At 60.4% G+C, this 55,453-nt stretch carries 59 protein-coding genes and 1 pseudogene (2 of these 60 running past the window's edge); 21 read left to right on the top strand and 39 right to left on the bottom strand.

All coding sequences use genetic code 11. From position 1 onward, the window contains the following. The 4 genes from PH551_RS06675 to PH551_RS06660 form a co-directional block, all read right to left on the bottom strand. Positions 1-166 carry the start of an ABC transporter substrate-binding protein gene (locus PH551_RS06675; protein ID WP_285192355.1) on the bottom strand. It extends 881 nt beyond the left edge of the window, so the window shows 166 of its 1,047 coding nt (coding positions 1-166); the start codon lies at positions 164-166; the stop codon falls past the left edge of the window. 57 nt (positions 167-223) lie between these two features. Beyond that, positions 224-661 carry a VOC family protein gene (locus tag PH551_RS06670; RefSeq protein WP_285192354.1) on the bottom strand — a complete coding sequence of 146 codons (438 nt, stop codon included), beginning with the start codon at positions 659-661 and terminating at the stop codon, positions 224-226. A 107-nt stretch (positions 662-768) separates the two neighbouring features. After that, on the bottom strand, positions 769-1,632 hold the full coding sequence (locus tag PH551_RS06665; RefSeq protein WP_285192353.1) for an AraC family transcriptional regulator: 864 nt from the start codon (positions 1,630-1,632) through the stop codon (positions 769-771). A 195-nt stretch (positions 1,633-1,827) separates the two neighbouring features. Continuing rightward, entirely contained in the window at positions 1,828-2,058 is a 231-nt protein-coding gene (locus PH551_RS06660) for a hypothetical protein (protein ID WP_285192352.1), read from the bottom strand. Between PH551_RS06660 and PH551_RS06655 the strand changes: the two genes are divergently transcribed. From PH551_RS06655 to PH551_RS06640, 4 genes are all read left to right on the top strand, one after another. Then, complete coding sequence (locus tag PH551_RS06655) at positions 2,051-3,061, top strand: sugar ABC transporter substrate-binding protein (RefSeq protein WP_221139095.1); 1,011 nt, start codon at positions 2,051-2,053, stop codon at positions 3,059-3,061. The genes PH551_RS06660 and PH551_RS06655 overlap by 8 nt on opposite strands. A 68-nt stretch (positions 3,062-3,129) precedes the next feature. Further along, positions 3,130-4,680 (top strand): sugar ABC transporter ATP-binding protein, encoded by a 1,551-nt coding sequence (locus PH551_RS06650; protein ID WP_285192351.1) that lies wholly within the window; start codon positions 3,130-3,132, stop codon positions 4,678-4,680. Further along, positions 4,670-5,689 (top strand): ABC transporter permease, encoded by a 1,020-nt coding sequence (locus PH551_RS06645; protein WP_285192350.1) that lies wholly within the window; start codon positions 4,670-4,672, stop codon positions 5,687-5,689. The genes PH551_RS06650 and PH551_RS06645 overlap by 11 nt, the downstream gene beginning before the upstream one ends. A 2-nt stretch (positions 5,690-5,691) precedes the next feature. Next, a complete protein-coding gene (locus PH551_RS06640) occupies positions 5,692-6,693 on the top strand; it encodes an ABC transporter permease (RefSeq protein ID WP_285192349.1) in 1,002 nt (333 codons plus the stop codon). Positions 6,694-6,716: 23 nt separating this feature from the next. Here PH551_RS06640 and glpK read toward each other — a convergent pair whose 3' ends face one another. The 10 genes from glpK to PH551_RS06590 form a co-directional block, all read right to left on the bottom strand. Continuing rightward, complete coding sequence (gene glpK, locus PH551_RS06635; protein ID WP_285192348.1) at positions 6,717-8,219, bottom strand: glycerol kinase GlpK; 1,503 nt, start codon at positions 8,217-8,219, stop codon at positions 6,717-6,719. A 152-nt stretch (positions 8,220-8,371) separates the two neighbouring features. Beyond that, positions 8,372-10,096 (bottom strand): ABC transporter substrate-binding protein, encoded by a 1,725-nt coding sequence (locus tag PH551_RS06630; protein WP_285192461.1) that lies wholly within the window; start codon positions 10,094-10,096, stop codon positions 8,372-8,374. Between the two features lie 77 nt (positions 10,097-10,173). Continuing rightward, entirely contained in the window at positions 10,174-10,455 is a 282-nt protein-coding gene (locus PH551_RS06625; protein ID WP_097599743.1) for a DUF2160 domain-containing protein, read from the bottom strand. A 13-nt stretch (positions 10,456-10,468) separates the two neighbouring features. Further along, a complete protein-coding gene (locus PH551_RS06620) occupies positions 10,469-11,296 on the bottom strand; it encodes a carbohydrate ABC transporter permease (protein WP_085781430.1) in 828 nt (275 codons plus the stop codon). Positions 11,297-11,310: 14 nt separating this feature from the next. Continuing rightward, a complete protein-coding gene (locus PH551_RS06615; protein ID WP_085781429.1) occupies positions 11,311-12,177 on the bottom strand; it encodes a carbohydrate ABC transporter permease in 867 nt (288 codons plus the stop codon). A 3-nt stretch (positions 12,178-12,180) separates the two neighbouring features. Next, positions 12,181-13,251 carry an ABC transporter ATP-binding protein gene (locus PH551_RS06610; protein WP_085781428.1) on the bottom strand — a complete coding sequence of 357 codons (1,071 nt, stop codon included), beginning with the start codon at positions 13,249-13,251 and terminating at the stop codon, positions 12,181-12,183. A 9-nt stretch (positions 13,252-13,260) separates the two neighbouring features. Then, complete coding sequence (locus PH551_RS06605; RefSeq protein WP_285192347.1) at positions 13,261-14,358, bottom strand: ABC transporter ATP-binding protein; 1,098 nt, start codon at positions 14,356-14,358, stop codon at positions 13,261-13,263. A 42-nt stretch (positions 14,359-14,400) separates the two neighbouring features. Continuing rightward, on the bottom strand, positions 14,401-15,915 hold the full coding sequence (glpD, locus tag PH551_RS06600; RefSeq protein WP_085781426.1) for a glycerol-3-phosphate dehydrogenase: 1,515 nt from the start codon (positions 15,913-15,915) through the stop codon (positions 14,401-14,403). A gap of 121 nt (positions 15,916-16,036) precedes the next feature. After that, positions 16,037-16,810, bottom strand: a complete 774-nt coding sequence (locus PH551_RS06595; protein WP_085781425.1) for a DeoR/GlpR family DNA-binding transcription regulator — start codon at positions 16,808-16,810, stop codon at positions 16,037-16,039. Positions 16,811-16,917: 107 nt separating this feature from the next. Next, entirely contained in the window at positions 16,918-17,832 is a 915-nt protein-coding gene (locus PH551_RS06590; protein ID WP_285192346.1) for a DMT family transporter, read from the bottom strand. A 73-nt stretch (positions 17,833-17,905) separates the two neighbouring features. Here PH551_RS06590 and PH551_RS06585 point away from each other — a divergent pair, with 73 nt between their 5' ends. Then, the gene (locus PH551_RS06585; protein ID WP_285192345.1) at positions 17,906-18,835 is read left to right on the top strand and encodes a LysR family transcriptional regulator; all 930 of its coding nucleotides are present in this window, start codon (positions 17,906-17,908) and stop codon (positions 18,833-18,835) included. A gap of 52 nt (positions 18,836-18,887) precedes the next feature. Here the strand turns inward: PH551_RS06585 and PH551_RS06580 are convergent, their stop codons facing one another. The 5 genes and pseudogenes from PH551_RS06580 to PH551_RS06560 form a co-directional block, all read right to left on the bottom strand. Continuing rightward, positions 18,888-19,355, bottom strand: coding sequence for a GNAT family N-acetyltransferase (locus PH551_RS06580; RefSeq protein WP_285192344.1), 468 nt, complete (start codon positions 19,353-19,355; stop codon positions 18,888-18,890). Between the two features lie 74 nt (positions 19,356-19,429). Further along, entirely contained in the window at positions 19,430-19,951 is a 522-nt protein-coding gene (locus PH551_RS06575) for a DUF992 domain-containing protein (protein WP_285192343.1), read from the bottom strand. 327 nt (positions 19,952-20,278) lie between these two features. Further along, on the bottom strand, positions 20,279-20,443 hold the full coding sequence (locus tag PH551_RS06570; protein WP_003571841.1) for a DUF1328 domain-containing protein: 165 nt from the start codon (positions 20,441-20,443) through the stop codon (positions 20,279-20,281). A 98-nt stretch (positions 20,444-20,541) separates the two neighbouring features. Further along, positions 20,542-21,130: pseudogene (locus tag PH551_RS06565) on the bottom strand (hypothetical protein). Between the two features lie 82 nt (positions 21,131-21,212). After that, positions 21,213-22,835: an ABC-F family ATP-binding cassette domain-containing protein gene (locus PH551_RS06560; RefSeq protein WP_285192341.1), complete on the bottom strand. Its 1,623-nt coding sequence runs from the start codon at positions 22,833-22,835 to the stop codon at positions 21,213-21,215. A 141-nt stretch (positions 22,836-22,976) separates the two neighbouring features. Here PH551_RS06560 and PH551_RS06555 point away from each other — a divergent pair, with 141 nt between their 5' ends. Then, positions 22,977-23,306, top strand: coding sequence for a DUF6665 family protein (locus PH551_RS06555; protein ID WP_183704126.1), 330 nt, complete (start codon positions 22,977-22,979; stop codon positions 23,304-23,306). A 105-nt stretch (positions 23,307-23,411) separates the two neighbouring features. After that, positions 23,412-24,281 carry an aldose 1-epimerase family protein gene (locus PH551_RS06550; RefSeq protein ID WP_285192340.1) on the top strand — a complete coding sequence of 290 codons (870 nt, stop codon included), beginning with the start codon at positions 23,412-23,414 and terminating at the stop codon, positions 24,279-24,281. 84 nt (positions 24,282-24,365) lie between these two features. On the opposite strand, the gene PH551_RS06545 is transcribed toward PH551_RS06550, so the two are convergent. After that, positions 24,366-25,949, bottom strand: a complete 1,584-nt coding sequence (locus PH551_RS06545; protein WP_285192339.1) for a DHA2 family efflux MFS transporter permease subunit — start codon at positions 25,947-25,949, stop codon at positions 24,366-24,368. Between the two features lie 24 nt (positions 25,950-25,973). Continuing rightward, positions 25,974-27,158: an HlyD family secretion protein gene (locus tag PH551_RS06540; RefSeq protein ID WP_285192338.1), complete on the bottom strand. Its 1,185-nt coding sequence runs from the start codon at positions 27,156-27,158 to the stop codon at positions 25,974-25,976. A gap of 136 nt (positions 27,159-27,294) precedes the next feature. Here PH551_RS06540 and PH551_RS06535 point away from each other — a divergent pair, with 136 nt between their 5' ends. After that, positions 27,295-27,942, top strand: a complete 648-nt coding sequence (locus tag PH551_RS06535; RefSeq protein WP_285192337.1) for a TetR/AcrR family transcriptional regulator — start codon at positions 27,295-27,297, stop codon at positions 27,940-27,942. A gap of 57 nt (positions 27,943-27,999) precedes the next feature. Here PH551_RS06535 and uxuA read toward each other — a convergent pair whose 3' ends face one another. Together uxuA and PH551_RS06525 are read right to left on the bottom strand one after the other, a co-directional pair. Further along, positions 28,000-29,187 carry a mannonate dehydratase gene (gene uxuA, locus PH551_RS06530; protein WP_285192336.1) on the bottom strand — a complete coding sequence of 396 codons (1,188 nt, stop codon included), beginning with the start codon at positions 29,185-29,187 and terminating at the stop codon, positions 28,000-28,002. Between the two features lie 44 nt (positions 29,188-29,231). Beyond that, entirely contained in the window at positions 29,232-29,954 is a 723-nt protein-coding gene (locus PH551_RS06525) for a GntR family transcriptional regulator (protein ID WP_285192335.1), read from the bottom strand. Positions 29,955-30,141: 187 nt separating this feature from the next. Between PH551_RS06525 and PH551_RS06520 the strand changes: the two genes are divergently transcribed. The 4 genes from PH551_RS06520 to PH551_RS06505 all read left to right on the top strand — a co-directional run bounded on the left by PH551_RS06520 (position 30,142) and on the right by PH551_RS06505 (position 32,091). After that, positions 30,142-30,528, top strand: a complete 387-nt coding sequence (locus PH551_RS06520; protein WP_085781413.1) for a DUF2934 domain-containing protein — start codon at positions 30,142-30,144, stop codon at positions 30,526-30,528. Positions 30,529-30,562: 34 nt separating this feature from the next. Beyond that, complete coding sequence (locus PH551_RS06515) at positions 30,563-30,811, top strand: hypothetical protein (RefSeq protein WP_085781412.1); 249 nt, start codon at positions 30,563-30,565, stop codon at positions 30,809-30,811. 287 nt (positions 30,812-31,098) lie between these two features. Further along, entirely contained in the window at positions 31,099-31,464 is a 366-nt protein-coding gene (locus PH551_RS06510; protein WP_285192334.1) for a hypothetical protein, read from the top strand. Positions 31,465-31,545: 81 nt separating this feature from the next. Next, complete coding sequence (locus tag PH551_RS06505) at positions 31,546-32,091, top strand: chloramphenicol phosphotransferase CPT family protein (protein WP_285192333.1); 546 nt, start codon at positions 31,546-31,548, stop codon at positions 32,089-32,091. 958 nt (positions 32,092-33,049) lie between these two features. Here the strand turns inward: PH551_RS06505 and PH551_RS06500 are convergent. After that, a complete protein-coding gene (locus tag PH551_RS06500; RefSeq protein ID WP_285192332.1) occupies positions 33,050-33,391 on the bottom strand; it encodes a hypothetical protein in 342 nt (113 codons plus the stop codon). A gap of 269 nt (positions 33,392-33,660) precedes the next feature. Here PH551_RS06500 and PH551_RS06495 point away from each other — a divergent pair, with 269 nt between their 5' ends. Then, positions 33,661-33,873 (top strand): hypothetical protein, encoded by a 213-nt coding sequence (locus tag PH551_RS06495; protein ID WP_285192331.1) that lies wholly within the window; start codon positions 33,661-33,663, stop codon positions 33,871-33,873. Between the two features lie 307 nt (positions 33,874-34,180). On the opposite strand, the gene PH551_RS06490 is transcribed toward PH551_RS06495, so the two are convergent. Beyond that, on the bottom strand, positions 34,181-35,086 hold the full coding sequence (locus PH551_RS06490) for a LysR family transcriptional regulator (RefSeq protein WP_285192330.1): 906 nt from the start codon (positions 35,084-35,086) through the stop codon (positions 34,181-34,183). A gap of 98 nt (positions 35,087-35,184) precedes the next feature. Between PH551_RS06490 and PH551_RS06485 the strand changes: the two genes are divergently transcribed. The 3 genes from PH551_RS06485 (at position 35,185) to PH551_RS06475 (ending at position 38,126) form a co-directional block, all read left to right on the top strand. Further along, positions 35,185-35,703 (top strand): cupin domain-containing protein, encoded by a 519-nt coding sequence (locus PH551_RS06485; RefSeq protein WP_285192329.1) that lies wholly within the window; start codon positions 35,185-35,187, stop codon positions 35,701-35,703. 84 nt (positions 35,704-35,787) lie between these two features. Then, positions 35,788-36,141 (top strand): cupin domain-containing protein, encoded by a 354-nt coding sequence (locus PH551_RS06480; RefSeq protein ID WP_285192328.1) that lies wholly within the window; start codon positions 35,788-35,790, stop codon positions 36,139-36,141. 710 nt (positions 36,142-36,851) lie between these two features. Continuing rightward, on the top strand, positions 36,852-38,126 hold the full coding sequence (locus tag PH551_RS06475; protein WP_285192327.1) for an O-antigen ligase family protein: 1,275 nt from the start codon (positions 36,852-36,854) through the stop codon (positions 38,124-38,126). Here the strand turns inward: PH551_RS06475 and PH551_RS06470 are convergent. The 3 genes from PH551_RS06470 to PH551_RS06460 all read right to left on the bottom strand — a co-directional run bounded on the left by PH551_RS06470 (position 38,102) and on the right by PH551_RS06460 (position 41,263). Beyond that, the gene (locus tag PH551_RS06470; RefSeq protein WP_285192326.1) at positions 38,102-40,153 is read right to left on the bottom strand and encodes a polysaccharide biosynthesis protein; all 2,052 of its coding nucleotides are present in this window, start codon (positions 40,151-40,153) and stop codon (positions 38,102-38,104) included. The two genes, PH551_RS06475 and PH551_RS06470, sit on opposite strands and share 25 nt — an antisense overlap. Positions 40,154-40,276: 123 nt before the next feature. Further along, complete coding sequence (locus PH551_RS06465; RefSeq protein WP_285192325.1) at positions 40,277-40,843, bottom strand: sugar transferase; 567 nt, start codon at positions 40,841-40,843, stop codon at positions 40,277-40,279. Positions 40,844-40,993: 150 nt separating this feature from the next. After that, a complete protein-coding gene (locus PH551_RS06460; RefSeq protein ID WP_285192324.1) occupies positions 40,994-41,263 on the bottom strand; it encodes a hypothetical protein in 270 nt (89 codons plus the stop codon). Positions 41,264-41,533: 270 nt separating this feature from the next. On the opposite strand from PH551_RS06460, the gene PH551_RS06455 reads away from it, so the two are divergent. Then, positions 41,534-41,668: a hypothetical protein gene (locus PH551_RS06455; protein ID WP_285192323.1), complete on the top strand. Its 135-nt coding sequence runs from the start codon at positions 41,534-41,536 to the stop codon at positions 41,666-41,668. A 186-nt stretch (positions 41,669-41,854) separates the two neighbouring features. Here PH551_RS06455 and PH551_RS06450 read toward each other — a convergent pair whose 3' ends face one another. The 6 genes from PH551_RS06450 to PH551_RS06425 are packed head-to-tail and all read right to left on the bottom strand — an operon-like array spanning position 41,855 to position 47,564. Continuing rightward, positions 41,855-42,841 carry a sugar kinase gene (locus PH551_RS06450; RefSeq protein ID WP_285192322.1) on the bottom strand — a complete coding sequence of 329 codons (987 nt, stop codon included), beginning with the start codon at positions 42,839-42,841 and terminating at the stop codon, positions 41,855-41,857. Between the two features lie 18 nt (positions 42,842-42,859). After that, on the bottom strand, positions 42,860-43,675 hold the full coding sequence (locus PH551_RS06445) for a carbohydrate ABC transporter permease (protein WP_085781403.1): 816 nt from the start codon (positions 43,673-43,675) through the stop codon (positions 42,860-42,862). Continuing rightward, positions 43,675-44,613 (bottom strand): carbohydrate ABC transporter permease, encoded by a 939-nt coding sequence (locus PH551_RS06440; RefSeq protein ID WP_085781402.1) that lies wholly within the window; start codon positions 44,611-44,613, stop codon positions 43,675-43,677. The genes PH551_RS06445 and PH551_RS06440 overlap by 1 nt, the downstream gene beginning before the upstream one ends. Further along, on the bottom strand, positions 44,613-45,941 hold the full coding sequence (locus PH551_RS06435) for an ABC transporter substrate-binding protein (protein ID WP_285192321.1): 1,329 nt from the start codon (positions 45,939-45,941) through the stop codon (positions 44,613-44,615). The genes PH551_RS06440 and PH551_RS06435 overlap by 1 nt, the downstream gene beginning before the upstream one ends. 54 nt (positions 45,942-45,995) lie before the next feature. Beyond that, entirely contained in the window at positions 45,996-46,673 is a 678-nt protein-coding gene (locus tag PH551_RS06430) for a GntR family transcriptional regulator (protein ID WP_198175592.1), read from the bottom strand. 6 nt (positions 46,674-46,679) lie between these two features. After that, entirely contained in the window at positions 46,680-47,564 is an 885-nt protein-coding gene (locus PH551_RS06425; protein ID WP_285192320.1) for a dihydrodipicolinate synthase family protein, read from the bottom strand. A gap of 270 nt (positions 47,565-47,834) precedes the next feature. Here PH551_RS06425 and PH551_RS06420 point away from each other — a divergent pair, with 270 nt between their 5' ends. The 4 genes from PH551_RS06420 (at position 47,835) to PH551_RS06405 (ending at position 50,170) form a co-directional block, all read left to right on the top strand. Next, entirely contained in the window at positions 47,835-48,110 is a 276-nt protein-coding gene (locus tag PH551_RS06420) for a type II toxin-antitoxin system ParD family antitoxin (protein ID WP_285192319.1), read from the top strand. After that, positions 48,091-48,438 carry a type II toxin-antitoxin system RelE/ParE family toxin gene (locus PH551_RS06415; RefSeq protein ID WP_285192460.1) on the top strand — a complete coding sequence of 116 codons (348 nt, stop codon included), beginning with the start codon at positions 48,091-48,093 and terminating at the stop codon, positions 48,436-48,438. Before PH551_RS06420 ends, PH551_RS06415 begins: the two co-directional genes overlap by 20 nt. Positions 48,439-48,961: 523 nt before the next feature. Continuing rightward, entirely contained in the window at positions 48,962-49,666 is a 705-nt protein-coding gene (locus PH551_RS06410; protein ID WP_085781389.1) for an SDR family NAD(P)-dependent oxidoreductase, read from the top strand. Between the two features lie 39 nt (positions 49,667-49,705). Beyond that, the gene (locus PH551_RS06405) at positions 49,706-50,170 is read left to right on the top strand and encodes a 2,4'-dihydroxyacetophenone dioxygenase family protein (protein ID WP_085781388.1); all 465 of its coding nucleotides are present in this window, start codon (positions 49,706-49,708) and stop codon (positions 50,168-50,170) included. Positions 50,171-50,246: 76 nt separating this feature from the next. On the opposite strand, the gene PH551_RS06400 is transcribed toward PH551_RS06405, so the two are convergent. The 5 genes from PH551_RS06400 to PH551_RS06380 all read right to left on the bottom strand — a co-directional run. Beyond that, a complete protein-coding gene (locus PH551_RS06400; RefSeq protein ID WP_285192318.1) occupies positions 50,247-51,146 on the bottom strand; it encodes a carbohydrate ABC transporter permease in 900 nt (299 codons plus the stop codon). Between the two features lie 10 nt (positions 51,147-51,156). Continuing rightward, positions 51,157-52,083 (bottom strand): carbohydrate ABC transporter permease, encoded by a 927-nt coding sequence (locus tag PH551_RS06395; protein ID WP_285192317.1) that lies wholly within the window; start codon positions 52,081-52,083, stop codon positions 51,157-51,159. A gap of 184 nt (positions 52,084-52,267) precedes the next feature. Beyond that, complete coding sequence (locus PH551_RS06390) at positions 52,268-53,572, bottom strand: ABC transporter substrate-binding protein (protein ID WP_285192316.1); 1,305 nt, start codon at positions 53,570-53,572, stop codon at positions 52,268-52,270. A 191-nt stretch (positions 53,573-53,763) separates the two neighbouring features. Next, a complete protein-coding gene (locus PH551_RS06385; RefSeq protein ID WP_085781385.1) occupies positions 53,764-54,831 on the bottom strand; it encodes an ABC transporter ATP-binding protein in 1,068 nt (355 codons plus the stop codon). A 71-nt stretch (positions 54,832-54,902) separates the two neighbouring features. After that, positions 54,903-55,453, bottom strand: partial view of an SDR family oxidoreductase gene (locus tag PH551_RS06380; protein ID WP_285192315.1) — the 3' portion only. 223 nt of this gene lie beyond the right edge of the window; 551 of the gene's 774 nt are visible here — the last part of the coding sequence; its start codon lies off the right edge, out of view; the stop codon is at positions 54,903-54,905.

Here is a 55,453-nt window from a genome sequence, read left to right as displayed (position 1 = left end):
CATTGCTCATCAACCAATCGTATTTGATGACGACTTTGGATGCGGCGGCGCTCGAATGACGCGGTACGAACACGCTGATCCCCGCCGTCGCCGCGGCGAGAGCAAAGGCTCCGCCCTTCAGGACACCACGTCTGCCGACCATGATATGTTTGTCATACCCGTTCATTTGCTTGCCTTCCCCTTGTTGGTTTGCCGGACGGCTGGATGGGCCGCTTATGCTTCATTATTGCGGGTCGATGTCGCCGACCGGGCCGCCTTCAGACCACGCATAGATCTCCCAGAGATTGTCGTCGGGGTCGGCGAAATAACAGCATCGCGCATTCCAGACGTAATTCTGTGGCGGCGCGTGGAAGAGCACACCGGCGGCCTTCAGCTCCGCATAGGCAGCATCGACCTGCTCTGGCGAGGCAAGCTCGATGGCCGCGCAGGCCTTGTGCACGCCCGGAGGAGCCCGGCGGCTTGAGACACCGGTATTCTCGGCGATATGCGCGATCTCCCAGAGCGCCAGCGTCACGCCCGCGCCCTTGAAATCGGCAAAGCCAGGAGCGCGGCGGCGCGGCCTGAAGCCAAGCCGCTCGACATAGAAGGCAGACGCTCTTTCGATGTCCTCGACCAAAAAACAGATGTCGGTGATCGGATTGGTTTGGGCAAAAGCGGTCATACAGGCCTCCTGATGGGAAAAGCCTCGCAGACCACAGCCTCAAGAGATTTCAAATTCGTGCGGTTATCTTTCGCAAAATTGCTGATTCGCCACCGACGGGCGCCGGCTCAAAGACGGACCGAACGCTGGTATTCCTTCGGTGTCGCCCCCATCAGGCGGCGAAAGACGCTGGAGAAATGCGCCTGGCTGGAAAAGCCTGTGGCGTAAGCGATGCTTGCAAGCGTCTCCTTGCCATCGGCAAGATAAAGTCGCGCCCGCTGGATCCTGCGTTCGAGGACGAAGCGATGCGGCGCCACGCCCACCGCCCGTTTGAATTCCCGGCTGAAGTGAAAGGGGCTCATATGGGCCACGCCAGCAAGCTCCTCCACGCTCAGATCGGATTTGCCAAGCAGGTTCTCGATGTAATCGATCACGCGCCGGAGATTTTCCGATGACAGCGGACGATTGCCGGCCTCAGGTCTGGCGCCCAGCAGTTTTACAACGCAACAGGCGAGCGCCATTCCCAGATGCTGCATCAAAAGCAGGTCGTCGCGCCCGGTCTTCTCGACGGCAAATGCAAGAGAAAGCGCAACCTGCAGCGTTGTCGGATCAGTCGTCGCGCTCAGTGCATCACTATCCCAATGCTCTGGATCGAAGCGAGAGCCCCCGAGGCTGCTGTAGAGCGCAGGTGACTGGAAGATCGAGATATAATCCGCCGCATCGCCCTCGACTTCAAGGACCGTGGCAGCCGGTTGAAATCCCAGGGTGAAGGGCGGCCTTTCAACTTTGCGGAACGCCCCGCTTCCAAGCCGATAGGCATATTTGCCGTGCGCCGTACGGTTGATCGAAATTCTATGAAGCGAGCCCTTCGAAACCATCTGTCCCGCAGCGCTGCGATAGGTCTCAACGATCATGTCGCGTTGGACGAAGGCCTTGTAGCCTCCAAGGGATGGCCGGCTTATTGAGAAAATCTGCGGATCGATATCGGGCATTGTTTCATTCTCCCTGGCGGGGAAGAGGCAAGTTGCGCGCCAAATGGAAGCCAAGCTTCGCGCTGGATATCGACGTCGTGGGATAAATCCCGACCGCGCCCATTTAAATCGTGGTTCTAAGACCGCTGTCATGCCACACGGCACCACGGCCTAGCAGGCGTTCATCCTCGGCAAATTTGGTCGCATGCGCAAGAATTATGCAATGCATGTTTCTTCCTGATCGGTGGCTGCAGACCATCGGATCGCTCTCAACAGCGCGCCGCATTCGAAAGCATTCCCGGCCACGGCAAACCGCAGCCAGGAATACGCTTTTGCTCCGTCCACTCTTTTCCCCGGAAATGGTCTTTTTGGAAATTCGTTTCTCCCCATTCCTATTAGTACACTTAATTTATAGACATCATCAATTTGGAGAGTGGCAATGACCATCGAAAAATCCGGAAGCGGTCTCGCAAGACGAGACCTGTTGAAACTGTCCGCCGCGGCCGGGGTTGCCGTCGCTGGTGCTTCGCTCATCGGGCAGAAGCCGGTTTTTGCGACCGAAGAGCTCTCGCTGAAAGGCAAGCGCATCGCCATCAGCGCCACCGGCACCGATCATTTCTTCGACCTGCAGGCTTACAATGCTCAGATCGAAGAGGTGAAGCGTCTCGGCGGCGAGCCGATCGCCGTCGATGCCGGGCGCAATGACGGCAAGCTCGTTTCGCAGCTTCAGACGCTCATCGCCCAGAAGCCGGATGCGATCGTTCAGATCCTCGGCACACTGAGCGTTATCGATCCCTGGCTGAAGAAGGCGCGTGATGCCGGCATCCCGGTTCTGACCGTCGACGTCGGCTCGACCAATTCGATCAACAATACCACGTCAGACAATTGGGGCATCGGCAAGGATCTGGCGCTGCAGCTCGTCTCCGATATCGGCGGCGAAGGCAATATCGTCGTCTTCAACGGCTTCTATGGCGTGACCCCCTGCGCGATCCGCTACGACCAGCTGGTCAATGTCGTCAAATATTTCCCGAAAGTGAAGATCCTCCAGCCGGAACTGCGCGACGTCATCCCGAACACCGTACAGGACGCCTTCACCCAGATCACGGCGATCCTCAACAAGTACCCGGAAAAGGGCTCGATCAAGGCGATCTGGTCGGCCTGGGACATTCCGCAGCTCGGCGCGACCCAGGCGCTGACGGCAGCAGGTCGGACCGAAATCCGCACCTATGGCGTCGATGGCAGCCCCGAAGTGCTGCAGCTCATCGCCGATCCGAATTCGCCTGCTGGCGCCGATGTCGCGCAGCAGCCGGCAGAAATCGGCCGCACCGCCATCCGCAACGTCGCAAAGCTGCTCGCCGGCCAGACGCTGCCGCGCGAGACCTATGTTCCCGCACTTCTGGCCAACAAGCTCAATGTCGGCGAAGTCACCAAGAAACTCGGCATTGGCTGACGCAGCCTGACGGACGGTCCGGCCATGCCGGACCGCTCAAGATTGGCCACCACGTGGGGATGGATTGCATGACTGCCATTTCCTTCAAGCAGCCGGTGACGGCGCGAGACGACATCATCCGCTTCGAAGGCATCGTCAAACGTTTCGGAGGCGCGCAGGCGTTGGCAGGCGCGTCGCTGATCGTAAAACGCGGAACGATCCACGGTCTTGTCGGGCAGAATGGTGCCGGCAAGTCGACGCTGATCAAGCTGCTTGCCGGCCTCCATCAGCCGGATGACGGGCGGATTGAGATCGAAGGACAGACGTTCGACAGGCTGACGCCGCATCTTGCCGAGGCGCTCGGCATTCACTTCATTCACCAGGATCGGCTGCTGGTGCCGACCTTCACCGTCGGTGAAGCGCTGTTCCTCGGCCGGGAACCGCGTATGTCGGGCACGCCGTTCCTCGACCGGCGGCTGATGCAGCGCCGCGCTTCCGAAATCCTCAACGACTATTTCGGCGTCCGATTGCCAAACACTGCCCTCATCGGCGAATTGTCGACGGCCGAAAAGCAGATCGTCCAGATCACCCGTGCGCTCCTCAATCAGCCGAAGGTGCTCGTGTTCGACGAGCCGACGGCGGCACTGGTGCGCCGCGAGGCCGATATCCTCTTCCGGCTGATCCGCCGCCTGCGCGATGAAGGCGTAACCATCATCTATATCTCGCACTACCTGAACGAAATCGAGGAACTCTGCGATCGCGTCACCGTGCTGCGCAACGGACTTGATGTCGCTTCCGTGCCGATCGGGGAGACTTCGGCCGCGGCGATCGCCCGACTGATGGTCGAGCGGGATATCAAGGAGATGTTTCCGAAGCCTGAGGTCGCGCCCGGTGAAGAGATACTCAACGTGGAGCAGCTGTCGGCGCCGGGAAAATACAGCGACATCAGCTTCTCGCTTCGCCGCGGCGAGGTGCTCGGCCTCACCGGCCTGCTCGGCTCCGGCGCAAAGGAACTGGTTCGTGCTCTCTTCGGTCTGGAGTCACCGTCTTCCGGCCGCATCGAAATCAACGGCAAACCGGCCCGTTTCGCCAATCCGACTCAGGCCGCCAGCCACGAGATTGCGCTGGTGCCGGAAGATCGGCGCCGTCATGGCGTTGCGCTCGATCTCAGTGTTGCCGAGAATACCAGCCTTTCCAGCCTCGCCCGCTTCACGCGCTTCGGCTTTCTCCATCGCAAGCGCGAGCAGCGCGAGATCGATGCCCTGATCACGCGGCTGCAGGTGAAAGCCAGCGGGCGCAATGCGCTTCTGCGCACGCTCTCGGGCGGCAACCAGCAGAAGGTGGCGATCGCCAAGTGGCTGAGCCGACACTCCGAAGTCTATCTCCTCGACGAGCCGACGGTCGGCGTTGATATCGGCTCCAAGGTCGAGATCTACACTCTGATCGGCGAACTTGCGGCGCGGGGCGCCGGCGTCATCGTGCTGTCTTCGGATCTGCCCGAACTCATCGGCATCACCGATCGTATCCTCGTGCTTTTCCGCGGTCGTGTGGTGCGAGAATTCATCTCGTCGGAGACCACGGCGGATGCCGTGCTGGCGGAATCGACCGGGTCGTCGGAGGGACATCGCCATGTCGGCTGAAGTGGAATTCGCGCCTGCCGGCTTTTCGGCAATAGAACCGCCGCGCCGGCCGGCCGGCAACATCGCGGCTGTGGCGCTGCGTTTCGGATCACTGATCGCTTTCGCAGCCATTCTGATCGTCTTCTCGCTCACCGCGCCTTACTTCCTCAGTGTCGGCAATGTCGGCAACGTGCTCGGCCAATCCGCCATATCAGGCGTACTCGCCATCGGGCTGACGGTTGTTCTGATTGCCGGCGGCTCCAACGTGGTCACCGGCGGCATCGATCTCTCGCTCGCGGCCAATATGGGCCTCAGCGCCGCCGTCTACGCCACCTTGACCCAACTCGGCTACGGCGACGCGGCGGCGGCCTCGGCGGCAATCGGGACCGGGGCGCTGATCGGCACGGTCAATGCCGTTGCCGTCGTCTATGCCGGCATCGTTCCGTTGCTGGCCACGCTTGCCGTGATGAACGTCGTTGCCGGACTGGAACTGGTGCTGACCCAGAATACCGTCCTGCCCGCCTCCACGCCCTTTCTCTCGGCGCTTTCGGCGTCTGATCCCCTAGGCCTGCCGGTTCTTGCCTATGTGCTTCTCGGCTTCACGGCACTTGCAACGGCCATCGTCCAATATACGCCGCTTGGCCTGCATCTTTATGCCGTCGGCGAGTTCCCGGAGGCGGCGCGCGCCGCCGGCTTGCCGCTTCGCCGGCTACTATCAGGCGCGTTCATCGCCAGCGGCGTGTCCGGCGGCATTGCCGGTATCCTGTCGGTTTCCTATCTGAGCGGCAGCACGACCGGCTCCGGCGAGATGCTGCTGCCCGTCGTCGTCACCGCTTTGCTCGGTTCGGTCTTTTCGCGCCGGCTGGTTCCCACGATGGCCGGCACTTTCCTCTCGGCTCTGTTGGTCGGCTTCCTCACCAACGGCTTCCAGCTGCTCAACATTTCGAGCACGCTGGTCAGCGGCATCCAGGGCTTGCTCATTCTCATCGTGGTCTCCGCGACCACCCTGTTGCGCCGGCGGGAGGCCTGATCATGTCGCTCCAGAGTTCGACACCTGCCGTTACCGGCCTGCCGCGCCTCATCGCTGCCGGCGCGGCGCGCTACGGCCTCGTCCTCGCGCTCGTCGCGGTGTCCACCATCTTCTCCGCGGCAACGCCGACATTTCTGACGCTTGCCAACCTCCAGAGCATCCTGGTCAACAATTTCACGCTGCTTGCCATCGTTTCCATCGCCATGACCTTCGCCGTCTCCTCGGGCGGCATCGATCTCTCTGTGGGAACGGCGATGGATTTTGCGAGCTTCGCCTTCGTCTCCCTCGTGCTGGCAGGTCAGCCGGTGGCGATTGCCGCCCTTGCCGGACTAGCGGCAGGAGCACTCGTCGGTGCCTTCAACGCGCTGCTAATCTCAGGGATCGGTGTCTCCCCCTTCCTTGCAACGCTCGGCACGCTGTTCATCGGCCGCAGCGTCCAGCAATTGCTGACCAATGGCGGCAACCCGGTCTACCTGTCGCCGAGCGGTGTGCCGGAAGCCTTTCGCGTTCTCGGCCACGGCACGATCGGCGGCTTTCCGGTGCCGCTCGCGGTCGCGATCCTCATCATAGCTGCTGCCGCGGTTGTCTTTGCCCGAACGCGTTTCGGCCGCGTCATCCTGTCGATTGGCATCCAGCCGGCCGTCGTTCGCTATTCCGGCATCGCGGCATCGGCCCATATTGCCGCTACCTTCGTCATCGTCGGCTTGATCGCGGCTGTCGCCGGCTTGATCCTGACGGCGACCGTTGCCGTCTATATCCCCTCCTCCGGCAATGCCTTCCTGCTGAATGCCATCGGCGCGACCTTCATCGGCACGACTCTCAGCCCGCTTGGGCGGCCGAACGTCGGCGGTACTGTCCTCGGCGTGCTGCTGCTCAGCATCGTCGCCAACGGGCTGCTGTTGACCGATCTTAATTTCTACTGGCAGCAGGTCGGCACGGGCACGCTGATCTTTGCCGTGCTCGCCCTGAGCTTCATCAACAGGAAATCCGCCGGCCGCGCATAAGAGCTGCCATATCCGCGGATATGTCAGCCCGCCGAGCTTTCCGAAATCATTCGCGATACGGCGTTTTTCCAGCCGATGATCTTGCCCTGCCGCTCGGTCTCTTCCATCGACGGGCTGAAGCGGCGGTCGCAGGCCCAGGCCTTCGCAAAATCGCGCTTGCCGGGCCAGATGCCGGCCTTCGAACCGGCGAGCCAGGCGGCTCCGAGCGCCGTCGTCTCGCGGATCGCCGAACGGTCGACGGGATTTCCCGTGATGTCGGCCAGGCACTGCATCGTCCAGTCGGACGCCGCCATGCCGCCATCGACGCGCAGCACGGTTTCCAACTGGTTGGCGCCCCAGTCCTTCTTCATCGCCACCAGCAGGTCGAGCGTCTGATAGGCGACGGATTCAAGCACCGCGCGGGCAAATTCCGCCGGGCCGCTGTTGCGCGTCAGGCCGAAGATCGCGCCGCGCGCGGCCGGATCCCAATAGGGCGCGCCGAGGCCGGTGAAGGCCGGGACGATATAGACCTGCTGTCCGGGATCTGCTTTGGTGGCCAGAACCCCAGCCTCGGAAGCCTGGCTGATGATGCCGAGGCCGTCGCGCAGCCATTGCACGGCCGCACCCGCAATGAAAATCGAGCCTTCGAGTGCATAGGTCGTCTCACCGTCGAGCCGGCAGGCAATGGTCGTCAGCATCCGGTTGGAGGAGGAAACGCGGTCCCGGCCGGTGTTGAGCAGAGCGAAGCAGCCGGTGCCATAGGTGGATTTCATCATGCCGGGGTCAAAGCAGGCATTGCCCACGGCCGCCGCCTGCTGGTCGCCGGCGACGCCGAGGATCGGCAGCGCGACCCCGAACAGAGCTTCGTCGACCCGGCCGAAATCATCGGCGCATTCTTTGACCTCGGGAAGCGTGGCTGAGGGAATGCCGAGAATGCCGAGAAGCTCCTCGTCCCAGGCGCCGTCATCGATATTATAGAGCAGCGTTCGCGAGGCATTGGTCGCATCGGTGGCATGCACACGGCCGCCGGTCAGCTTGTAGATCAGCCAGCTGTCGATCGTCCCGAAGCAGGCCTCGCCTGCCTCCGCCTTCTCCCGCAGGCCATCGACATTGTCGAGCAGCCAGCGCAGCTTCGTTCCCGAGAAATAGGGGTCGAGCAGCAGACCGGTCTTGGCGCTGAACAGCTTCTCATATCCGTCAGCCTTCAGGCTCTCGCACATTTCGGCCGTGCGCCTGTCCTGCCAGACGATCGCGCGGTGAAGCGGCGTGCCGGACCTGCGATCCCAGACGACCGCCGTCTCGCGCTGATTGGTAATGCCGATTGCCGCGATCACGGCGGCGTCAATACCAGCATCGGCGATCGCCTTGCGCACCGTGTCGATGACGGACTGCCAGATTTCGGCGGCGTCATGCTCCACCCATCCGGGCTGCGGATAATATTGGGTGATCTCCGCCTGCGCCGAGCCGACCATTTTCATGTCGCCATCGAAGATGATGGCGCGTGAAGACGTCGTGCCCTGGTCGATCGAAAGAATATAGCCGCTCATATCCGTCTCCGGCTCGCACGAAACAGCTCAGCCCGCTGCGGAGCAGCAGGATGCGGAGGTTTCATAAGAGAAAGATTGTAGGGCCACCGGCTTTGCTGCCGGTGGCAGGAAGTGGTGGCCGGAGACCTTGTCGCCTCCGGCCACGGTCCGCCTTACTTCTTCTGCCAGCTCTTGACGAGCTCGTCGTAGTTGACGGTCTGCGGCTTTTCCTTCTCGTTTTCGATCTTCAGCTGCGGTGCAAGGTTGCCCTTCTTCACCGCATCCGCGTTCCAATAAGCGAGATCATGCTCTTCGGCGAGTTTCGGGCCGATATCGCCCTGGACCTTGGCGCGTTCCAGGCGCTGCAGCACCTTTTCCTGTTCGGAGCAAAGCGAGTCCATCGCTTCCTGCGCCGTTTTGGCGCCGGAGGAGGCGTCACCGATCGCCTGCCACCACAGCTGCGCGAGCTTCGGATAGTCAGGAACGTTCGTACCGGTCGGCGACCACTGCAGGCGGGCCGGCGAACGGTAGAATTCGATCAGGCCGCCGAGCTTCGGCGCGCGATCGGTGAAGGACTTATGATCCAGCGTCGACTGGCGGATGAAGGTGAGGCCCATGTGGCTCTTCTTCACGTCGACAGTCTTGGAAGTGACGAACTGGGCATAGAGCCAGGCCGCCTTGGCGCGATCGACAGGCGTGGACTTCATCAGCGTCCAGGAGCCGGCATCCTGATAGCCGAGCTTCATGCCGTCCTTCCAGTAGACGCCATGCGGGCTCGGCGCAAAACGCCATTTCGGTGTGCCGTCGGCATTGACGACCGGCAGGCCTTCCTTGACGAAGTCGGCCGTGAAGGCCGTGTAGGTGAACATCTGCTGTGCAATTTCACCTTGCGACGGGACCGGTCCGGATTCGGAGAAGGTCATGCCCTGAGCGGCAGCCGGTGCATAAGCCTTCATCCAGTCCAGATACTTCTGGATTGAATAGACCGCTGCCGGGCCGTTGGTATCGCCGCCGCGCGCGACGCACGAACCGACCGGACGGGAGTTCTCGTCGACCTTGATACCCCATTCGTCGACCGGCTTGCCGTTCGGAATGCCCTTGTCGCCGTTGCCGGCCATCGACAGCCAGGCATCGGTGAAGCGCCAGCCGAGCGATGGGTCCTTCTTGCCGTAGTCCATGTGGCCGTAGACCTTCTTGCCGTCGATCTCGCGGCCGGTGAAGAACTCGGCGATATCCTCATAGGCCGACCAGTTGACCGGCACGCCGAGATCGTAGCCGTACTTCGCCTTGAAGTCCGCCTTGTTCTTCTCGTCGTTGAACCAGTCGTAACGGAACCAATAGAGGTTCGCGAACTGCTGGTCCGGCAGTTGGTAGAGCTTGCCATCAGGCGCTGTCGTGAACGACTTGCCGATGAAGTCGTCGACGTCGAGGCCGGGATTGGTGACATCCTTGCCTTCATTGGCCATCCAGTCGGTCAGCGAGCGGGCCTGCTGGTAGCGCCAATGGGTGCCGATCAGGTCCGAGTCGTTGATATAGGCGTCATAGATGTTTTCGCCCGACTGCATCTGCGTCTGCAGCTTTTCGACAACATCGCCTTCGCCGATCAGATCGTGGGTGACCTTGATGCCGGTGATCGCGGTAAAGGCCGGAGCCAGCACCTTCGATTCATAATCATGCGTGGTGATCGTTTCGGAAACGACTTTGATGTCCATGCCGGCGAAGGGCTTCGCGGCATCGACGAACCACTGCATTTCCTTTTCCTGGTCGGCGCGGGAAAGCGTCGAGAGGTCGCCGACTTCCTTGTCGAGGAACGTCTTGGCCTCGTTCATACCGGCATAGGCCGATGCTGTCATCGCCAGCAGCAAGCCTGCTGTCGTCGTCAATAAGTGCCGTCGCATAATATCCTCCCAGGGTTTGCGATTGCAGTTACGTCTCAGGCGGCCAGTACCCCCGGCCATCTGTCTTCTCCTTGCCGTTACACGTAGCGGAACACGCCGATGGCATAGACTACGGAAATGGCAAGAGCCCACCACAGGTTGGGCCCAGCGAGCCCAAGCCATGCAAGATGAATGAACGCTGCGCCAAGCAGCGAAATGAAAAGCCGGTCGCCGCGCGTCGTCTCAAAACGCAGCACGCCCGTGCGCGGCGTGCCGCCCGGCGAAAAATATTCCCAGACGCTCATGGCGATGAGCAGCGTAAGGATCGTCAGGAAGAAGAGCGCCGTCGGCAGCGTCCAGGCCATCCAGGTAAAATTCATGACCGTCTCCTCCTCAGACGCGGCCCAGGGCAAAGCCCTTGGCGATATAGTTGCGAACGAAATAGATGACGAGCGCGCCGGGAATGATGGTGAGCACGCCGGCTGCCGCCAGTACGCCCCAGTCCATGCCGGCCGCCGAAACCGTGCGCGTCATGATCGCCGAGATCGGCTTTGCCGCGGTCGTCGTCAGCGTGCGGGCCAGCAGCAGTTCGACCCACGAGAACATGAAGCAGAAGAAAGCGGCGACACCGATCCCGCTTGCAATGAGCGGCATGAAGATCTTCACGAAGAAGCGCGGGAAGGAGTAGCCGTCAATATAGGCGGTTTCGTCGATCTCCTTCGGCACGCCAGACATGAAGCCTTCGAGGATCCAGACCGCAAGCGGCACGTTGAACAGGCAGTGGGCGAGCGCCACGGCGATATGGGTATCGATCAGGCCGAAGGCGGAATAGAGTTGGAAGAAGGGCAGCGCAAAAACCGCCGGTGGCGCCATCCGGTTAGTGAGCAGCCAGAAGAACAGGTGCTTGTCGCCGAGGAAGCGGTAGCGCGAAAAAGCGTAGGCCGCCGGCAGCGCCGCAAGCACTGATATAACAGTGTTCATCACCACGTAAATGATTGAGTTGATGTAACCGTTATACCAGGACGGATCAGTGAAGATGACGGCGTAGTTCCGGAGCGTCGGGTTTTGCGGCCACAGCGAGAAGGCGCCGGTGATCTCGGCATTCTCCTTGAAGCTCATGTTGATCAGCCAGTAGATCGGCAGGAGCAGAAAGAGGATGTAGAGCGTCGTAACCACCCAGGAGAGGTTTCCGGCGGGCTTGTATTTCCTTGTCGAACCCATGGATCTCTCCTTTCTCAGGCGTTGGCGTCGCTGCTGGTCATGACCGTGTAGAAGATCCATGACAGCAACAGGATGATCAGGAAGTAGATGATCGACATCGCCGCGGCGGGGCCGAGATCGAATTGCCCGACGGCCATCTTCACGAGATCAATCGACAGGAAGGTCGTCGAGTTGCCGGGACCGCCGCCGGTGACGACGAAGGGCTCGGTATAGATCATGAAACTGTCCATGAAGCGTAGGAGCACGGCGATCAGCAGCACTCGCTTCATCTTCGGAAGCTGGATGTAACGGAATACGGACCAGCGCGAGGCGCCGTCGATCTTGGCGGCCTGATAATAGGCGTCCGGGATCGAGACGAGGCCGGCATAGCAGAGCAGCACGACGAGGCTCGTCCAGTGCCAGACATCCATGACGATGACCGTGACCCAGGCGTCGACCGGATCGCGGACGTAGTTGTAATCGAGGCCGAGCCCCTCGAGCGTATGGCCGAGCAGGCCGATATCGACGCGTCCGAAGACCTGCCAGATAGTGCCGACGACATTCCACGGGATGAGCAGTGGCAGCGCCATCAGAACGAGGCAGACCGGAACGCCGATGCCCTTCTTCGGCATGTTGAGAGCAATGAAGATGCCGAGCGGAATCTCCAGCGCCAGGATGATGAAGGAGAAGAGCAGGTTGCGCTCGAGCGCTTCCCAGAAGCGGTCGGAATGCAGCGTCTGAACGAACCAGTCGGTGCCTGCCCAGAAGAACTCGTTATTCCCGAACGTATCCTGAACCGAATAGTTGACAACAGTCATCAGTGGGATGACGGCCGAAAAGGCGACGAGCAGCAGCACCGGCAGGACCAGAAACCAAGCTTTGTTGTTCCACGTCTTCTGCATGGCTCAGGCCTCCCTGCCGACGCGCCAGCTGTCGGCGTAAATGCTGATGGCGGACGGATCGAAGGTGACGCGGGCATCTGCGGGGATATCGGCGTCCTCATGCACGACGATCGCAATTGGCTGGCCGGCGAAGCGGGCGCGGACGATCTTCTGCCGGCCGATATCCTCGACCTTGGTGATGTTGACCGGCATGCCTTCCCGCCCGAGGCGGATGAATTCGGGGCGGATGCCGAGCTCGGTCTTGGAACTGCCAGCGGTCCTCGGCGCGTAATCCAGCGTCAAAACCTCGTCTCCGACCTTGACGGCGCTGCCTTCGACCCTGGCGGGCATGACGTTCATACCGGGCGAACCGATGAAATAGCCGACGAAGGTGTGGCTCGGCCGCTCGAAAAGCTCGGCCGGCGTGCCGATCTGAACGATCTGGCCGTCATACATGACGACGACCTTCTCGGCGAAAGTCAGCGCCTCGGTCTGGTCGTGGGTGACGTAGACCATGGTGAAGCCGAACTGCTTGTGAAGCCGCTTCAGTTGCGAGCGCAGCACCCATTTCATATGCGGGTCGATGACGGTCAGCGGCTCGTCGAACAGGATGGCGTTGACGTCGTTACGCACGAGGCCGCGGCCGAGAGAGATCTTCTGCTTCTGGTCGGCCGTCAGCCCTTGCGCCTTGCGCTTGGCCCAGCCGGCAAGGTCGATCATCTCGAGAATGTCGCGGACGCGGCGGTCGACATCGGCCTCCGCCACGCCGCGGTTGCGCAGCGGAAAGGCGAGATTATCGTAAACGGTCATGGTGTCGTAGATGACCGGAAACTGGAAGACCTGGGCGATGTTGCGGCTCTGCGTCGACAGGTTCGTCACATCCTTGCCGTCGAAGAGGATGCGACCGTGCGAGGGCTGCAGCAGACCCGAGATGATGTTCAGCAGCGTGGTCTTGCCGCAACCGGAGGGGCCGAGCAGCGCATAGGCGCCTCCGTCGTTCCACTCGTGGTCGACTTCCTTCAGCGAATAATCCTTCTCCGTCTGCGGATTAGCTCCGTAGGCGTGGCGGATATGGTCGAGCGTAATGCGTGCCATTGTGCTCTCCTATACCTTTCCGGCTTCAGCGGTAGCGCGGCCAATCGTGGCAATGGCGCCGCCATCGGCGCCGAAGGCCAAGAGGTGACGCGTGTCGAGAAAGGCCTCTATCTCCATGTCCGGGTCGATGTCGTGAATGCCATGGGCGAGCATCACCCAGCGCACGCCGTCGTAGTCCAGGTGAACAAAGCTCTCCGAGCCGGTGATCTCCGAAACCAGCGTGCGCGCCTGCAGGCGGGCAGCCTCACCGGTCTGCGGTTTGAAGCCGAGGTGATGCGGGTGAAAGGCGACGGTCACCGGCCCGTCCGGCACGGCAGCCAGATGCGGGGGAACCGGAAGTGCCGCTCCGCCCGGACGCGTAAAGAAATTGTCCGATTTGGTCACGTCGAGGATATTCAGCGGCGGATCGGCAAAGATGCCGGCGGTGGTGAGATCGGCGGGCCGGCGGTAAACATCGATCGTCGGCCCGAACTGCGTTACCCGGCCTTCGTTCAGCGTCGCCGTGTTGCCGCCGAGCAGGAGCGCCTCTGACGGTTCGGTCGTCGCATAGACGAAGATCGCGCCGGATTGGGCAAAGATCTTCGGCAGTTCCTCACGCAGTTCTTCCCGCAGCTTGTAATCGAGGTTGGCAAGCGGCTCGTCCATCAGAACGAGGCTGGCATTCTTGACGAGCGCGCGCGCCAGCGCGGTGCGCTGCTGCTGGCCGCCGGACAGGTTGAGCGGCGTGCGGTCGAGATAGGGCGTTAGCTTCAAAAGCTCGGCCGCCTTGCGCACTTCACGGTCGATGGTAGCGGCATCCTTGCCCGATATGCGCATCGGGGAGGCAATGTTCTCGTATACCGTCAGCGCCGGATAATTGATGAACTGCTGGTAGACCATCGCGACGTTGCGCTTCTGCACCGGCATGCCGGTGACATCGGCGCCGTCGAAATGGACGGAGCCGGCGGTCGGACGATCAAGCCCGGCCATCAGCCGCATCAGCGACGTCTTGCCCGACAGCGTCGGCCCGAGCAGGACATTCAACGTGCCCCGCTCAAGGACCAGATCGGTCGGATAGATATGATAGTCCGCGCCCACCATCTTGGCGGCGTTTCGCAGTTCCAGCATTCCGATTCCCCTGCCTCCACGCAGCGGGGACCACATGCCGCCTTATCCGGCCATCGCCGGTATGGCAGCCATGTACTCCTCCAGTGACTGGGCCTGCTCCTTCGATAGGCGCAGACCATCCTTTGTTCTCCTCCACAGCACGTCTTCAGCGTGCCGGGCCCATTCATGCTCGACGAGATATTTGACCTCGGCCTCGTAGAGATCGCCGCCGAACAGCCGTCCGAGGTCGTCATGGCCGCGGGCAGCGCCGAGCAATGTCACAGCCCGGGTGCCGTAGCGGCGCACCAGCCGGCGGGCGTGTGCATCGGCAAGGAACGGATAGCGCCGCTTTAGACCGGCGACCTCCGCTTCGTAGCCACGGACCGGGAAGTCGCCGCCGGGCAGATGGCTTTTGGCTGTCCAAGGAGCACCCTTGACACCGATCGCGGCGCCGATCTTCTCCAGCGCATGTTCGGAAAGCCGGCGATAGGTGGTGAGCTTGCCGCCGAAGACGTTGAGCAGCGGCGCGGCCCCGGCTTCGCCCTCCAGCTTCAGCACATAATCGCGCGTCGCTTCCTGCGCCTTCGAGGCGCCATCGTCAAAAAGCGGCCTGACTGCCGAGTAGGTCCAGACGATGTCCTCCGGCCTGACCGGTTCCTTGAAATATTCCGACGCGGCATTGCAGAGATAGACCGTCTCCTCCTCGGAGATCCGGACATCTTTGGGATCGGCGGTGTAGTCGCGGTCGGTGGTGCCGATCAGGGTGAAATCGCCCTCATAGGGGATGGCGAAGATGATGCGGTTGTCGGGATTCTGGAAGAAATAGGCACGAGGGTCGTCGAACTTCTTCCTGACGACGATATGGCTACCCTGAACGAGACGAACGTGGTGGGCCTCGTTCTGGCCGAAGGCGGAACGAATGACATGATCGACCCAGGGACCGGCGGCATTGATCAGCATGCGGGCCTGATGGCTGTCATTGCGGCCAGTGACCGTATCGGTCGTTTCAATGTGCCAGAGTCCATTCTCGCGTCGCGCCGACACTACTTTGGTGCGCGGCATGATCGTCGCCCCTTTGTCGGCAGCGTCGCGGGCGTTCAACACGACCATGCGGGCATCATCGACCCAGCCGTCGGAATATTCGAACGCTCTGGTGAACAGCGCCTTCAGCGGCTTGCCGGCCGGGTCCTTGCGCATGTCGAGCACTGAAGTCGCAGGCAGCAGTTTGCGGCCGCCGAGGTGATCGTAGAGGAAAAGGCCGAGCCGGATCAGCCAGGCCGGGCGAATGCCGCCCTTGTGATACGGCAGTACGAAGCGCAGCGGCCAGATGATGTGCGGCGCCATCGCCCAGAGGATCTCGCGCTCCATCAGCGATTCACGCACCAGGCGGAATTCATAATGCTCGAGATAACGCAGGCCGCCATGAATCAGCTTGGTGGCGCCGGACGAGGTGCCGGAGGCGAAATCGTTCATCTCCGCCAGCGCGACGGAATAGCCGCGCCCGACGGCGTCGCGCGCAATGCCACAGCCGTTGATGCCGCCGCCGATGACGAATATGTCGTGTATCTCCCGGCCCAATTGCCCCCTCCGAGCCCGCTGCCAATTTCGCATCGCACAAATTCTGCGCGATTGCGAAAGTGAGAACAGTTAAAACGAAAGGAATGCGAATGTCAAACGAATGTTTGCTCCGTTCGCATGACTAACGCGATCTGGTGCTCGTTTCGATCAGCTTCACATTGTTTTCGAGGCAGAGATTACGAATCGACGGTACCGGACAGTGGTCGGTGATGAAGGTATGGACCTGGGAAAGCTGGCCGATCCGGACCGGCGCGGTGCGTTCGAACTTGGTCGAATCGGCAACGAGGATGACATGCCGGGCATTGGCGATAATCGCCTGGGCGACCTTCACTTCGCGAAAATCATAATCGAGAAGCGCCCCGTCGATATCGATCGCCGATGCGCCGATGACGGCATAATCGACCTTGAACTGGCGAATGAAATCGACTGCCGCTTCGCCGACGATACCGCCGTCCGAGCCGCGTACGACGCCGCCGGCGATCACCACCTCGATTGCCGGAAAGAGACGCAACCTGTTGGCAACGTTGATGTTATTGGTGATCACCATCAGCTCGTGATGATTGGCGAGCGCCTCGCCCACCGCTTCCGTCGTCGTTCCGATGTTGATGAAGAGCGAGGCTCCGCTCGGGATCAGCTCGACTGCCGCCATACCGATTGCCTGCTTCTCGGAAGCGGCAATCTGCCGCCGCGCCTCGTATTTGACGTTCTCCGTTCCGCTTGGAAACGTGGCGCCGCCGTGGATGCGTGTCAGCACCTGGGCATCGCAGAGATCGTTCAGATCCTTGCGGATCGTCTGCGGCGTCACCGAGAAGCGCGAGGCGAGCTCCTCGACCAGAACCCTGCCGCTCGATTTCGCAATCGCCACGATTTCAGTTTGTCGGTCGGTCAAGAACATCGGCGCCCCTTTCGATCTGCTTTCGTTTTTAAAGAAAGCGAACAGCGGCGCAATGCCTATTTGTCAGCGAGACTTCGTCACCTTGATGTGGCGGCGGCCCGATGCACCTATCGTTTCCGCACATTGACCACGAGCACACCAAGGATCGCCATCACGCCGCCGGCAGCACCCAGCGCCGTCGGCGTCTCGCCCAGCCAGACGAACCCGATCAGCGTTGCGACCGGCGGGACGCCGTAGAGAAAATTCGAGGCGCGCGCGGCCGTCAGCCGCTTCAATGCGATGGCCCAAGTGAGATAGCCGATCGCAGTCGGGAAGATGACGAGATAGGCAACGCCCCAATTGACCTCTGCCGGCGCCGCGGCCAGCGCGCGGATCGTTGACGGGACGGCCGGAAACAGCGGCACGGAGCCGATCAACAGGATCCAGGCGGTGACGGCAAGCGCCGGCAGGCGGGCGAGCAGCGGCTTCTGCAGCACGCTGGCGATCGCCGAGCAGAGCGCTGCGCCGAGGATCAGCACGGCGTTCGGATCGAGCTTGAAGCCGCCGTCGGAGGAAAGCGCAATCAGCGCCACGCCGCCGAAGGAAACCGCAGTACCTGCCCACCCCCAGCGGCCGAAGCGCTCGCTGAGCACGAATGTGGCAATCAGGGCTGTGAAGACGGGCATGGTATTGATGATGAAGCTCGCCGGCCCCGCCGCCACAGTCTGCTCGCCGGTGTTCAGGAGAACCGCATAGGCAGCGATGAAGAGGACGGCAGCCACCGAGAGGCGGAGGAAATCACGCTTTTCCGGCATCGGCCGGTAGATGGCGAGATAGAAAAGGGCGAGGACGCCTGCCGCCACATAACGCGCCGTTGCCAGTTCGATCGGCGTCAGCGGTCCGAGACAGATACGGATCACCACGAAGGAAGAGGCCCAGAAGAGAATGGTGACGACAATCGCAGCAAAGGCGATCAGATCGAAGCCGCTTTGCTGTTTTGCCGAAACTGGTGCGCTTGCCGTCATGCTCATGTTCACCTCCATATGTGCTTGCGACAATGAATTAGGCTTTCGATGCATGCTTGAAAAGCACCGCAATCGATGATCAAGTGTGAGCATGGTTCACAGCTCGCCAGTGCTCCCCCCGCTCGATACGCTCGAGACCTTTGCCCGCGCCGCTCGGCTGGGATCGTTTTCGGCCGCGGCCGAGGAAAGCGGAATCACCCACGGCGCCGTATCGCGGCAGGTCTCGCGGCTCGAGCGCTGGATGGGTGTGCGGCTCTTCGCGCGTGAAGCTCGCGGTGTGCGCCTCACCCCGGAGGGAATGCGCTTCTTCGCCCGTGCCGAGGAAGCCCTTTCCCTGCTCGGTAACACCGGCGAGCGCTGGCTGCCACGGCCGAACAAGGCGGTGGTGCGCCTTTCAGTTACTCCGTCCGTCACCTCTCTATGGTTGTTTCCGCGCCTGGCAAAGCTCGAAGGAAATGAGCTGCACGTCGAATTGACGCTCGAACACCGCCTGGCGGACTTCGGCGAAGGCACGGACCTTGCCATCCGCTGCGGCAAGGGACCATGGGCCGGCGTGCGCGCCCTGCCGCTCTGGCAGGAGAAATCTTTTCCGATCGCCTCACCGGCAAGGGCAGCACGACTCGGGCAACGCTCGGATGCTCTTTCGCTGCTCGATCTGCCGATCCTTCACGACTCCAATATCGAGGGCTGGCGTCGCTGGCTAGTGCGTGAGGGCGTCGACTATACGCCGCGCGGCCAGGACCGACGCTTCGAGGATTACAATCTGGTGGTCGAAGCCTGCGCGCAAGGGCTCGGCATTGCGCTTGCACGGCCGCCGCTGTCGGACGCCGCGCTAGCCGCCGGGCGCGTCGTCGCAGTGTCACAGCGTACCCTCGATTCCCATGTCGCTTTTCACCTGATCCGGCCGGACGATGCATTGAGAAGTCCTGCCATCGAATTCGCGAGCCGCTTCCTACGCGAAGCCGGCCATGACGAGGCGGCGATCAACGCCTTTATCGCACCCGGCAAGCCGAAAGCGTAAACGGCCGCCGCGCACATTCCTCAGCCGCCTGTAGGTGCTTCGGCTACGCGGCTCACTCCATAGGAAACTTCAGCCGCATTTCCTTCGCCAGTTCGAAGCCAGCATTCCGATAGACCGGCTCCCCCACATCCGAGGCATGAATGACGGCAGTCGTGCAGCCGATGGATTTCAGATAATCGACGGCCTTGTTCGTCAGCGCCAAAGCGATGCCGCGCCGACGGAAGGCTTCGGCGACATAGACGGACCAGATGTAACCGTGCAACCGCTGTTCCGGCCGAATGACTTCCGGAAACGGCGATTGGTGCAGCTGGCAAGATACGGAACCAGCGATTTCATCGTCCACAATGGCCAGGAACGAAGCAAGGCGCCGCTCCTCGCGACCGCTTCTCAAGAACGACAATATCCGCGCCACCGCATCCGACCTGTAATGTTCGGGCGGCGTGCCATAGCTGTCCCAGATTTTCAGATAGTGCCCGACCAGGATCCCATCCTCGTCGGGCGTAGCAACTCGGATATCCATCGTTTCGTCGCCAGCAAGCCCATCCAATAATCGCGTGACGCCCCCGCTGCGTCGCGGCAGGGGCGACAAAACCGTCAATCCGCCGGGGTCAGTGTCATCGACGCGCTGCCGGCCGCAACATTCAGGCCCAGCTGGCCGGTCAGGCTAACCGTCTGCAGATGGATTGAACCGGAGGTGCCACCGACCAGGAGGTTGGCGCCGACGCCGGCACCAACCGTCGCCTCTGCGCTGGCACCGACATAAAGTCCGGCGAGCGACCGGCGATGATAACCAGCCGTTGGCGCAAACACCGCCCAGATCAGACGACTGCGCGTGGTGAAGCCGAGATCGATGCCAAGCTTTCGAATTTCGCCGGTGTAGTGATCGAAAAGCTCATTGCCGACAATTGACTGAAAGACACAATCGGCTTCCTTGGACGAACCGAGCACATATCCCGTGCCGCCGCCGATATCGCAAGTGAGATAACCGATCTTCACGCCATTGCGCAGGTCCGGCTCTTCATAGGTTCTGGTGACGGGGTCGGCTGCATTGGCCGCCCCCGCGCCGACAAACGTCAACGATACCGCGGCAAACGCCGTCGCAACAGTTTTTTTCATAAGTCTCTCCTTCTCAAATCGTGACGGGAACACCCGGCTGGCGGCACCGGATATCGCAGGGGACCGCAGAGCAATCCCGGACGGCGCCGTTTTCGCATCGCGTGTCAAAGCGCGTGGGAGGGCGCAAGCGACAGCCCCACGGTTCAGCCCCATTGGGACATTTCGAAGGCATATGCGACTTGCATGCGGCCTTTCACGATCTTGTTAGGGATGGTTGCACAAAAAGCACATTCGCTCGAAGCGAGTTTCCGCCGGCCGGTGAGGGCCGTCAACAAAAGCAAAACCCGGTGATAATTATCACCGGGCTTTATACTTGATCAATCTTCACTATACTCTGCGCATGAAGCGCATGACAAGCGAGACGACGAACAACACCAGGAAAATGAAGAACAGAACCTGGGCAATGGAAGCTGAAGCCCCTGCGATGCCGCCAAATCCGAGGACACCGGCAATCAAGGCCACAACGAGAAACACCAGAGCGTAGTAAAGCATCGCAATCTCCTTTTACGTTGCTGCGGAGATAACGGCGACCGCCCGTTTTGGTTCCCTCACCCTCATGGCTGGCAGATGGAACGTCGCATCGGCGTCGTTCAGCCGAAATGAAAGACGCCGCTGTACATCCGGTCGCCTTCAGTCGGTTCGGGAGGTTCGGCCGCATCGAGATACGTCTTGAGCGGCCCGGTCAGCACGAACCAGACACTTGCCCCCATCATGAAACAGGCGCCCACCGGATCATCGATGCGGGCGATGAAGGGAAGGCAGGCGGATGAAAACAGCACGATGATCCGCACCGACCATTCCGCTTCCCGTTTGGCGACGGCCCGCGCCCTCGAGGACTTGTATTCCCGGGCGCCATAGGCGCTTCCGCCTGCCTTGACCGCTGAAAGCAATTTTTTGGCTGAAGGCAGGGCCAGCATGATCAGCGCGGCGATGCTGAGCGCGAAAGGCTTGCCTGTCATAACCTGTCCGCTGGCAATCAGGAGAAAGGACAGCACGACAAGATTCCAGGTCGGCTCCAGCAGCTCCGGCGACTGCCGCGTACGGATGTGCCACTGCCGCAGCAAGCCTGCCGCGCCATTCAATAACGGCTGATCGATATGACGATTGATCCAGTCCATGCTGATGTGCCCGCCCCGATTGTTTTAAGAAGGCCCGAACACCACGGAAATTGGTCATCATCGTGGCAGAGAGCCGGCAATATCGGCCGGCGCTATTCTTCGCTCACATGAACGGCCCTCACAGCCGGCGGAAAAATAGCCGTTCAGCTCCGAAGTCCGGGCGCCTCCTGGCCGGTACGCGCCACATATTCCGTATAGCCGCCGCCATATTGGTGGATGCCCTCCGGCGTCAGCTCCAGCACCCGGTTAGAGAGCGCTGCCAGGAAATGCCGGTCGTGGGATACGAACAGCATGGTGCCCTCATATTGCGACAGCGCCTTGATCAGCATTTCCTTGGTGTCGAGGTCGAGATGGTTGGTCGGTTCGTCGAGCACGAGCAGGTTCGGCGGGTCGAACAGCATCATCGCCATGACCAATCGGGCCTTCTCGCCGCCAGACAGCACCCGGCACCTTTTTTCGACATCGTCGCCGGAAAAGCCGAAACATCCGGCGAGCGCCCGCAAGGGCCCCTGCCCGGCCTGGGGAAACCGATCTTCCAGCGATTGGAAGATCGTGCGCTCGCCATCGAGAATATCCATCGCATGCTGGGCGAAATAACCCAACTTGACGCTGGCGCCGAGAGCGACGCTGCCTTCGTCGGGCGTTGTGGTGCCCGTCACCAGCTTCAGCAATGTCGATTTGCCGGCGCCGTTGATGCCCATGATGCACCAGCGTTCCCGCCGCCGCACCATGAAATCCAGCCCCTCATAGATGCTTCGGCTGCCATATTTCTTATGGACGTTCTTCAAGCTGATCACGTCCTCGCCGGAGCGCGGCGCGGGCTGGAATTCGAACGCGACCGACTGGCGGCGCTTGGGCGGCTCCACCCGGTCGATCTTCTCCAGCTTCTTCACCCGGCTCTGCACCTGCGAAGCATGCGAAGCGCGCGCCTTGAAGCGCTCGATGAACTTGATCTCCTTGGCGAGCATCGCCTGCTGGCGCTCGAACTGGGCCTGCTGCTGCTTTTCGTTCTGCGCCCGCTGCTGCTCGTAAAATTCATAGTCGCCGGAATAAGAGGTCAGCGAGCCGGCATCGATCTCGAGGATCTTGTTGACGATGCGGTTCATGAACTCGCGGTCGTGCGAAGTCATCAGCAGCGCACCCTCATAGCCCTTCAGGAACTCTTCGAGCCATATCAGGCTTTCGAGATCGAGATGGTTGCTCGGTTCGTCGAGCAGCATGACATCAGGGCGCATCAGCAGGATGCGCGCAAGCGCCACACGCATCTTCCAGCCGCCCGACAGCGCACCGACATCGCCGTCCATCATCTCCTGGCTGAAGCTCAGGCCCGCAAGCACTTCGCGGGCTCGGCCGTCGAGCGCATAACCGTCCAACTCCTCGTAACGCGCCTGCACCTCGCCGTAGCGCTCGATGATCTCCTCCATGTCGCCGGCTCTCTCCGGATCGACCATGGCGGCCTCCAACTCCCGCAGTTCGGCGGCAACGACGCTGACCGGCCCGGCGCCGTTCATCACCTCGGCGACGGCACTGTGGCCCGCCATTTCGCCGACGTCCTGGTTGAAATAGCCGATGGTCACGCCCTTCTCGCAGGAGACCTGGCCCTCGTCGGGCTGCTCTTCGCCGTTGATCATCCGGAAGATCGTCGTCTTGCCGGCGCCGTTCGGGCCGACGAGGCCGATCTTCTCGCCTTTGTTGAGAGCGGCCGACGCCTCGATAAAGAGGATCCGGTGGCTGAGCTGCTTGCTGATATTCTCGATACGAATCATGGTCTGCTGTGGGCCTGAAAGAAAGTTACGGCGCCCTTACCACGCGCGGAAATGGCGGGAAAGGTCCATTCCCCTGCCCTCTCGATCTCGAAGACTGGATTGGATAAGGTTGTCGCCTGCGCTGATAAGGAATCCGTGCCCATGAGCGTTCGGCCGCCGCAATCTTTCAGACAATCCCAGGAGGATAGGAACGGCCTCAACGTCCTCGAATACGAGCTGATGTCGGAGCGCGCCGATTCACTCGGGCGTCACGGGCTGAAGGTGGAGGCGGCCCTCGCCGCCCTGAAAGCCTGGACCGGCGAACGCCAAAGCGCGCAGGAACGCGAGAAGCTTCTCAATGACGCCTCCGATGCGGTCTGGGCATTCTTCATCCAGCGTGAAATCTGCGGAATGAGAAACAACCGCGACGCCATTCAGCGCTATGGAATTCCGAACGAAGTGATCGCAAGGTTGGGCGCGATACGGAAGTAACGAATGAGCACCAGCTGGCGTGTGATTACCAACCTCACCGATAGAGTAGAAACTCACGGTGCGGAAATGAGATGACTTGGTACCAACCTACGAAAGGGAATTGCGATGCCAGCCTCAATCCGGATCGGCAATCAGGACCTCACCGTCGATGTCTCCTCCCTCGGCGCCGAGATGCAGGCACTTAAATCAAGCGACGGACGCTCCTGGCTATGGACGGGCGACGCCGCCTTCTGGACCGGGCGTTCGCCGATCCTGTTTCCCATCGTCGGCAAGGCCCCGGACGACAAGATCGCAATCGACGGCACGATCTATCCGATGGCCCAGCATGGTTTTGCCCGCCGCAGCGAGTTTTCCCTCGCGGCATCCGCGGCAACGATGTGCCGGTACGAGCTTGCCGCCTCGGAGAGTACCCGGGCGGTCTATCCGTTCGAATTCCTGCTGGCCGTGGAGCATGCGGTAGAAGGCCGGGCGCTGACCGTCAGCGCCGAGGTGACCAACCGCGACCGGAAGACGATGCCCTTCGGGCTTGGATTCCACTCCGCCTTCGCGTGGCCGCTGCCCGGCGCTGCCGGACGCGCCCACATCATCACGCTCGACAATCAGGGTGAGCCGGAACTCGTGCGGCTGGCGGACGGCCTTATAAATCCAACGCCATTGCCCTCACCCTTCGACAAAGGCCGGCTGGTGCTGGATCATGCGATGTTCGAGCAGGATGCGATGATCTTCCCTGTAGGGGCGGGAGAAGGGCTGCGCTACGGTGCCGAGGATGGGCCGAGCCTGCGGTTCGGTTTCGAAAACCTGCCCAACCTAGCTCTCTGGACCAAGCCGGGCGCGCCCTTCCTCTGCGTCGAGCCATGGCACGGGACGGCTGCGCAGGCCGGAGCTTCGAGCGAACTCTCGGAACGGCCCTCGACGACGCTACTCGCACCGGGCGCTGTTGCGCGTTTCGCCTTCACGGTCGAGATCGGCCAGTAGCGTTCACGTGTGAACGCCCTCCTTCGCATGGCGTGCAAAGGAGGGCTTTTCTTCAGGAAGATCTTTCTGCGGAATCCGTCGTTTTCAATGGGCGCCCGCACCGCCGCCGGCCTGAGGCTTTTTGGTGAGGAGCAGGGCAAATGCCGCCACTGCAAGCACCACGCCGATGACAGCGAAAGTATCGCTGAAGCCCAAGATCAATGCCTGGCGCTTGACGATCTGGCCAATCGCAACGACCGCCTTTTGCGATGCGACAGCCGGATCGGTGACGCCATGCTGGATGAAGTAGCCGGAAAGCTTGCCCAGGCGATCGCGAACTTCGTCACGGCTCAGCGTGATCGACTGACCGATGATATTGGAATGGAACTGTTCGCGCTTCGTCAGGATGGTGCCGAGAGAGGCGGTGCCGACCGCGCCGCCAAGATTGCGCAGCATGTTGGTCAGGCCAGAGGCGGCGGCGGCATCTGATGGAGCAATGCCGGCCGTCGTAATTGCTGTGATCGGGGTCAGCACCAGGGCCTGGCCAACGGCACGGACAATATTCGGGATCCAGAACTGGTCGCCGGCATTGTCGGCCGAAAGCATGATGTTCATGAAGCAGCTGATCGCGAAGATCGAGATACCGAGGAAGCCGATATAGCGGGCGTCGAAACGCTTCATGAGAACAGGCACCAGCGGAATGAGCAACAGCTGCGGCAGGCCGGTCCAGGCGAGCACGTTGCCGATCTGCTCGGCATTATAACGCTGCACCTGGCCGAGATATTGCGGCAGGATATAGACTGTGCCAAAGAGCGCGACGCCGACCAGGACGTTGACCAGCACGCCGATGCCGAAATTGCGCTGAGTGAGCAGCCGCAGCTTGACCAGCGGCTTCTTGACCGTCAGCTCGATCCAGATGAAGGCGGCGAGAAAGACGAAGGCGACAAGGCTGAGCTTGACGATGAAGGGCGAGGAGAACCAGTCTTCCTTGTTGCCTTCCTCCAGCACGGTCTGCAGCGCCGAGAGGCCGACCGCCATGGTAAAGATGCCGGCCCAGTCGCCTTCCCTCAGAAGGTGGAGCTGCATCGGCTGCTTTTCCAGCGTCACGGCGAGAGCGGCCGCCATAATGAGGCTCGGGATCGTGTTGATGAAGAAGATCGTCTGCCAGCCATAATTCTCCGTCAGGTAGCCGCCGATCGTCGGGCCGATGGCCGGGGCGAAAGTGACCGACAGCGCGAAGATCGCGAGCCCCAGCGGCTGCTGGGTCTTCGGCAATTTGGTTAGCACCATGGTGAAGGCCATGGGGATCAGTACGCCACCGGCAAAGCCCTGCAGGCCGCGCAGCAGGATCATCGTGCCGAGATCATGCGCGAAGGCACAAGCCATTGAAAACAGCGGGAAGAGAATGGAATTGACGAGGATATAGCGGCGGAACGAGAAGACATTGCTGAAATAGGCCGTCAGCGGAATGACGACGATCTCCCCGATCAGGTAGGATGTCGATATCCAGGCGCCGTTGTCGACGCCCGTTCCGATGCCGCCCTCGATGTCGAGGAGGGAGGCATTGGTGATCTGGATGTTGAGGATCGCCATGAAGGCGCCGATCATGCCGGCGAGAACGGCGATCCATTCATTGGTGCCGGCGCCCGGCTGCGATATGGGGGCGGCTGTTGCTGCGATAGTGGACATGACACGATCTCCTAATCCCCGCGCCTAACTGCGGTCGGCATCGGCCTTGGTGTCGATGCTCGGCTGAACGGACATGCCGGGTCGCAGGTCGCCATTGGCGGCTTCGCCGTCCAGCACGATCTTGACCGGAATGCGCTGAACGACCTTGGTGAAGTTGCCAGTCGCGTTGTCGGGAGGCAGAAGCGCGAATTCCTGGCCGCTTGCCGGAGCAAGGCTATCGACATGGCCCCGATAGATGCGTCCTGGGAAAGTATCGACCTCGATATCCACCGGCTGGCCGGCGCGAACATCGGTCAGCTGCGTTTCCTTGTAGTTGGCGATCACATAGACCGCGCTCGTGGGTACAACCGACATCAGCTGGGTGCCCGCCTGCACATACTGGCCGACCCGCAGCGTCCTGTTGCCGACGGTGCCGTCGACAGGGGCGGTAATCGTTGCATAGGAGAGGTTCAGTTCAGCCTGATGCTGGACGGCCCGGTCATGGGCGAGCGTCGCCTTCGCCTGGGCGAGTTCGGCATTGAGAAGGTCGACCTGCTTGACGGCGGCATCCAGCGCAGCATTATCGCGTACAATGGTTGCCTGGGCGGCGGCAATGGCGGAAGCGGCCTGCTGCGCCGTCTGAACCGGCGCATAACCATTGGTGGCGAGATTGGCGTAACGCTTGTTGTTCTGTTCCGCGAAGGTTTCGTTCGCCTTGTCGACCTCGACCGTGGCGCGGGCTGCGGCAATCGTCGACTGCTGAATATCGAGCGAGGCCTGCTTGGCGTTGAGTGTCGCCTCGGCGGCGGCGACATCGGCCTTGGCCTGGTCGAGAGCGGCACGGAAATCGCGATCATCGATGCGTGCGAGCGGCTGACCCGCCCTGACCACCTGGTTGTCGCCGACGAGCACTTCCGCAATGTAGCCCGAAATCTTTGGCGCGACGGTCGTATTGTCGGCCTTCACATAGGCGTCGTCGGTGGAGATCTCGAAGCGGCCGACGGTCCAGTAACTATGGCCGTAATAGCTGGCGGCGGCGAGCAGGGCGATGGCGGTCGCGCCCAGCAACAGTCCGCGGCCACGGCGCTTGCGGGCGGGAGGCTCCAAAACTGGGACAGCTTCGGCGATGCGTGGCGTGTTGCCGGCATCAAGGGTTGCCGGTGCGGCTTCCGCCGTGGTTTCGGTGACAGGCGCGTTGTTGTTCAGGGCCTGCAGCGTACTAATGGACATTGCCTTTCTCCTATTACTGGTCGCTGTCGCTACCGGCTGCGGCCTCTAAATTCACGTCAGTTCCACTTTTGGAAACTTGTTGTTTTCCAAAATATGCTCTATAAAATCGGTGTCAACAAGAATTTGGAAAATAGTCATGGTCCAAAATCACGAAATCGAGAAGAGACCGCGAGGACGACCGCAAGTCCGCTGCGACGACGATACGAGAAGCGTGATCATCGAGGCGGCTAACCGGCAGTTCCACGAGAATGGTTATGCCGCGGCAAGCATCGCCGCGATCGCGCAAGGGGCTGGTGTCTCGACCAAGACGCTCTACCGGCTGTTTCCGACCAAGGCGGATCTGTTTTCCGAGATGATCATCGAGCGGACGGGGCGCTTCCTCATGTCGCTCGATCCCGGAACGCTTGCGGTATTGGACCTCAGGCAAGGGTTGGAGCGCATGCTGGCGGCCTATGGCATGCTGACGCTCTCGCTGGACACGATCACAGTGACTCGGCTCGTCATCAGCGAGTCCGACCGCTTTCCCGAGATCGCCACGACCTTTTATGAGAAAGCGATCGTCAGGACAAACGCGCTGATGGAAGACTGGCTGCGCAGACAGATCGATCGCGGGCTGATCGCACTTGACGATCCACATGCCGCCTGCGGGATGCTCCGTGGGATGATGATCATGGAGCCGCAGCGCGCCGCGATGCTGCGCCAGCAACAGCCGCCGGGGATCGAGGAGATCGCCGCGAGGGCGAAGATGTGCACGGATCTGTTCCTGAAGGGTTGCGCGCTCTGAAGTGTCGCTTGGGCTCCAGATCGCAATGATTTTCTGTGCCAGGCAACGCCAATCCCCTCAGGTCGGCGGGGCGTCCAGCGCATGCAGGATGCCGCGAAGCTCGGCAAGGCCGCGCATGCGGCCAATAGCGGGGTAGCCGGGCGTGACCGTTTTGTCGAGATCGTCAAGCATGCGGTGGCCATGGTCCGAGCGGAAGACGATGGTGTCTTCGGGAGCGCGGCGGCGGTCTTCTGCAACCAGTTCGCGGAGAACCGCGACCATGTCGACATCACCTTCCAGATGCGCGCTTTCGTGGAACGTCCGACCGTCGCCTTCACGCGTCGTTGCACGCAGATGCGCGAAGTGGATGCGCGAAGCGAACCGCCGGGCGATCGCCGGCAGGTCGTTGTCGGCGCGCACGCCGAGGCTGCCGGTGCAATAACACATACCGTTCGCCGCTGACGGCACTGCATCGAAGAGAGCGGCATAATCATCGGCCGTCGAGGCGATGCGCGGCAGGCCGAAGAGCGACCGCGGCGGATCGTCGGGATGCAGCGTCAGCTTGACGCCGCGTGCTTCGGCCGCCGGCGTCACCACCTCCAGAAATTCGATCAGGTGCCGGCGCAGCTTTGCGGCATCGATGCCGCTATAGGCGACAAGCTTTTCCCGGAAGGCCGGAATGGTAAGGGGCTCCGTCGTCGAGCCGGGAAGAGCCGAGGCGATAATGCGGGTGAGGTCGGCGACCTCCTCCTCCGACATGGCCTCATAGACGACACGCGCCCGTTCGCGATCCTCATCGGAATATTGCTGGGCCGCACCCGGCCGTTCCAGAATAAAGAGGTCGAAGGCTGCAAAACGCTCATGATCGAAGCGCATGGCGGTGGCCCCTGTCGGCGTCACGAAATCGAGGTCGGTGCGAGTCCAGTCCACGACAGGCATAAAATTATAGCAGACGATCGGAATGCCGCAGGCGGCGACCGCTTCGAGGCTGGCGATCCACGCCTCGATTTCAGCCTTCGCCTCCCCGCCTCTGCGCTTGACTGCATCAGGGATCGGAATGCTTTCGACGACCGACCAGACGAGTGGCGAGCGGTCCGCCGGCGTCGTCTCGATCAGAGACTGGCGTTCGCGCACTTCCCTTTCCGTCCAGGCCCTGCCGATCGCCACTTGATGGAGCGACGAGACGATATTGGTCGCGCCCGTCTGACGGACATCATCCAGCGTCACCGGCGCTTCCGGTCCGAACCATCTCCAACCCTGTCGCATCCTTTTCCTTCCCTCGCCTCTTCGTTTTCGTGGTGATCCTGCCGTCAGCAGAAATAATCGGGGTAACGCGAGCGCAGCTCATCGACATCGGGAATGACGGCGCTCAAGTGATGGATCATCGCGCCGCGCGCAGCCGCAGCATCATGGGCGGCGAGCGCGTCGCGAATGACGATGTGTTCGCGGACCACATTGTCCATGCGCCCAAGCGCCGGCAGCGCCAGCCGCCGCGCCCGATCGATCTGCACCTTGACAGTCTTCAGAATTGCCCAGATGCCCGGATAACCTGCTATCTCAGCGATCGCCTCATGAAAGGCCTCGTCTTCCTCATGAAAGTTCGAGGCGTTGCCGGCCGCGGCATGCGACCGCTGCCGGGAGATGATCGCATCCAGATGGGCAATATCGGCAGCGCGGGCGGTTTCGGCCGCAGTCTCGACGGTCGTACCTTCGAGCGCTTTGCGCACCACCACCGCCTCGGGGATCGACGCGACAGGCACACGCGACACGACCGTGCCTGACTGCGGATAGATGTCGACCAGCCCGCCTTCGGAGAGCCTGAGCAGTGCCTCGCGCACCGGCGTGCGGCTCACCCCGAAATCCTCGGCGATCCGCTTTTCCTGCAGCAACAGGCCAGGCGGCATCCTGAGCGAGACGATGTCGGCATAGAGACGTTCGTAGATAGCACCGGCCGTTGTGACGCGGCGCAACTTCGGGCCGACTTCCTGGGAAATCGAAACCGGAAGCGCTTGGGCATCCGAGGACTGCTGCATAATCGAGACCAGTGACCGTGTTCTGGCATACTAGTATATCAGCTGCGGCGCCCTGCCAAGGCCTGCGAAGGAATGGATTACATTCGGAGGTTGGGGGTCGTTTGACCATGCGTTGCGATGCTGGTCGAGACTGTTGGTTGGAACTTAGATCAGCCGAATTGGTTGAGATCCAATCAAGGAGGCGCCGATGAAGAACCCGGTACGAAGCACAAAAAATGAAGACACGACCGACGACACGCGGCTGAAGAAATCTTCACTCGCCGGTGCGCGGAAAGGGAAGATGGCGCGGCAAGCCACACACGAAACCGGCCCGGCGGTGCTCCGCGAGGAGGAGATCCGGAAAAGAGCACATGCGCTGTGGGAGAAGGAAGGCAGGCCGGAGGGCAGGCATCGGGATCACTGGATTCGCGCCGAGCATGAGCTCGATGCGCAATATGGCGGGGGCGACAATCCTCCCAAGCTCGAAGCGCTGCGAGAGGCCGCACGCGAACATAGCGATGCCTTCCTAGTCAAGACGGATCTCGAAGACGCGGACCAACGCGAAGCCTCACCCGGCACACGCGAGCAGGATTAAATTGCTGTCTTCAATGCAGGAAAGGTCTCCCGATATGGTCGATAAAAGAGACTTGGACGCCGGATTTACCGGCACACCCGTCGAGCCGCCGGAAGGACTGGCCAAAGTTGCCCAATCGGCGGCCAGCGGGGTGAAACGTGAGGTCTATGCAGTCACGGCCGGGGCTAGAAACCACCCGCACACCGCAAGCGCATTGCTCACCATTGGTATTCTCGCATTCGGATTCGGCTATCTCCTCGGCCGGTCATCGGTGGAAAGCGCGGCGCGTCCATATTGGCGATAGCTCCAGGTACCAAAAGTGGCTGCGCGACTAGCGCGTCGCTGTCCTATAACGGCCGGACAATTCGGTTGGAATGGCGAGAGATTCAGATCCTGGACTTGAAGGCTGTCGATCAGCTTGATTAAGCGGAATCGACGTCCTTATAGTGACGCAGTTCTTACCTGCAAGGATCAGTCGAATCGTTCGGATTGACCGGAATGCGCCAGAAGCGGTCATTGCGGCCGGCGTGAAAGGTTGCGCTCACAGTCAGAAACTGCTTTTCACAGCGGTGCAACCTTGGGCGGAGTGCCATGCCGAACCGAATTCAATTGATTGCCTCTCTCGTTGCTACCCTCGCGATCCCGTCTTTGGTCCGGGCTGATGGCGGTGCATGGAACAGAGAAACTTTCGAATACTACGCTTCTCTAATTCGTGAACAGCCGTCGACCCATTCGCGAATTATCCAGGGATGTGCCGAGAACGATTTGGCGGCGATGACCGACCAAGCACGCGCAGAGATCGACCGGGATAGCGGAATGCCCGCAGCGAAGGCTATTGCCGAGGTGTGCCGTCGTATGATCAAGGGAATCGGGTCCGGTGCTGTGAAATACGAGGCCTATCGAGCATGGGCGGAGACGCCTGGCGACAAGCGGGTAGTCTTTCCCGATTTCAAGTGAGGTCCGCTTAGGGCCGCTAGCGGACATAGACATTTCATTTGGCTGTATTAAACCGCGTCGCAGAGAATTCGGAAGCCCGTTATGGCACAAGTTATCTTTCTCCATGGCGCTTCGAGCAGCGGCAAGTCCACCATCGCCAAAACCCTTCAGGAACGAATCGAGAAGCCGTTTTGGCACATCTCAATCGACCATCTGCGTGACGCAGGTGTTCTTCCAACAGCGCGATTTCGGAACGGCGACTTCCGCTGGGCTGACTCCAGAGCCGCGTTCTTCCACGGTTTCCATGGGTCGCTAAAGGCCTATGCAGACGCTGGTAATAATCTCATTCTTGAGCACATTCTGGATACAGATGGCTGGCTAGAAACTCTCTCGGACCTCCTCGCAAACCACGATGTGTTTTTCGTTGCCGTGCACTGCCCGCTCAGACTTCTGATTGAGCGCGAAACCGCGCGTGGAGACAGGCCGGTCGGCAGTGCCCAGCGGGATTATGAGACGATACACGTCGGCAAGACGTACGACATCGAGTTGCAATCCACGGATGGTGCTGATGTGAACGTGGAAAGGCTGCTCTGTGCCTGGCGAAGCGGTCGTCGCTCCTCAAGTTTCGTTGTTTCGACCACGAATTGAAGTCAGCTTCGTGCGCACCTGATGCCGGTCATTCCGAGATCAAAAAAGGATCGGACCGCTTACGTTTAATCGACATTCAGCGCGTTAAGTGATCCGTCACTGGGATCGCCTAGTGATTGTGGATCGATCTGTGTAGCGCCTTATAGCATTAATGCCGTTTACGCGAAGGATGTTTCTTGCCTCGTTGCCTACACTTCCACTTGCGGGGTGTCAGGGTGAAAGTGCGACTGTTCGCTTCAAGGTGATTGCGCCAGCAACGGTCGACGGGAAACCGTTCGAGAGCACCTCGGTGATGGAAATCACCTATTCGAGTCACACATAGCCTGATCGGTAATGGAGGTGCCACACGGCTCTACGGTGAAGCGCTAATCTTCGACCATGGCGGCAAGGGGACCGTCTACATTCTGCCGATTCAGCATGATCCCAACAACAGCCTGACTCAAGTTTACGAGGGCGGAGTACTAACAAGCCTGGGTGTGAAGAATAGCATCGGATCGCTGTCAGCAGCGGACTTTGCGCTACTGCGCGGTGCCAGGGGCCGTCGCCCGTTCAGATACTATAACACAGGCAGACTGCCCGTCATCGTGTCATTCAAGAGCGAAGCTGATCCAAAGACGATATTTGAGATTCGGCCACAGGATTTAGGTCGGCACTTTCCGGGTGTCCAGTTCACAGGCCTCGACATTGAAATAACCACGGATCGTATCACCCCTAAATTGCGAGATCGGCTTCCCTGGCTTGACATGACCGCTGCACCGCGAACAACTTTGCGCGCGATCCTCCAGGGGTCTCTCGCCCCCACGTCGAATTGCCATTCAGCTACATGATCACACCAGCCAGATTTTTCGGAGACGGAAGCCGATAGGGCACGACCGGGATCAGATCGGAGTGAACGTGTACGCATCGATTGTTGACAGCGCAATGGAAACTGACGGCGGCTCGCGGGGCGCTGTAGACGTTACGTTCGTGATCGATTGGCCATGCGCCAAACTGCCCACCCTAATCCTTGTCCAGCTAGCCCGCCGCCGAGTATCGGGACGAGCAGGAAAGAGGTGAATAATCCGGCGAGCCCTACCATCGCGGCAAGCCCTTTGACGAAATGGCTGGAGGTGCAAACATTACCCCAATAGCATCCACCGAATGCTATCATCGCTAAATCTATGAGCAGCAATTTTACCATTAGCCACGTCTGGTCGGCTCTGAAACGGCCTTTTGCGAGTTGCCAGTAGGTCAGCGGAGCGCTGAGAAGGATGATCGGGATCGCTGCGACCGCATAGGTTTTAAGGTCACCTATATCCATTTTGATCTTCGAAAGCTTCTTGTGAGCTTATCGGGAGCGTCTGAACAAATTGGAAAATAATTCGTCTCCGCTTTTGGGGTTTTGTTACCCTTGATGTTGCAGCGGAAGTTTTCGTAACAGCGTACCGATTGTTCAATGTGGCAGGAAGACATCGCCGCCGCCTATCTGCCGGTGCACGAAATGGGCGACGATGTCGATGTTGGTGGGAGTGCCTGAGCCGAGCTATTCTTGGCGGGCATCGACGTGCGAACATGAATCGGAGCATCGGCATGCCAACCACCGCGCAGATGACTGGATCACTCCATATCCACAACTTCTATATCGGAAAGTTAAAGGCCAAGCAGGAACAACTTTTTGCCAACGACCCTGACCTGGCGATGCTTCTCGACAATGTGGCCGCCATTCTATCCGAGCACGCCGCTGTCTTGGCTGACGACATTGCTGACGCAGAAGATGACGACACGTGGGACGCGAGCCAATGAAGGTGGTGTCCCAGGGACTTCGTTCCGGAGCTGTCTAGCAATTGCCACCAACCGATGATGATGCGGCTTTAGCAGCTTTGCGCCAGAAGCGGTCATGACATCAAGAATCGTGTGAGTGCGGTCGTCACTTCGCTCTCGACAATCATTCGAAAATTTTGCTCGGCCTCTTTCAGCGCTCGGAGGCTGGGGGCTTTCAAGGAACGCGGATAATCTGCAGTCGGGCCTACACTGCCCAATGTGGGCTCGATCGCCACGGTGTTGATGTTTGGGTCAGATATTGGGAACGCGATGGTAATCTGGGCGAAATTTAGGCTATGGCATCCTTAGGAAGTCTCTTCACCAAGAAGTCGGTGAACCTCCTGACCTTGGACGCGATGTTCTTGTTGGCAGGATAAACGGCATGGATCGGAACCGAGCCGATCGTCCAGTCGTCGAGGACACGTACTAGGCGGCCCTCGCGAATCTCCTGCGCGATTTCAAACATCGGCAGAAGCGTGACGCCAGCTCCCGCTACCGCAACGTCCCTGAGACTGAGACCATCATTGGCGAGATAGCGCGGAACGATCGGCACGCGCGCGCTCTGCTCCCCCTTGCTGAACATCCAGACATTGCCCCAGCGAAGCCCTGAGAAATGCAGGCACGAATGGTTCGCCAGGTCCATCGGCTCCGATGGCCTCGAATATCTCTCCAGATAATCCGGTGAAGCGCATATTATCATCGGCGAATCCCCGATGTGTCTTGTGATGAGATTGGCCTCAACAACAATCGTGCCCCGGATCGCCAGATCGTATCCCTCCTCGATCAGATTGACGGCGCGATGCGAAAACGTGATGTCGATCGAAACGGCGGGATTCTGCTTCAGGAATTCAGCGATGATCGGGGCCATATGCAATTGTGCGAATTCCGGCGGCACAGTGACTTTCAGGCGACCGACGACTTCGTGCTGATAGCTGAGCGCGGCGCGCTCTGCCTCTTTGATCTGCGGGAGAATGCCCGTAAGCGACTGATAGTACGCGACGCCGGGCTCCGTCAGCACCACGCTGCGTGTTGAACGATGCAGCAGCCTCACCCCGAGCTTTGCCTCCAATGCCAGCACTTGGGTACCTACCGTCGCCCGCGACATGCGGAGCTCTTCTGCCGCCTTCGTGAAGCTGAGGTGTTTTCCGACAGTCAGGAAGGCTGCGATGCCCTCCAACGGATCTAGGGACTTCATGCTGAACTTTCCAAATAATGCTGCGCGATTATCAGTCTTATCATTTGCGCGAATTTCGGTAAATCCGCCCTCAACGTAATCAGAGCAAGGGGTGACAAATGACGAAATTTATGCATGCCGCGATCTCACCGCCCGCGCGAGGCACAGTCGAGGTGATCGCCGGGTTAAACCGGATAAGGATACCCTCGGCTGACACAAACGGCGCTCTGGCAGTGATGGAAATGATCGTTCCCTGCGATGAAGGGCAGCCGAGACACATCCACGCGCTGGAAGACGAGTTTCTTCACGTGCTCAAAGGCAAATTCGGCTTCTGGTGCGCCGACGAATATGTCGAACTGGATCAAGGCGGCTGCATCGCGCCACCTCGCAATGTTCCCCACCAAATCCGCAACGTCGGAAACTCGACGGGCAGGCTGTTGGTCGTCGTCACACCTGCGGCTTTGAAAATTTCTATCCCGCCCTGGCGAAAACCTCTTCATCGAAAACTGCTGACGTATCGGCGATCGCCGCTGAATTCGGCGTCTCCTTCCTCCCGCCCCTGCAATCGGCAATCAACTGAAACACTCTCGCAAGCAAGCAATTCATCAAAAGGAAAATACGATGACCGCGAACACTGATAGCCTCTGGTTCATGACCGCCCATCTCCTCGTGCGCTTGAGGCAGGCGGACATGCGGAAGGCCTGTCCATAATCGAGCATCGCATGGCAAAGGACTTTGCTCCTCCGTTGCATATCCACCACCAGGAAAGCGAAACCTTCGTCATCCTCGAGGGGCAGTTCCGCTTCCAGCGTGACGGTGAGGTCATCGAGGCCGACGTCGGCGACACGATCCATCTTCCGAGAAACAGCGTGCATGGCTTCCGCGTGCTGTCGGATTACGGCCGTTGCCTGACGATTACGAACGGCCCCTTCGAAGACATGGTCCGCGCGGCGTCCCGCCTTGCGCAGGAAGAAGCACTGCCGGAGCAGCTGCCTCCGACAATTGAGCAGCAGCAAGCCCTAGCAAGGATCTGCAGCGCCCACGCGATTGACCTAGTCGGTGCACCCATTGTTTGATGATAAGCAGTCCACGCCGCTTGCATTCACTGTGAGCGGCGTGGACATTCTTCGTTGTTTGAAACGGCGTCGAAGGCTCGTGATGAGAGGAGACGAGACGTCAGACAACGACCGACGGTTCATGAACGCATTTGCCCCCCTCGCCTGTCGAGTGCCGAAAGCGTTGCGTCTGTTTCTATGATCGAACATCCGCTGAGGGAGGTTTCAATGTCCTCTTCATAGGCATGACTAAGACGAGGCGCTCTACATCATTGACGGGCTGTTCAAGTTTCAGGTTAACGGCGGCGTCACGGTTGTCGCTAAGCGCTGGCTGATTGTCCGCGCCAATGGTTTGCCCACCGTCATTCATCTCGACAATGCTCGGGAATTTCGAGGCAAAGCGCTCGCACGGGGCGCGGCAAAGTCGGTCTCGGGGTCGGCGCCAGATCACTCGGCCCGCGACCAACAGAGACGTTCGCGGATAGCGGGAATGCGCCGCCAGATGACAAAGCTTCTCAATAGGCTCGCACCTCAAACGTGTTTTCTGTTCGGAACAGCTTTGCTGTTGCAGCCTGTTGCGACCGTCGTCGAGCAGGAGCAACGAGCATCCGAATCTGCTGTTGCCGGAATACGACAGTGAAAAAAGCGCAGGTTCGTCCTGCCTTCACGGCTTGACAGCGGTGACAACGGTCCTTAGCGAGGCTGGAAAGCGACACGTCAGGGCTATCAAAGTGAATTATTTCAGGCAACTCGTGATTGCGGTGCTTCATCCCGGGAACGGGTCTGGAAGCGCGCTTGATCGAACCAATGGCATCGCGGTCTTTCTCTTTGCAATCTTGCCCGGGCTTTCACCTAACTTCAACTCCTTCATCCTACTCGGGTCGATGCTATCGGGTCTCTATTGCCTGGCAAGAGCCCGCTTTCCTTTGAACCTGTCGAAGTCCGACCGAGTGGTTGCCATTTGCATGACGATTTACCCGGTGGTGATGGTCATCAGCATATTCGTCAATCCGCCTTTCTCGGAAGAACTGGATTGGATTTTCCGGCTCCTGCCGTTCTTTTCGATCTGGCTGATCTTGCCGCGCATGCGTCAATCTCCCGATGGCCGCCTTGTGCCCCTCTTTATCCTCGGCGCGGGTCTCGGCATGATCGTTACTTTTCTCTTCAGTCTGCTTCAGGTCCTATTCCTGATGCCCAGGGCGGAGGCGGGAACCTCGAACGCGGCGCTGCTGGGCGTTATCGGCGTGCTTTTCGGCGGCGTCGCGCTACTCAATCTTCAATCTCCCAAAAGCATGGAGCAAAAGATCGCGATATTGGGATATGCCGCGGGTCTGGGCTGCGCGTTGCTTTCCGGAACGCGCTCGGCCTGGCTGGTCATCCCCGTCCAGCTGGTCATCTTCCTCTGGTATTTTCCCAAGAACCGATTTCATGTCAGTCTGCGCAGCCTCGCCATCACCGGCTCGGTACTGTTGCTGGGACTTCTCGCCTTGGGCAGCGACCAGGTTGTCTATCGCGTCCGTGAGCTCCAGGACAATCTGTCATCGCTCGAAAGCACCAATGGCGATATCACCTCGCTGAGCGCGCGGGTTGCTCTCTACAAGGGCGCCCTATCGGCAATCACCAAGGATCCGTTCACCGGCTATGGCCCGCAAAACCGGATGGCTGCTGTCCTGGCAGAAGTCCCTGAGGGCCTAAGGCCGCAACTGCCATATTCACATGTCCATAACGGCTTTCTCACAGCGGGAATCGACGCCGGCCTTGTCGGCATCGCAGCGCTTTCATTGCTGCTCCTGACACCCGTGATCGGTGCGTGGAAAAAGGAACCTGGCCCTGGCCGGGATCTAGCCATAGCGCTCGCTCTCCTGCTGACCAGCAGCTACATTATAACCGGCAGCTTCGGTATCATGTTCAACCAAAAAGCGCTGGATCCGATCTTCGCCTATATGGTCGCTCTTATTTGCGCGGACCGGGGCAGCACGCGTTATGCACCTGTCGTTCGAAGCTGATTTCCTGCGCCCGAGGCTAGCGCGTTGACATCTTCATGCGCCGGATTGGTTTCGCCGCCGGTGAACGCAAGATCGGAAACTTCACCCGTCGAGGAATAGCCGGAAACAAGTTCTGCCAGGGTCGCGCGGGCCGCGATCATGTCGTTACGATCCAATGCCGCATTGAGCGAATTGAGCTTCTTCGAAAGTTCCGGCCACAACAGGAAGTCCTCGCGCGCCTTCATGATCCGCGGATGTTCGGTTGTCTCGGGGTTATCCCCGATCAACAATTCTTCATAAAGCTTCTCGCCGGGCCTCAAGCCCGTAACGGAAAGCTCGATGTCCCCTTCGGGATTATCCACGTCCCGGACGGTCAATCCGGACAGTTCGACCATCTTGCGAGCGAGATCCGCAATGCGGACGGGCTCGCCCATATCGAGCAGGAAAACATCGCCGCCCTCGGCCATGGCGCCCGCCTGGATGACAAGTTGCGAGGCTTCCGAAATGGTCATGAAGTAGCGGGTAATTTTCGGATGCGTCAGGGTAACCGGACCGCCTTCCTTGATCTGCTGCCGGAACAGTGGCACGACGGATCCGGACGAACCAAGGACGTTCCCGAAGCGGACCATCGAGAAGTTTGTCCGCAGTCTGTCAGCGGTCAGCTCTGCCGCAAGCGCCTGCAGCACCATCTCCGCCAGCCTCTTGCTGGCGCCCATCACATTCGTCGGACGCACGGCTTTGTCGGTGCTGATCAGCACGAAATTCGAGACGCCGCATCTATTTGCCGCACGTGCGGTGATCAATGTCCCCATGACATTGTTCTTGATGCCTTCGACGGCATTGTGTTCGACGAGAGGCACATGCTTGTAAGCGGCGGCGTGATAAAGCGTCTGAGGCCGCCAGCTCTGCATGATATGTTCCATGCGATCCTGGTCGCGGACGGAACAAAGGATCGGCACGATCTGCAGGCTCTCATGCTCGTAAACTTCGGCCAGCTTCAGCAATTCGGCATGGATGTTATAAAGCGCAAACTCGTTCTGATCTATGAGGATAAGGCTCGAAGGCGCGTTGCGCAGAATCTGGCGACATAACTCGCCGCCGATAGAGCCGCCGGCGCCCGTGACCATGACCACCTTGTTGCGCATTGCCTTGTCGAGCAGCTCTTGCCGCGGCGCAACCGCTTCCCTGCCCAGCAGGTCTTCGATCTCCAGCTCACGAATATCGGAGACCGCGACTCGTCCCTGAGCCAGCGCAGTGAGATCCGGCAATGTCCGGACGTTCACCCTGGCTTTGCGGATATGCTCGAGAATTTCATTGCGACGCTGCCGCGACGCGGATGGGAGAGCAAGAAGCACGTTGTGCACGCCAAGTGCTTCGGCGAGCACCGGAAGATCCGACGGGTCATAGATCGGCAAACCGCCCATGATGCCGCCCTTAAGGCGCGGATCATCATCGAGGTAGCCGACGACATTGAGTTCAGCGCTGTTCGTCAGAGCGCCGGCGAGTTGCCTCCCGGCATTTCCCGCCCCATAGATCAGCACCTTATCGAGCGTATTCTGGTGAAGAATACGCTGATAGGTATCCCCGAGCCAATAGCGGATGCCCAACCGTGACAGGCCGATCGCAATCAGCAGCAGGAAGGGCTGGAGAATGCCGACGGTTCTCGGAACGCCCGGGACGCTGAGCGCCGTAAATATCGTCATGAAGGCGACGCCGTAAATCGCAATTGCTTTTAGAACGGCAATGAAAGCGGCCATGTTGGCATAACGGAAGATCGCCCGATACATGCCCATGACGATGAAGATGGGAAGCGCCATGCACAAGGAAACGAAGACCGGTAACCACTGCACGCCAGTTAGCACCGTCCATTCGTTCAGACGAAAGCAATAGGCCAGCCAGATCGTCAGGACACAAAGACCGGAATCCACCAGCAAGGCGAGAGCGCGTTTGGCAGCACGCGGCATGGCCAGCAGAGGGGCGACGAGCGCCTGCATCGGCACCAAGAACCATCTCGAGCGTGGCGTCTCAGTGGGGGTATTTTCAGGCATTGCTTCCCAGCGTCTCGCGGATCAATCAGACAACCACCTTCTTGTCATTTTCTGCAACGAGCGCAACTGAAATAATCGGAAATCAAAGCCTTCCGCACCGCTTATCTATCAGAAGTAGGTAAGCTAGTGCTTTATTCCCTTCCGGCGAACGACCTTCTCGGCCGTCAGAAACAGGATGCGCATGTCGAAACCGACGGAGCGTCGCTCAAGATATTCGACATCGAATTTCACCTTCTCCGGAATCGGCAATTCGTCACGCCCGTTGATCTGAGCCCATCCGGTCAATCCCGGCAGGAGCTTGTCGACGCCGTGGGCCGTCCGCAATGCGATCAGATCATATTGATTGTAGAGCGCCGGGCGCGGCCCGACGAAACTCATCTTGCCCGCCAGAATGCACCAGAGCTGGGGCAGTTCGTCGAGACTGGATTTGCGCAGAAACGAGCCGATGGGCGTCAGAAACCGCTCGGGATTTTCGAGCAGATGTGTCGCGACTGTCGGCGTGTCGACGCGCATGCTGCGGAATTTCGGCATCAGGAAGATCTGATTGAAACGCCCGATACGTTTTGACCAGTAGAGGATCGGTCCTGGCGACGTTAGCCGGACACTGAGAGCGACGACAAGGATCGGAACGAGCAGGATGACCGAAGCCACCAAAGCCAGGAAAAAATCCACCCCGCGTTTCAAGCCCATTCCCCGTACTTCTTCCATTGCCTCTTCAGCGGATTTCCGCCCATACGCCACAGCGCCGTATCGTCAAAAACCCTTTCGCGTCAACTCCAACCGCAAGCTTTCTTCAGTGAACGCCGGCCGATCCTCGATCAGATCCTTTGCCTTGTAGACCTAGGCAAAGGGGCTCACTTCGAGCTTGGAACGCACGACGTAGCCGCTGCCATCAGATCGCGCCCAACCGCGCCCTATGGTCCACAGGCGCCAATCTCTGGCAGGCCCACAGAACCGGGCCTCCTGCAGGAAAGGATATTCGATCAGCGTATGGGCGAAATCGATCACCGTCTCCCGCTCGCCAGCTGCCCTTCGATCGCCTTTGTCGGCATAGGCTTTGGCACCCAAGGTAGCGATGCTGCGGGTGGCCGCACCAAGCGCCAATTCCATTATAGATGATATGCTGTTTCTGGTCGCTATGGGCTCGTTCTCATTGTTTACTGCAGTAAACTTCCTGCACGTTTCCGGCCTCACGATTTGTGAATGAGGGCGACGATTTCCGTATTAACCGCCTTCATCGCCTCCCTCGCGCCGTCATAGTCGCGCGGGTAAACTGCCTTCGCTCGGCCTCATAAAGTGCGTGGTTTGTCATCGCCGCATTGGAGATCTCGATGCTGCGCAGCATTGGATTGGTGTGTTGACGTCGCCCTCGACCTCCGCGTGAAAGCCGTGTGGGAGGGGACGCTGCGCATCGAGATTGACGGCAAGAAGCCGGTGACCGCCACGGCAACATGCTGGGCAAGACGCGCGGCACTCGTCGTCTTGCCGCTGCCGTCCCTGAAGACGTGGCGATGACGCATATAACGCGTTCCGGCGCGCGCATTATGCTCAAGGAAGCCACGCATCTCCCCTTTTGCTCCGCCGCATACGATCGGCGGCGCCCTATGCGACCAAGACCGACGGCATAGCAAAATTTGGCAGGGCCCAGCCCTCGTACCGCGGAGGCGCAACTCGCGGTCGGCGAGGATACGATATCCGGCCTCATCTGAACTTGATATCGCTCGCCTTCTGGGAAACGCGGACGTTCCAATCCCGTAGAGCATCGCACGCTTCGGCTCGCGTGGGTGCGCCGAGGCGGCCGCCGAACACTTGGCATTTCAGCGCCGCCGCCATGGACGACAATCGCATCGTCTCTCCGATCGGCATGCCTTCTGCGATCGCCAGCGCGAAAACGCCGTGGAAGATGTCGCCGGCCGCAAGCGTGTCGATGGCCCTCACTTTCGGCGCGGCGAGGTGACGGATGTCGCCGCTTGCATCGTCGAACCACAGGGAGCCGTTTTCCCCAGCCGTGACGCTGATGAAGGCATGTTCGAATTTCCGCTTCAGCAGGCCGACGCTTTCCACAAGATCCGTCGTCCCGGCAAGCCGCTCGGCAGCCGGCTGCGAGAAGACGATGTGGCTCGCCGCCGGCGCCAGCATCTCGATGACGCCCTCGCCCGCAACGTCACCGTCGAGAATGGCCGGCTTGGCCGCCCCCCTCGCCGCCAATAGCGTCGCCAGCGCAAGCTTCGGCCATCGCACGTCAACGAGCACCGCATCGAAGGTGGAGACATCCTGCTCGGTGACCGGTTTGACCGTATCGTGCAGCCGCGCATCGTAGAAGGGCACGATCAGGCGCTCACCCTCATCATCGATGAGGATGGTCGAGACGGCCGAGCGGGCGCCCCGCACAACCGTCATGCCGCTCGTGTCTATGCCGCTATCCGCGAGATCGGAAATAATGCGTTCGCCCGTGGCATCGTCGCCGACCGCGCCCCAGAGGCTGGCATTGCCGCCAAGCCGGGCGACGGCGAATGCCGCGCTCGACGCCATGCCTTCGGCGATCTGCAGCATTTCATAGGGCAGGATCTTGCCCTGGCCGGTGGGCAGCGAGCGCACGCGGAACAAGGTGTCGAGCACCGCCGCGCCGACGCAGAGCACGCGGCGCGCAGGACCGGGAGGCGGCTCGAAGGCGGAAGAAGCCGTCAAAATCTCTGTCTCACCTGCTCACTTGACGGCGCCCGCCGTCAGGCCCGCCACGATCTGCCGTTGCGCAAACACCGTCAAGATCAGGACCGGCAAGGTGACGATCAATGCGGCGGCCGCGAGCGGTCCCCAGCTGACCTGTTCGAAAGACAGCATGTTGTAGACGGCGACCGGCAGCGTGCGCGTCTCGCGACTGGCGAGCACGATGCCGAACACGAAATTGTTCCAGGAAAAGATCACCGACAGGATGAAGGCGACGACGATGCCGGGCCTTGCGATCGGCAGGGCGACCAGGCGGAAAACCTGCCAGGGTGTCGCGCCGTCGATGCTTGCAGCCTCCTCCAGCTCCATCGGCGTCGTCTCGAAATAGCCGATCATGATCCATACCACGATCGGCACGGTGACGACGAGATGGATGATGATCTGGGGCATCAGCGTGCCGAGCAGGTTCAGCCACTGGAACAAGAGGAAGAGCGGAATGAGGAAGGACAGGCCCGGCGTCATGCGCGCGATCATGATGACCATCGCCGATTTCTCAGCCTTCAGCCGCGCGATGCCATAGCCGGCCGGCACGCCGATCAAGAGCGCCAGCAGCGTGGCGCTGCCGGTCACCAGCAGCGAATTCCAGAGATAGAGGAAGAAATTATTCTCCTCGAAGACCTTCACATAGTTCGACCAGGCGAAACGCTCCGGGATGAAGATCGGCGGATAGGCGCCGTTGTCGATCTCATATTTCAGCGACAGCGAGATCATCCAGAGGAAAAACAGGACGACCGGCGAGATCATCACCAGCGCAACGAACAGCAGTCCGATGCGATCGAGCGTCTTGCGCTTCATCAGCGTGCCTCCCCGTCAGACCAGTTCACGCGCTGCCGGATCATCATGAGGACGAAGGAGAGCAGCACGATGAGGATGAAGAAGACGACCGCCATGGCCGAGCCGTAGCCGATGTCGTAATAGGCGAAGGCGGTGTTGTAGAGATAGATGTTGATCGTTTCCGAGGCGGTGCCGGGGCCGCCCTGGGTCATGGCATAGATGATGTCGAAGCTCTTCACGGCATCGATGCTGCGGATGATAACCGCAATCATCAGGAAGGGCGCGATCATCGGCAGAGTCAGATAGCGGAATTTTTGCCAGACATTGGCGCCGTCGATCTCGGCGCTCTCATAAGGTTCGCGCGGAACCGCCGCCAGGCCACCGAGCACGATCAGCATGACGAGCGGCGTCCACTGCCAGCTTTCGACAAGGACCAGCGAGGGAATGACGCTCGCCTGATTGTAGATCCACTCCTGCGGGCCGATGCCGATGAAGGAGAGGAGATAATTGAGCACGCCGAGCTGCGGGTGGAACATCATCGTCCAGACCAGCGCGATGGCGACGGGGGTCGCCATCATCGGCATCACGAATATGCCTCGAATGAGGCCGCGCAGCGGGAACCTGGCATCGAAGATCAGTGCGGCGAGCGTCCCCAGAAAAAGGGGAAGCAGCACGGAGAGCGCCGTATAGAGCACCGTATGCCACAGCGACTCCCAGAACCGCATGTCGGTGGCGAGTCTGATATAATTGTCCAGCCCCGCAAAGACCTGCGACTGGCCGAGCGTCCAGCTGTTGACGCTCATCCACACCGTGAACACCCATGGAAAGACGATGACGCCCGAGATGACGATGAGCGCCGGGATGACGAAGGGCCAGTAGTTGGGAGCAAACCGGTCCGGTTTGCTCCCTCCTTTCGACGCCTTGGCCATAGCGGCCGTTTCGATGCCTGCAGAGGCCATTATCCCTCGCTTTTCGCCAGGACCGGTTCGAACTGTGCCGTCGCCTTCTTCAGTTCGGTTTCCGGATCGGCGCCGCCGATCATGTTGGTGAGGCCGACGCCATAGATGTCACGGAACTCGGTGACCGGAATGATGACCGGCAGGGCGAGCTGGGAAATCTTGCCGGAGCCGGCAACGGCATCCAGCCATGAGCCGGGCATCTTGACGCCTTCGCGGACCTTCGCATCCGCAAGGACGGACTGGCGGAACGGAACGCCGGCGCCGGCCTGCAGCAGGCGTGCACCCATGTCGTGCGAAATCGCCCACTGGCAGAACAGATAGGCTGCTTCCTTCTTCTGGCTTGCCGCGACGACGCCGAGACCGTCGCCGAAGGTTCCGGCGGCTTGCGCCTTCGGTCCTTTCGGCATGATGCCGTAACCGACCTGGCCAACGACGCGCGACTTTTCCGGATTCTCGATCGGCGGAGCAAAACCGACGCCATCAAGCCACATGCCGATCTTTCCCTGAAGGAAGGCAGACTGGGCCTCTGCCCAGTTGAAGCCGGAGACGCCGGGAGGCGCGGTCTTGGTCATCAGTCTCTGGTAAAGCTTGGCCGCATCGATCGCTTCCTGCGATGTCGTGCGCAGCTTGCCGTCCGGGCCGAGCGGGCTCGAACCATAGCCGAGCAGCAGTGTCGTCCAGACCGGCGTATTGGCGTTCTTAAGGCCGCGGGCGACGAAGCCGTAGGTGTTGGCGGAGGCATCGGTGAGCGCCTCTGCGGCGCTTGCCAATTCCTCGAAGTTGGTGGGGTAGGCGAGCCCCTTCTTCTCAAACAGCGCCTTGTTCCAGTAGATGATCCAGTAATCGACCGAGAAAGGCAGCGACCGCAGAATGCCGTTGGCATCCTTGGCGAATGCAAGGCCAGCTTCGGCGAAATCGCTTTCCACCAAGGAGGGGTCGGTCAGCGAAGCGTCCTTGAGGAAGCCGCTGATATCGGCAAGCCAGCCGCCTTTCTCGAATTGCCGTTTCTGGACGTGGTAGCTCAGGTGCACAACGTCGAAGCTCGGTTTTCCGGAGCTCAGCTCGATGGTCGTCTTCTGGCGCTGCTGCTGTTCGGGCGTTGCTTCGGCATTGACCTTGATGCCGGTGAGCTCCTCGAATTCGGACAGGTACTTGGTCAGGATTTCGCTGCGCGGGCTCTTGACCAGGTTGACTTCGAGCGTTGTGCCGGCGAAGCGCTTCCAGTCGACCGCAGCGGCTGCCGGCCGCATGCCGAACATGCTGCTGGCGCCAAGAGCGGCGGTGCCCGCCAGAAATCCGCGCCGCGTCGGGTTGAAGAATGATGGCATGTCTATCCTCCTCTTTTGCCGGTGATCTCCTCACCCCCGGCGGTTTATTCTCGATTATATCCTGAGCGCACGATCCCTTGCATGATTGATGTGTGCGACAAGGCTGTTGACGGCGTCTTCGGCGGATCGTCGTTCGATCGCCTCGAGCACTTTCAGGTGCTCGCCCATGACGGGTCCGACATGGCCGTCGATGCGAAAGCGGTCCTGGCTGATCAGGCGCATCTTGATCGAGTTCACGCGATAGGCGTTCGAAATGATGGTGTTGCCAAGCGCGTCGATAAAGGCATCATGCATGCCCCAATCGACGGCCTGTGCGTGCAGTTCCAACTCATGCGACACGTTGCCGTTTCGGATGGCGTCGGCGATATCCCGATGCTGCTTCAACAGCCCGGCGATCGTTTCGTCCGACGCTGTCTGTGTGAAGAGCGCCACAGCTTCCTTCTCCAGGAATACACGCAGCTGGAACGCCTCGCGGATAAGGTTCAGATCAATGTGAGCGATCTGCAAACCCCGCTGCGGCACGGTCTTGATCAGCCCCTCCGCTTCAAGCCTCGGGATGAGCTCTCGGATGGCGCCAAGCGTCAGCCCGGTCAGCTCGACGAGACGGCGCTGCGACACGAATTGGCCGGGACGCACGTCACGGGCAAGCAGGTGGCGCGTGAAACTTGCATAGGCCTTTTCCCGTAGCGTCGGCTGCTCCTCCGTTTCGTCCATCGCCTCCCCCGCAAACATGGCTAACTATGCCGCCTTCGATTGGAAAAGACGGTCAAAAGCAATCGCAAGCTGTTCCTGCGCTTCGGCGGATAATGGGAGGAGCGGCGGACGAACCGCAACCCAGATGTCCTCCAACGTCGTGCACGCCACCATCGTCTTCACGGCCGGAATGACCGGATGTTTCAGCAATTCGACGACGAAATCGGCGACGCGGTTATCGTCCCTGCCCTCTTCGGCCATCGGCTTGAGTTCGCGAGGCACAAAATTCGCCATGCCCGATATGGCACCCTGGCCGCCGAGCCGCACGGCCCTTGCGAGGTGCCGCTCGTCGCCGACCAGGATGATGAGATCACGATGCGCTTTGAGAAGCGCTTCGGTGTAGGGCCAGTCGCCGGAGGAATCCTTGACGCCTGTGACGATATGGGGAAAGGCGGTCCGCAGCCGGCCGATCAGCGACACGCTCAGCGGCACCATGGTGACCGAAGGAAGATTATAGACGATGATATCCCGCGCCGTGTCCCCCAGCAGGGAGAATACGGCGGAAAACCACTGGAAGACGCCGTCGTCACTAACGTTCTTGAAATAGGACGGCGGGGCAAGAAGGATGTTGCGGGCGCCATTGGACAGGGCCTGACCGGCCTGCATCGCCGCATCCTCTGCGGCATCGACGAGCACGCCGACGATGATGTTGCCCGGCGCAATGCCAGCATCGAGAAAGGCGGCCACTATGCGTTCCCGTTCGCCATTCCCGATGGAAGATCCCTCACCTGTCGTCCCGAACAGCGTCACGCTGGAGCACCCGGCGGCAAGGCACCGCCGTGCTTGCGCGATCATCGCCTCGATCGCAATATTGCCATCACTGTCGAACGGCGTGGCGAGAGCGACGGAGAGCCCGAATCTTGATGTCAACCTTGTTCCTCCCAACTAATGAGTCAGGTGTAGCAGACTGACATGTTAGTTGTAAAGAGCTGATCGTATCGGTCGGTGCGGAGCCCTCTTCTTGGCCACAATGGCCATTTGCCAGTGGCCGTAAAGAAGATGAACTCGTTTCTCTGGAAAAGTGCGGCGGTGGTAGCAAACACTACCAATAGCGGGCCTGCCATGACGATAGATGAAGGCTTTCGGTAGATCAACAAATGTGCAACTGAGTAGCAAACTCGGCTCGATGGAGATAAACCGATGAGTGTCAAATCGTCGATCTCGCTAACCGACCAGCAGGACGCGTTTGCCCGGTCGCTGGTGGAGAGCGGCCGGTATTCCAGCATGAGTTCCGTTCTTCAGCAGGCCCTGGAGCTTCTCCGCCAAAGGACGGAAAGCGAGACTGCCGAAACGGCAGCCCTTCGCGAGTTGGTCCAGCGGCGTTTGAACGGCCCGATGACTTCCACGACGGAAATGGAAAGCCGCGTCGAGACAATGATCGACCGGAAGCGGCGGGCTGTTCGTGTGGACCGTTGAATATCCCGAGGATGTCGAACGCGATTTTGAGCTGATTTTCGATCATCTCTTCGACTCCTATGTCGAACTCGGAGACTCGCCTGACCAGGCTTTGGAGCGTACCGCTGAACGAATTCGTAAATTGCTTGTCGAAATCGACCGTCTCGTCGATACGACTTATATCGGGACATTGCGCCCCGACATTTGGCCTGGAATCCGGTTTCTTCGGGGGGACAAGGCGGCGGCCTGGTTCTTACCCGTAGAGAATAGTCGCAGGATCATTATTGCCGCAGTTTTCCACGGGGCGCAGGACCATATTAAACATATGCTTGCACGTATGCTGGCGTGACAAGGCCTATATGCACCTAGGCAACTCTCAGTCTGGTGGCGGTGCTATCCAATTTACGCAATACCCGAGCATCGGGGACATTGTCAGCGTATCCTGCCTCGCTCGTGATGTCGGCTTTCTGCGTCTTCTGATGTTAAGCGGGCGCGGATGGTCCGAAGAGAGCCTTCGCCGGCCAGATGCGTTCCGCTCGAGCGTACTCGCGCGATCGCCCATTCGATCACTCGCTTTGTAAGGTCATCTTCGCTACTCTGGAGAATGCGACCGCCTGACCGGCCCTTGACGACACGAATGCTAACGTGAATTTTTTGCCCGAAGCTTGGCAGACCACTCTTCGTGCTGAAGATGGGCTTGCATGGCGCATTCGTCGCGTCCGCGAGCGAACGCATCCGCATTCCAGGCGAAGGTGCAGACGTCGATACCACAGGTCACAGCGACAGGGTCGATGGTGCGCTTCGTTCGAGGCCGCAGCGCCTATAACCGTGAGAGGCGACGTTCTGGCATTCCTGAGCAAAGAGGTCGGCGTATGAAACATGCACTGGTGACAGGTGGTGGCCGCGGTATCGGGCTTTCCGCCGCCCTGGCGCTTCGTGACGCAGGTTATCGTGTGACGGCGACGGGGATCGATGCCGCCGAAATCGCCGCCATGCCGAAGAGAGAGTGTCTTGCCGGCGTCGTGCTCGACGTGCGCGACCAGGCCTCCGTGGAGAGGCTGGTCGGTTCATTCGACAGGCTCGATGCAGTCGTCAATTGCGCCGGGCTCATTCGGCGCGGCGGCGCGGAGTTCGATCCCGCCACCTTCTCGGAGGTCATCGACGTCAATCTCTCGGGCACGATGCGGGTTTGTGTCGCAGCAAGGCCGCTGCTGGCTCGAAAGGGCGGCGCTATCGTCAATACCGCTTCCATGCTGTCATTCTTCGGCGGACCGGCCGTGCCGGCCTACACCGCCAGCAAGGGCGGCGTGGCGCAGCTCACCAAATCTCTGGCCGTTGCCTGGGCGGCTGACAGTATCAGGGTCAACGCGGTGGCCCCCGGCTGGATCGCCACCGAGCTGACCCGTCCCCTCTACGAAGACCCGAGCCGAGCAGAGCCTATCCTGCAGCGCACGCCGATGCGCCGCTGGGGCAAGCCGGAAGACGTCGCCGGCCCGATCGTCTTCCTGTGCTCGGAAGCGGCCGGCTTCATGACCGGCGTTATCCTGCCGGTCGACGGCGGTTATGCCGCAGCTTGAAAGGAGAGAGGTTCCGTGGCCTACCAATCTGTCCACCCTATGTCGCCGCCCGAGATCGTCGTCGCGGCGGTTCCCGAAGATGAACGGCTCTGGGTTCCCCAGGCCCCCGATGTCTGGTTCCGCCCGCTGATGCTGAACACGCTGCAGGGCGCATGGTGCAATCTCCTGCGGGTGCGCCGCGCCGGTATCCTCAGCCGCCATCGCCATCCGGCACCCGTTCACGGCTATGTCATCAAGGGCCGCTGGCGCTACCTCGAACACGATTGGATGGCCACCGAAGGAGCCTATGTCTTCGAGCCGCCCGGCGAAACCCATACCCTGACCGTGCCCGACGACGTCGAGGAGATGATCACCTTCTTCAACATTTCCGGCTGCATGTATTATGTCGATGAAAACGGCGATCACACCGGCTTCGAGGATGTCTTCACCAAGATCGACATGTGCGCCGCCCATTATCAGAAGGTCGGCCTCGGCGCCGATTTCGTGAGGCAGTTCGTCCGGTAGCGGTTGACGAGCCGATCGGCATCTTTTCGGCCGGCGGGGATGAAATCCTCACCACCCGCCGCCGAAACGATCGTTGCTACTCCTTCACCGCACCCGTCATCGAGGACACGTAGTAGTCGACGAAGAACGAATAGAGGATGACGACTGGCAGTGAGCCGAACAGGGCGCCTGCCATCAGCGATCCCCATTCGAAGACGTCGCCGCGCACCAGCTCGGTCAGGACGCCCACCGGAATGGTCTTGTTCTCCGAGGACTGGATGAATGTCAGCGCGTAGATGAATTCGTTCCAGGACAGCGTGAAGGCGAAGATGCCGGCCGAGATCAGGCCCGGCACCGCAAGCGGCAGGATGATCTTGACGAGGATCTGCCAGCGGTTGGCGCCGTCCACCAGCGCGCTCTCCTCCAGTTCGAAGGGGATCGAACGGAAATAACCCATCAGCAACCAGGTGCAGAAGGGGATGAGGAAGGTCGGATAGGTGAAGATCAGCGCCAGGCGCGAATCATAGATCCCGAGCTTGAAGACGATGAATGCGAGCGGGATGAAAAGGATCGACGGCGGAATGAGATAGGCGAGAAAGATCACGAGGCCGATCTGCCTGGAGCCGGTGAAGCGCACGCGCTCGATCGCGTAGGCGCCGAACACCGAGGCCACCAGCGACAGCGCCGTCGACCCCACAGCCACCAGCATCGTATTCCACAGCCAGCCGGGATAAGATGTCTCGAGAAATAGGTATTTGATGTGGTCAAGCGTCGGGCCGACCACCCAGAAGGGGCTGTAGTTGTTGTAATCCGTCAGCTGCTCGTTCGGCTTCACCGCGGTGATCGCCATCCAGTAGAAGGGAAAGAGCAGCACGAAGACGAAGACGGCCATCGGCAGGTAGAGCATCACCACTCGCCGCGGCAGGCGGTTCAGGTAGCTCATGCCCTCGGCATTGTCGGTCAGGACCTCATCGGCCGTTTTGAAATTGGTCGACATGGTTCGCTCCTTAATCTTGTCCGCCCTGCTGCCATTTGCGGCGTTGCAGACCGAAGAAACTGAACATGATGGCGCCGAGCAGGAAGGGTATCATGGCGACGGCGATGGCAGCACCCTCGCCGAGCTGCCCGCCCGGAATGCCGCGCTGGAAGGAGAGTGTGGCCATCAGATGCGTGGCGTTGACAGGCCCGCCCTTGGTTAGCACGTAGATTAGCTGGAAATCCGTGAAGGTGAAGAGCACCGAAAAGGTCATGACGACGGCGATGATCGGCGTCAGCATCGGCAGCGTCACATAGCGGAAGCGCTGCCAGCTCGTCGCGCCGTCTAGCGAGGCGGCCTCCTGCAGCGAGGCCGGAATGGTCTGCAGGCCGGCGAGCAGCGAAATAGCTACGAAGGGAATGCCGCGCCAGACATTGGCGACGATGACTGAGATGCGGGCATTCGTGGGATCGCCGAGGAAATTGATCGGCGCGCTGATCAGCCCGAGCTTCATCAGCGACCACGAGATGATCGAGAACTGGGAATCGTAGATCCACCAGAAGGCCAGCGCCGAAAGCACCGTCGGCACCACCCAGGGCAGGAGCACGATCGCCCGGAAGAAGGATTTGAACGGAAGGTGCTGGTTCAGGAGCAGCGCCAGCCAGAGGCCGAGAGCGAATTTCAGAGCCGAGGCGATGACCGTGTAAAGGATGGTGTTGAAGACTGACAGCCAGAAAACCGCGTCATCGACCAGGAATTCATAGTTCTCCAGGCCGATGAAAATGCCGTCCCGGCCGATCCGCGTGTCGGTAAAACCAAGCCAGACGCCGAGCCCCAAGGGATAAGTGAGAAAGCAGACGAGGAACACGGCGGCCGGCAGCATGAAGAGGAAGCCGAGCACGTTGTTGTTCTGCATTAGCGAGGGGCCGCGCTTATCCCCTGAGTCCAAGGTCGACATTGCTTGTCTCCAGATTGCATTCAGTCCTGATGCATCTCGCCCGGAAGTGTGCAGCGGTTCCGGGACAACGACATGCATAAAAACAAGGAACTAAAGCGCGGCGCATGGATCAAATCTGATGTGACGCGCTTCAGAGGCTCGCGGCATGCCGGACATCAGGCATGCCGCAGGTCCCGGCTCCGGTTCAGACGCGGTAGTAGCGGTTTGCCCGGCGTTCGGCTTCCTTCATCGCGTCCTCGGGCGACTTCTGGCCGGTGACGGCGGCGGCATACATGTCGACCAGCACGTAGTCGGCCATGGTCGCCGCCGAGGCGTAGCCGAGCGGCCCGGCATAACCGTTCGGGCGCAGCTTTTCCGAGGCGCGCGCATAGGGCGCGTGAACCGGATCGGCAGTCCAGACCGGATTATTGGCGAAGGCCTTGAGGGGCTGGCAGCAATAGGCGCTGGAGCCCTGGATCCAGGCATTCATCTGATCGGCTTCCATCATGAACTTGATGTAGGCCTTGGCCGCTTCCGGATATTTGCTGTGCTTGAAGAGCAGCAGCGAGCTCGTCTGGAAAAGCTCGACGCTCTTGCCAACCGGCCCGATCGGGAAGTTCGTCGTGCGGATGTCCTTGGCGATCTCGGCGAGTTTCGGGTCGTTCTTGGCCGTGTAATAGACCGAGACGCCGTTGGCGATCAGCGATACCTGGCCGGCGAGGAAGGCACGGTTGTTGTTGACATCCAGCCAGCTTTCCGTGCCCGGAATGAAGGTCGCGTAGAGCTCCTTGGCGTAGTTGATCGAGGCGAGCGTTTCCGGGCTGTTGATCGTCACCGTGCCGCTTTCATCGACCATTTTGCCGCCATGGCTCCAGAGCAGCCAATGGGCGTAGTTGTTGCCGTCGCCGACCGCCTTACCATGCGGGAAGCCGGCGGGCGTGCCCTTTGACTTCATCGCCTTGCAAAGCTCGAGGAAGCCTGCGGTATCGTTCGGGAATTCGTTGAAGCCGGCCGCCTTCACATGGCTGTCGCGATAGACGACGGCATTGCCGATTGTTGTCAGCGGCATGGCGATGAACTTGTCGTCGCGGGTGGCGTAACCCTTCAGGCCGTCATACCAGCCCTCGTATTTGTTGCCGAGATAGTTGCCGAGTTCGGTGAGATCGACCAGCTTGTCGGGATATTGGTGCGCGTCGTCGAACCAGCACATGATGAGATCCGGACCGGAGCCGACATTGGCCGCGACCGCTGCCTTCGGACGGATGTCCTCCCAGCTCTCCTTGTCGATGCGCACTTCCACGCCTGTCGCCTCGGTGAACTTCTTGGTATTGGCGAGCCAGGCATCCTCATCGCCCTTCACGAAAGGCGTCCAGCGCAGCAGCCGCAGGCTGGCGCCGCTTTCCGGCGTGTAGGTCGGTTCGGCCTGCGCAAAGGACGGCTTGATGCCAAGGCCGGCGACACCGGCAACGGCTGCCGATGCAGCAAGAAATTCACGTCTCTTGATCGTCATGAGATTCCTCCTCAATGAAACAGCGGGAGCAATTCTCCGGCATTCACCTCCCGCTTGGTGAACGGCGGCCTGGCATCCCGGGGGCGCAAGCTCCCCTGGGAGGTTTGCGCTCCCGTGGGGCTCACCCCTCGAATGCTTGCGCTCCGGCGGAACGGAAGACTCCTCCTCTCCCCTTATCCCGCCGGATGGCGTCAGTCGGTCAATCTCATGCCGCCTTCGGCGTCGAAGAGATGCACATGCTTGGCGTCGATCGCCACGCGGATGGCTTCACCCGGACGGGCATCGACACGCTCGCGGAAGACGCAGCTGACATCGCTGCCGCCGAGGCGGACGGTCAGATGCGTCTCGTAGCCGGTCGGCTCGATTACCACGATCTCGGCCGGCAGGCCGTTGGCATCGAGCGAGATATATTCTGGGCGCAGCCCGTAGACGAGGTCACGGCCGATAGCGCTTGCCGGCGGATTGGAGACCGGCAGCCGCGTGCCGTTGGCAGCGACGAACTGGCTGGGGTTCTCCGGATCGAGCCTGCCGTGGATCATGTTCATTGCTGGCGAGCCGATGAAGCCGCCGACGAAGAGATTGGCGGGGCGGTCGTAAAGCTCGAGTGGGCTGCCGATCTGCTCGACGATGCCGTCATGCATGACGACGATCTTGTCGGCCATCGTCATCGCCTCGATCTGATCATGCGTGACGTAGACGGTCGTCGTTTTCAGGCGCTGGTGCAGTTCCTTGATCTCGGCGCGCATGGCGACGCGCAGTTTCGCATCGAGGTTGGACAGCGGCTCGTCGAACAGGAAGACTTCCGGATTGCGCACGATCGCCCGGCCCATGGCGACGCGCTGGCGCTGGCCGCCGGAAAGCTGGCGCGGATAACGGTCGAGCAGCTTGTCGAGACCGAGGATCCCGGCGGCATATTTCACCCGCTTTTCCGCTTCTGCCTTCGGCGATTTGTTGAGCATGAGCGAGAAGCCCATGTTCTGCTCCACCGTCATATGCGGGTAGAGCGCATAATTCTGGAACACCATGGCAATGTCGCGGTCCTTCGGCGGCAGCGTGTTGACGACGCGCCCGCCAATCCTAATCTCGCCGCCGGAAATATTCTCGAGCCCTGCCAGCATCCGCAGAAGCGTGGACTTGCCGCAGCCGGAGGGGCCGACGAGGATGACGAATTCGCCGTCGGCGATATCGATGTCCACCCCCTTGATGACGGGATGCGCGCCGAATGATTTCCGGACATCCGCGAATTGAACGTTTGCCATACTCCCTCCTCCCAGATCATGAGCACTGCATAACTGCATATAGGTCGCTTCGGCCGCAGCTGCAGGCCTTCTCACCCTCGCCCGACAAAGGGCATTTTTGTCGCCATGACAGTCATGGTCAGCACGTTGGCGCTGAGCGGCAGGCCGGCCATGTAGACGACCGCGTCGGCAATATGGGCCGGGTCGATCGTCGCCTCCGCGGCAATGCTGCCGTTGGCCTGCAGTACGCCGGCCGCAATTCTCGTCGTCATGTCGCTGGCGGCATTGCCGATATCGATCTGGCCGCAGGCGATGTCGAATTCGCGCCCGTCAAGCGCGGTGGATTTGGTCAGGCCCGTAATGGCGTGCTTCGTCGCGGTGTAAGGCGCGGAATTTGGGCGGGGCGTTGTGGCCGAGACCGAGCCGTTGTTGATGATGCGGCCGCCGCGCGGGGTCTGGCTCTTCATCAGTCGGAAGGCCTGCTGGGTGCAGAGGAAGGCACCGGTGAGATTGGCGGCGACGATGGCGCTCCACTGCTCGAAGGAAACCTCCTCGAGCGGCACTCCCGGCACAGTGACCCCGGCATTGTTGACCAGGAGGTCGAGCCGTCCGTATCTCTCCGAGATCGCGTCGAACAGAGCCC

This window comes from Rhizobium atlanticum (assembly GCF_030182485.1).
Lineage (GTDB): Bacteria > Pseudomonadota > Alphaproteobacteria > Rhizobiales > Rhizobiaceae > Rhizobium.
This window is presented reverse-complemented; position numbering and strand designations above follow the sequence as displayed.

Bases quoted from the DNA above. Each gene is read 5' to 3' on its own strand.
- PH551_RS06670 (WP_285192354.1), bottom strand. From the start codon at position 661: ATGACCGCTTTTGCCCAAACCAATCCGATCACCGACATCTGTTTTTTG.
- PH551_RS06665 (WP_285192353.1), bottom strand. From the start codon at position 1,632: ATGCCCGATATCGATCCGCAGATTTTCTCAATAAGCCGGCCATCCCTT.
- PH551_RS06655 (WP_221139095.1), top strand. From the start codon at position 2,051: ATGACCATCGAAAAATCCGGAAGCGGTCTCGCAAGACGAGACCTGTTG.
- PH551_RS06660 (WP_285192352.1), bottom strand. From the start codon at position 2,058: ATGGTCATTGCCACTCTCCAAATTGATGATGTCTATAAATTAAGTGTA.
- PH551_RS06650 (WP_285192351.1), top strand. From the start codon at position 3,130: ATGACTGCCATTTCCTTCAAGCAGCCGGTGACGGCGCGAGACGACATC.
- PH551_RS06645 (WP_285192350.1), top strand. From the start codon at position 4,670: ATGTCGGCTGAAGTGGAATTCGCGCCTGCCGGCTTTTCGGCAATAGAA.
- PH551_RS06640 (WP_285192349.1), top strand. From the start codon at position 5,692: ATGTCGCTCCAGAGTTCGACACCTGCCGTTACCGGCCTGCCGCGCCTC.
- glpK (WP_285192348.1), bottom strand. From the start codon at position 8,219: ATGAGCGGCTATATTCTTTCGATCGACCAGGGCACGACGTCTTCACGC.
- PH551_RS06630 (WP_285192461.1), bottom strand. From the start codon at position 10,096: ATGCGACGGCACTTATTGACGACGACAGCAGGCTTGCTGCTGGCGATG.
- PH551_RS06625 (WP_097599743.1), bottom strand. From the start codon at position 10,455: ATGAATTTTACCTGGATGGCCTGGACGCTGCCGACGGCGCTCTTCTTC.
- PH551_RS06620 (WP_085781430.1), bottom strand. From the start codon at position 11,296: ATGGGTTCGACAAGGAAATACAAGCCCGCCGGAAACCTCTCCTGGGTG.
- PH551_RS06615 (WP_085781429.1), bottom strand. From the start codon at position 12,177: ATGCAGAAGACGTGGAACAACAAAGCTTGGTTTCTGGTCCTGCCGGTG.
- PH551_RS06610 (WP_085781428.1), bottom strand. From the start codon at position 13,251: ATGGCACGCATTACGCTCGACCATATCCGCCACGCCTACGGAGCTAAT.
- PH551_RS06605 (WP_285192347.1), bottom strand. From the start codon at position 14,358: ATGCTGGAACTGCGAAACGCCGCCAAGATGGTGGGCGCGGACTATCAT.
- PH551_RS06595 (WP_085781425.1), bottom strand. From the start codon at position 16,810: ATGTTCTTGACCGACCGACAAACTGAAATCGTGGCGATTGCGAAATCG.
- PH551_RS06590 (WP_285192346.1), bottom strand. From the start codon at position 17,832: ATGGAGGTGAACATGAGCATGACGGCAAGCGCACCAGTTTCGGCAAAA.
- PH551_RS06585 (WP_285192345.1), top strand. From the start codon at position 17,906: ATGGTTCACAGCTCGCCAGTGCTCCCCCCGCTCGATACGCTCGAGACC.
- PH551_RS06580 (WP_285192344.1), bottom strand. From the start codon at position 19,355: ATGGATATCCGAGTTGCTACGCCCGACGAGGATGGGATCCTGGTCGGG.
- PH551_RS06575 (WP_285192343.1), bottom strand. From the start codon at position 19,951: ATGAAAAAAACTGTTGCGACGGCGTTTGCCGCGGTATCGTTGACGTTT.
- PH551_RS06570 (WP_003571841.1), bottom strand. From the start codon at position 20,443: ATGCTTTACTACGCTCTGGTGTTTCTCGTTGTGGCCTTGATTGCCGGT.
- PH551_RS06560 (WP_285192341.1), bottom strand. From the start codon at position 22,835: ATGATTCGTATCGAGAATATCAGCAAGCAGCTCAGCCACCGGATCCTC.
- PH551_RS06555 (WP_183704126.1), top strand. From the start codon at position 22,977: ATGAGCGTTCGGCCGCCGCAATCTTTCAGACAATCCCAGGAGGATAGG.
- PH551_RS06550 (WP_285192340.1), top strand. From the start codon at position 23,412: ATGCCAGCCTCAATCCGGATCGGCAATCAGGACCTCACCGTCGATGTC.
- PH551_RS06545 (WP_285192339.1), bottom strand. From the start codon at position 25,949: ATGTCCACTATCGCAGCAACAGCCGCCCCCATATCGCAGCCGGGCGCC.
- PH551_RS06540 (WP_285192338.1), bottom strand. From the start codon at position 27,158: ATGTCCATTAGTACGCTGCAGGCCCTGAACAACAACGCGCCTGTCACC.
- PH551_RS06535 (WP_285192337.1), top strand. From the start codon at position 27,295: ATGGTCCAAAATCACGAAATCGAGAAGAGACCGCGAGGACGACCGCAA.
- uxuA (WP_285192336.1), bottom strand. From the start codon at position 29,187: ATGCGACAGGGTTGGAGATGGTTCGGACCGGAAGCGCCGGTGACGCTG.
- PH551_RS06525 (WP_285192335.1), bottom strand. From the start codon at position 29,954: ATGCAGCAGTCCTCGGATGCCCAAGCGCTTCCGGTTTCGATTTCCCAG.
- PH551_RS06520 (WP_085781413.1), top strand. From the start codon at position 30,142: ATGAAGAACCCGGTACGAAGCACAAAAAATGAAGACACGACCGACGAC.
- PH551_RS06515 (WP_085781412.1), top strand. From the start codon at position 30,563: ATGGTCGATAAAAGAGACTTGGACGCCGGATTTACCGGCACACCCGTC.
- PH551_RS06510 (WP_285192334.1), top strand. From the start codon at position 31,099: ATGCCGAACCGAATTCAATTGATTGCCTCTCTCGTTGCTACCCTCGCG.
- PH551_RS06505 (WP_285192333.1), top strand. From the start codon at position 31,546: ATGGCACAAGTTATCTTTCTCCATGGCGCTTCGAGCAGCGGCAAGTCC.
- PH551_RS06500 (WP_285192332.1), bottom strand. From the start codon at position 33,391: ATGGATATAGGTGACCTTAAAACCTATGCGGTCGCAGCGATCCCGATC.
- PH551_RS06495 (WP_285192331.1), top strand. From the start codon at position 33,661: ATGCCAACCACCGCGCAGATGACTGGATCACTCCATATCCACAACTTC.
- PH551_RS06490 (WP_285192330.1), bottom strand. From the start codon at position 35,086: ATGAAGTCCCTAGATCCGTTGGAGGGCATCGCAGCCTTCCTGACTGTC.
- PH551_RS06485 (WP_285192329.1), top strand. From the start codon at position 35,185: ATGACGAAATTTATGCATGCCGCGATCTCACCGCCCGCGCGAGGCACA.
- PH551_RS06480 (WP_285192328.1), top strand. From the start codon at position 35,788: ATGGCAAAGGACTTTGCTCCTCCGTTGCATATCCACCACCAGGAAAGC.
- PH551_RS06470 (WP_285192326.1), bottom strand. From the start codon at position 40,153: ATGCCTGAAAATACCCCCACTGAGACGCCACGCTCGAGATGGTTCTTG.
- PH551_RS06465 (WP_285192325.1), bottom strand. From the start codon at position 40,843: ATGGGCTTGAAACGCGGGGTGGATTTTTTCCTGGCTTTGGTGGCTTCG.
- PH551_RS06460 (WP_285192324.1), bottom strand. From the start codon at position 41,263: ATGGAATTGGCGCTTGGTGCGGCCACCCGCAGCATCGCTACCTTGGGT.
- PH551_RS06445 (WP_085781403.1), bottom strand. From the start codon at position 43,675: ATGAAGCGCAAGACGCTCGATCGCATCGGACTGCTGTTCGTTGCGCTG.
- PH551_RS06440 (WP_085781402.1), bottom strand. From the start codon at position 44,613: ATGGCCTCTGCAGGCATCGAAACGGCCGCTATGGCCAAGGCGTCGAAA.
- PH551_RS06435 (WP_285192321.1), bottom strand. From the start codon at position 45,941: ATGCCATCATTCTTCAACCCGACGCGGCGCGGATTTCTGGCGGGCACC.
- PH551_RS06430 (WP_198175592.1), bottom strand. From the start codon at position 46,673: ATGTTTGCGGGGGAGGCGATGGACGAAACGGAGGAGCAGCCGACGCTA.
- PH551_RS06420 (WP_285192319.1), top strand. From the start codon at position 47,835: ATGAGTGTCAAATCGTCGATCTCGCTAACCGACCAGCAGGACGCGTTT.
- PH551_RS06410 (WP_085781389.1), top strand. From the start codon at position 48,962: ATGAAACATGCACTGGTGACAGGTGGTGGCCGCGGTATCGGGCTTTCC.
- PH551_RS06405 (WP_085781388.1), top strand. From the start codon at position 49,706: ATGTCGCCGCCCGAGATCGTCGTCGCGGCGGTTCCCGAAGATGAACGG.
- PH551_RS06400 (WP_285192318.1), bottom strand. From the start codon at position 51,146: ATGTCGACCAATTTCAAAACGGCCGATGAGGTCCTGACCGACAATGCC.
- PH551_RS06395 (WP_285192317.1), bottom strand. From the start codon at position 52,083: ATGTCGACCTTGGACTCAGGGGATAAGCGCGGCCCCTCGCTAATGCAG.
- PH551_RS06390 (WP_285192316.1), bottom strand. From the start codon at position 53,572: ATGACGATCAAGAGACGTGAATTTCTTGCTGCATCGGCAGCCGTTGCC.
- PH551_RS06385 (WP_085781385.1), bottom strand. From the start codon at position 54,831: ATGGCAAACGTTCAATTCGCGGATGTCCGGAAATCATTCGGCGCGCAT.